The 57,671-nt window shown below is 73.8% G+C and carries 48 protein-coding genes and 1 riboswitch (2 of these 49 cut by a window edge); of the genes, 15 read left to right on the forward strand and 33 right to left on the reverse strand.

Going from position 1 to position 57,671, the window contains the following annotated elements; all coding sequences use genetic code 11:
* A protein-coding gene (locus ACFXAM_RS01000; RefSeq protein ID WP_380286890.1) for an alkaline phosphatase D family protein crosses the window boundary here: on the forward strand, nt 1-570 show its end. It extends 1,065 nt beyond the left edge of the window; the window shows 570 of its 1,635 coding nt (coding positions 1,066-1,635); its start codon lies beyond the left edge, outside the window; it ends in the stop codon at nt 568-570.
* A 265-nt stretch (nt 571-835) separates the two neighbouring features.
* Here ACFXAM_RS01000 and ACFXAM_RS01005 read toward each other — a convergent pair whose 3' ends face one another.
* The 6 genes from ACFXAM_RS01005 to ACFXAM_RS01030 form a co-directional block, all read right to left on the reverse strand.
* Nucleotides 836-1,726, reverse strand: a complete 891-nt coding sequence (locus tag ACFXAM_RS01005; protein ID WP_380286828.1) for an ABC transporter permease — start codon at nt 1,724-1,726, stop codon at nt 836-838.
* A complete protein-coding gene (locus tag ACFXAM_RS01010) occupies nt 1,723-4,566 on the reverse strand; it encodes a CocE/NonD family hydrolase (protein WP_380286829.1) in 2,844 nt (947 codons plus the stop codon). Before ACFXAM_RS01010 ends, ACFXAM_RS01005 begins: the two co-directional genes overlap by 4 nt.
* 101 nt (nt 4,567-4,667) lie before the next feature.
* Nucleotides 4,668-5,129: a GNAT family N-acetyltransferase gene (locus tag ACFXAM_RS01015; protein WP_380286830.1), complete on the reverse strand. Its 462-nt coding sequence runs from the start codon at nt 5,127-5,129 to the stop codon at nt 4,668-4,670.
* A gap of 11 nt (nt 5,130-5,140) precedes the next feature.
* Nucleotides 5,141-6,079 (reverse strand): RluA family pseudouridine synthase, encoded by a 939-nt coding sequence (locus tag ACFXAM_RS01020; RefSeq protein ID WP_380286831.1) that lies wholly within the window; start codon nt 6,077-6,079, stop codon nt 5,141-5,143.
* Between the two features lie 63 nt (nt 6,080-6,142).
* On the reverse strand, nt 6,143-6,718 hold the full coding sequence (gene lspA / locus ACFXAM_RS01025; protein WP_380286832.1) for a signal peptidase II: 576 nt from the start codon (nt 6,716-6,718) through the stop codon (nt 6,143-6,145).
* A 318-nt stretch (nt 6,719-7,036) separates the two neighbouring features.
* On the reverse strand, nt 7,037-7,555 hold the full coding sequence (locus ACFXAM_RS01030; protein WP_380286833.1) for a TraR/DksA family transcriptional regulator: 519 nt from the start codon (nt 7,553-7,555) through the stop codon (nt 7,037-7,039).
* A 580-nt stretch (nt 7,556-8,135) separates the two neighbouring features.
* Between ACFXAM_RS01030 and ileS the strand changes: the two genes are divergently transcribed.
* The gene (gene ileS / locus ACFXAM_RS01035; RefSeq protein ID WP_380286834.1) at nt 8,136-11,267 is read left to right on the forward strand and encodes an isoleucine--tRNA ligase; all 3,132 of its coding nucleotides are present in this window, start codon (nt 8,136-8,138) and stop codon (nt 11,265-11,267) included.
* Between the two features lie 144 nt (nt 11,268-11,411).
* Here ileS and ACFXAM_RS01040 read toward each other — a convergent pair whose 3' ends face one another.
* The 16 genes from ACFXAM_RS01040 to rsmH form a co-directional block, all read right to left on the reverse strand.
* Nucleotides 11,412-12,758 (reverse strand): DivIVA domain-containing protein, encoded by a 1,347-nt coding sequence (locus ACFXAM_RS01040; protein WP_380286835.1) that lies wholly within the window; start codon nt 12,756-12,758, stop codon nt 11,412-11,414.
* A 59-nt stretch (nt 12,759-12,817) separates the two neighbouring features.
* Nucleotides 12,818-13,099 (reverse strand): YggT family protein, encoded by a 282-nt coding sequence (locus ACFXAM_RS01045; protein ID WP_030301231.1) that lies wholly within the window; start codon nt 13,097-13,099, stop codon nt 12,818-12,820.
* 92 nt (nt 13,100-13,191) lie between these two features.
* Nucleotides 13,192-13,794 (reverse strand): cell division protein SepF, encoded by a 603-nt coding sequence (locus tag ACFXAM_RS01050; protein WP_380286836.1) that lies wholly within the window; start codon nt 13,792-13,794, stop codon nt 13,192-13,194.
* Between the two features lie 227 nt (nt 13,795-14,021).
* Nucleotides 14,022-14,828 carry a YggS family pyridoxal phosphate-dependent enzyme gene (locus ACFXAM_RS01055; protein WP_380286837.1) on the reverse strand — a complete coding sequence of 269 codons (807 nt, stop codon included), beginning with the start codon at nt 14,826-14,828 and terminating at the stop codon, nt 14,022-14,024.
* Nucleotides 14,828-15,559 (reverse strand): peptidoglycan editing factor PgeF, encoded by a 732-nt coding sequence (gene pgeF / locus ACFXAM_RS01060; protein ID WP_380286838.1) that lies wholly within the window; start codon nt 15,557-15,559, stop codon nt 14,828-14,830. Before pgeF ends, ACFXAM_RS01055 begins: the two co-directional genes overlap by 1 nt.
* Nucleotides 15,556-16,794: a cell division protein FtsZ gene (gene ftsZ, locus ACFXAM_RS01065; RefSeq protein WP_380286839.1), complete on the reverse strand. Its 1,239-nt coding sequence runs from the start codon at nt 16,792-16,794 to the stop codon at nt 15,556-15,558. The genes pgeF and ftsZ overlap by 4 nt, the downstream gene beginning before the upstream one ends.
* Nucleotides 16,795-17,207: 413 nt before the next feature.
* On the reverse strand, nt 17,208-17,984 hold the full coding sequence (locus ACFXAM_RS01070; protein WP_380286840.1) for a cell division protein FtsQ/DivIB: 777 nt from the start codon (nt 17,982-17,984) through the stop codon (nt 17,208-17,210).
* Nucleotides 17,977-19,083, reverse strand: a complete 1,107-nt coding sequence (gene murG / locus ACFXAM_RS01075) for an undecaprenyldiphospho-muramoylpentapeptide beta-N-acetylglucosaminyltransferase (protein ID WP_380286841.1) — start codon at nt 19,081-19,083, stop codon at nt 17,977-17,979. The genes ACFXAM_RS01070 and murG overlap by 8 nt, the downstream gene beginning before the upstream one ends.
* Nucleotides 19,084-19,089: 6 nt before the next feature.
* Nucleotides 19,090-20,469: a putative lipid II flippase FtsW gene (gene ftsW / locus ACFXAM_RS01080; RefSeq protein WP_380286842.1), complete on the reverse strand. Its 1,380-nt coding sequence runs from the start codon at nt 20,467-20,469 to the stop codon at nt 19,090-19,092.
* Between the two features lie 55 nt (nt 20,470-20,524).
* Nucleotides 20,525-21,991 (reverse strand): UDP-N-acetylmuramoyl-L-alanine--D-glutamate ligase, encoded by a 1,467-nt coding sequence (gene murD / locus ACFXAM_RS01085; RefSeq protein ID WP_380286843.1) that lies wholly within the window; start codon nt 21,989-21,991, stop codon nt 20,525-20,527.
* Nucleotides 21,976-23,037, reverse strand: a complete 1,062-nt coding sequence (mraY, locus tag ACFXAM_RS01090) for a phospho-N-acetylmuramoyl-pentapeptide-transferase (RefSeq protein ID WP_380286844.1) — start codon at nt 23,035-23,037, stop codon at nt 21,976-21,978. Before mraY ends, murD begins: the two co-directional genes overlap by 16 nt.
* Nucleotides 23,037-24,437: a UDP-N-acetylmuramoyl-tripeptide--D-alanyl-D-alanine ligase gene (murF, locus tag ACFXAM_RS01095; protein ID WP_380286845.1), complete on the reverse strand. Its 1,401-nt coding sequence runs from the start codon at nt 24,435-24,437 to the stop codon at nt 23,037-23,039. The genes mraY and murF overlap by 1 nt, the downstream gene beginning before the upstream one ends.
* Nucleotides 24,434-26,086: a UDP-N-acetylmuramoyl-L-alanyl-D-glutamate--2,6-diaminopimelate ligase gene (locus ACFXAM_RS01100; protein ID WP_380286846.1), complete on the reverse strand. Its 1,653-nt coding sequence runs from the start codon at nt 26,084-26,086 to the stop codon at nt 24,434-24,436. Before ACFXAM_RS01100 ends, murF begins: the two co-directional genes overlap by 4 nt.
* 6 nt (nt 26,087-26,092) lie before the next feature.
* Nucleotides 26,093-28,378 carry a penicillin-binding transpeptidase domain-containing protein gene (locus ACFXAM_RS01105; RefSeq protein ID WP_380286847.1) on the reverse strand — a complete coding sequence of 762 codons (2,286 nt, stop codon included), beginning with the start codon at nt 28,376-28,378 and terminating at the stop codon, nt 26,093-26,095.
* A complete protein-coding gene (locus tag ACFXAM_RS01110) occupies nt 28,375-28,977 on the reverse strand; it encodes a hypothetical protein (protein WP_380286848.1) in 603 nt (200 codons plus the stop codon). Before ACFXAM_RS01110 ends, ACFXAM_RS01105 begins: the two co-directional genes overlap by 4 nt.
* A 109-nt stretch (nt 28,978-29,086) precedes the next feature.
* Nucleotides 29,087-30,061, reverse strand: a complete 975-nt coding sequence (gene rsmH / locus ACFXAM_RS01115; RefSeq protein ID WP_380286850.1) for a 16S rRNA (cytosine(1402)-N(4))-methyltransferase RsmH — start codon at nt 30,059-30,061, stop codon at nt 29,087-29,089.
* A gap of 508 nt (nt 30,062-30,569) precedes the next feature.
* Here rsmH and ACFXAM_RS01120 point away from each other — a divergent pair.
* The 4 genes from ACFXAM_RS01120 (at nt 30,570) to ACFXAM_RS01135 (ending at nt 36,234) form a co-directional block, all read left to right on the forward strand.
* Nucleotides 30,570-31,112, forward strand: coding sequence for a beta-class carbonic anhydrase (locus tag ACFXAM_RS01120; RefSeq protein WP_380286851.1), 543 nt, complete (start codon nt 30,570-30,572; stop codon nt 31,110-31,112).
* A gap of 286 nt (nt 31,113-31,398) precedes the next feature.
* The gene (locus ACFXAM_RS01125; protein ID WP_380286852.1) at nt 31,399-32,448 is read left to right on the forward strand and encodes an AAA family ATPase; all 1,050 of its coding nucleotides are present in this window, start codon (nt 31,399-31,401) and stop codon (nt 32,446-32,448) included.
* Between the two features lies 1 nt (nt 32,449).
* Nucleotides 32,450-33,772, forward strand: coding sequence for a DUF58 domain-containing protein (locus tag ACFXAM_RS01130; protein ID WP_380286853.1), 1,323 nt, complete (start codon nt 32,450-32,452; stop codon nt 33,770-33,772).
* The gene (locus tag ACFXAM_RS01135) at nt 33,769-36,234 is read left to right on the forward strand and encodes a transglutaminaseTgpA domain-containing protein (RefSeq protein ID WP_380286854.1); all 2,466 of its coding nucleotides are present in this window, start codon (nt 33,769-33,771) and stop codon (nt 36,232-36,234) included. Before ACFXAM_RS01130 ends, ACFXAM_RS01135 begins: the two co-directional genes overlap by 4 nt.
* A 183-nt stretch (nt 36,235-36,417) precedes the next feature.
* Here the strand turns inward: ACFXAM_RS01135 and ACFXAM_RS01140 are convergent, their stop codons facing one another.
* The 3 genes from ACFXAM_RS01140 to ACFXAM_RS01150 form a co-directional block, all read right to left on the reverse strand.
* Nucleotides 36,418-36,807: a DUF3040 domain-containing protein gene (locus tag ACFXAM_RS01140; protein WP_380286855.1), complete on the reverse strand. Its 390-nt coding sequence runs from the start codon at nt 36,805-36,807 to the stop codon at nt 36,418-36,420.
* 408 nt (nt 36,808-37,215) lie between these two features.
* Nucleotides 37,216-37,968: a methyltransferase domain-containing protein gene (locus ACFXAM_RS01145; RefSeq protein WP_380286856.1), complete on the reverse strand. Its 753-nt coding sequence runs from the start codon at nt 37,966-37,968 to the stop codon at nt 37,216-37,218.
* Nucleotides 37,969-38,065: 97 nt separating this feature from the next.
* A complete protein-coding gene (locus ACFXAM_RS01150) occupies nt 38,066-38,692 on the reverse strand; it encodes an SAV_6107 family HEPN domain-containing protein (RefSeq protein ID WP_380286857.1) in 627 nt (208 codons plus the stop codon).
* A gap of 486 nt (nt 38,693-39,178) precedes the next feature.
* On the opposite strand from ACFXAM_RS01150, the gene ACFXAM_RS01155 reads away from it, so the two are divergent.
* Together ACFXAM_RS01155 and ACFXAM_RS01160 are read left to right on the forward strand one after the other, a co-directional pair.
* Nucleotides 39,179-39,844 (forward strand): DUF4126 domain-containing protein, encoded by a 666-nt coding sequence (locus ACFXAM_RS01155; protein ID WP_380286858.1) that lies wholly within the window; start codon nt 39,179-39,181, stop codon nt 39,842-39,844.
* A gap of 10 nt (nt 39,845-39,854) precedes the next feature.
* Nucleotides 39,855-41,360, forward strand: a complete 1,506-nt coding sequence (locus ACFXAM_RS01160) for a phytoene desaturase family protein (RefSeq protein ID WP_380286859.1) — start codon at nt 39,855-39,857, stop codon at nt 41,358-41,360.
* Nucleotides 41,361-42,573: 1,213 nt separating this feature from the next.
* Here the strand turns inward: ACFXAM_RS01160 and ACFXAM_RS01165 are convergent.
* Both ACFXAM_RS01165 and metF read right to left on the reverse strand, forming a co-directional pair.
* Nucleotides 42,574-43,437, reverse strand: coding sequence for a hypothetical protein (locus ACFXAM_RS01165; protein ID WP_380286861.1), 864 nt, complete (start codon nt 43,435-43,437; stop codon nt 42,574-42,576).
* A 122-nt stretch (nt 43,438-43,559) separates the two neighbouring features.
* Nucleotides 43,560-44,474 (reverse strand): methylenetetrahydrofolate reductase [NAD(P)H], encoded by a 915-nt coding sequence (metF, locus tag ACFXAM_RS01170; RefSeq protein ID WP_380286862.1) that lies wholly within the window; start codon nt 44,472-44,474, stop codon nt 43,560-43,562.
* A 222-nt stretch (nt 44,475-44,696) separates the two neighbouring features.
* On the opposite strand from metF, the gene ACFXAM_RS01175 reads away from it, so the two are divergent.
* On the forward strand, nt 44,697-45,803 hold the full coding sequence (locus ACFXAM_RS01175) for a polyprenyl synthetase family protein (RefSeq protein ID WP_380286863.1): 1,107 nt from the start codon (nt 44,697-44,699) through the stop codon (nt 45,801-45,803).
* 121 nt (nt 45,804-45,924) lie between these two features.
* Here ACFXAM_RS01175 and thiE read toward each other — a convergent pair whose 3' ends face one another.
* Genes thiE through ACFXAM_RS01190 form a run of 3 tightly spaced genes read right to left on the reverse strand, consistent with a single transcriptional unit; the run spans nt 45,925 to nt 48,234 of the window.
* Nucleotides 45,925-46,584, reverse strand: coding sequence for a thiamine phosphate synthase (gene thiE, locus ACFXAM_RS01180; RefSeq protein WP_380286864.1), 660 nt, complete (start codon nt 46,582-46,584; stop codon nt 45,925-45,927).
* The gene (locus ACFXAM_RS01185; RefSeq protein ID WP_380286865.1) at nt 46,581-46,946 is read right to left on the reverse strand and encodes an Rv2175c family DNA-binding protein; all 366 of its coding nucleotides are present in this window, start codon (nt 46,944-46,946) and stop codon (nt 46,581-46,583) included. Before ACFXAM_RS01185 ends, thiE begins: the two co-directional genes overlap by 4 nt.
* 58 nt (nt 46,947-47,004) lie before the next feature.
* Nucleotides 47,005-48,234, reverse strand: a complete 1,230-nt coding sequence (locus ACFXAM_RS01190; RefSeq protein WP_380286866.1) for an NAD(P)/FAD-dependent oxidoreductase — start codon at nt 48,232-48,234, stop codon at nt 47,005-47,007.
* A 259-nt stretch (nt 48,235-48,493) separates the two neighbouring features.
* Nucleotides 48,494-48,606: riboswitch (TPP riboswitch) on the forward strand.
* On the opposite strand from ACFXAM_RS01190, the gene thiO reads away from it, so the two are divergent.
* The 4 genes from thiO (at nt 48,598) to pknB (ending at nt 52,693) form a co-directional block, all read left to right on the forward strand.
* A complete protein-coding gene (gene thiO / locus ACFXAM_RS01195) occupies nt 48,598-49,761 on the forward strand; it encodes a glycine oxidase ThiO (protein ID WP_380286867.1) in 1,164 nt (387 codons plus the stop codon). Its footprint overlaps the riboswitch before it by 9 nt.
* Entirely contained in the window at nt 49,758-49,979 is a 222-nt protein-coding gene (thiS, locus tag ACFXAM_RS01200; RefSeq protein WP_380284762.1) for a sulfur carrier protein ThiS, read from the forward strand. Before thiO ends, thiS begins: the two co-directional genes overlap by 4 nt.
* 3 nt (nt 49,980-49,982) lie before the next feature.
* Entirely contained in the window at nt 49,983-50,780 is a 798-nt protein-coding gene (locus ACFXAM_RS01205) for a thiazole synthase (RefSeq protein WP_380286869.1), read from the forward strand.
* A gap of 125 nt (nt 50,781-50,905) precedes the next feature.
* Nucleotides 50,906-52,693: a Stk1 family PASTA domain-containing Ser/Thr kinase gene (gene pknB, locus ACFXAM_RS01210; protein WP_380286891.1), complete on the forward strand. Its 1,788-nt coding sequence runs from the start codon at nt 50,906-50,908 to the stop codon at nt 52,691-52,693.
* Between the two features lie 51 nt (nt 52,694-52,744).
* Here pknB and ACFXAM_RS01215 read toward each other — a convergent pair whose 3' ends face one another.
* Nucleotides 52,745-53,374 carry a sulfite oxidase-like oxidoreductase gene (locus ACFXAM_RS01215; RefSeq protein ID WP_380286870.1) on the reverse strand — a complete coding sequence of 210 codons (630 nt, stop codon included), beginning with the start codon at nt 53,372-53,374 and terminating at the stop codon, nt 52,745-52,747.
* Between the two features lie 257 nt (nt 53,375-53,631).
* Here ACFXAM_RS01215 and bfr point away from each other — a divergent pair, with 257 nt between their 5' ends.
* On the forward strand, nt 53,632-54,111 hold the full coding sequence (gene bfr / locus ACFXAM_RS01220) for a bacterioferritin (protein ID WP_380286871.1): 480 nt from the start codon (nt 53,632-53,634) through the stop codon (nt 54,109-54,111).
* Nucleotides 54,112-54,145: 34 nt separating this feature from the next.
* Here bfr and ACFXAM_RS01225 read toward each other — a convergent pair whose 3' ends face one another.
* A complete protein-coding gene (locus ACFXAM_RS01225) occupies nt 54,146-54,412 on the reverse strand; it encodes a bacterioferritin-associated ferredoxin (protein WP_380286872.1) in 267 nt (88 codons plus the stop codon).
* A gap of 197 nt (nt 54,413-54,609) precedes the next feature.
* A complete protein-coding gene (locus tag ACFXAM_RS01230; RefSeq protein WP_380286873.1) occupies nt 54,610-55,947 on the reverse strand; it encodes a class II 3-deoxy-7-phosphoheptulonate synthase in 1,338 nt (445 codons plus the stop codon).
* 306 nt (nt 55,948-56,253) lie between these two features.
* Here ACFXAM_RS01230 and ACFXAM_RS01235 point away from each other — a divergent pair, with 306 nt between their 5' ends.
* On the forward strand, nt 56,254-57,671 hold the 5' portion of the coding sequence (locus ACFXAM_RS01235) for an anthranilate synthase family protein (RefSeq protein WP_380286874.1). 565 nt of this gene lie beyond the right edge of the window; only the first 1,418 of its 1,983 coding nucleotides appear in the window; it begins with the start codon at nt 56,254-56,256; its stop codon lies beyond the right edge, outside the window.

The following is a 57,671-nucleotide window of genomic DNA, read 5'->3' on the forward strand; positions in this document are numbered from 1 at the left end:
AACGAGGTGATGATCTCCCCCGTCGCGCTCTTCTCGCTGCCGGACTACCTGCTGCGCCCGCTGGCCAAGCTGCTCGGCCTGCCCGGCGAGGGCCTGGCGATCAACACCGACCAGTGGGACGGCTACACCCACGACCGCCGGGAGCTGCTCGGCCACCTCAGGGCGAACGGCATCACCAACACCGTCTTCCTCACCGGTGACATCCACTCGGCCTGGGCCGCGGACGTCCCGAACGAGGCCGCCACCTACCCGCTGTCGGGCAGCGCCGCCACCGAGTTCGTGGTCACCTCGGTCACCTCGGACAACATCGACGACATCCTCAAGGTCGCGCCGCAGACCCTCTCGCTGGTCGCCGCCGCCGCGGTCAAGGCCGCCAACCCGCACATCAAGTGGGTCGATCTGGACTCGCACGGCTACGGCGTCCTGGAGGTCACCCCCGCCCAGACGCAGATGGACTACTACGTGCTCTCCGACCGGACCCGCAAGGACGCCACCAGCAAGTGGACGCGCTCCTACCGCACCAAGTCCGGCACCCAGCAGATCGAGCGGGTCTACTCCCCCGTCAAGTAGCCACCACCGCACCGGCCCCGCCCTCCGGCCGCCCCCGGAGGGCGGGGCTCCCCGCTTCCGGGCTCCGGCCGGGCGGCCTGCTCGTCACCGCGGGCGGCATCCTGATCCACCGGGTCCGGCGCCGCACGACGGCCGCCGACCGCACCGAGCCGTACGAGGACCGGCCCCGCACCGGACGACCCACCGGGACGTCCACCGAACCGCCTCGGCCCCGCCCCCGGCCCCCCGTGAGGGGTGCCCGGGGGCGGGGCCGTCACCGGAAGCGCTACGACACCACGTCCTTGCGGGCGAACCCCCGGAAGGCGAGCGCCAGCAGCACCACCGCGTAGGACAGCGAGAGCGACACCCCCTGCACCATCCCGCCCCACTCCATCCGCGGCTGCAGGGCGTCCGCCCACGCGTACTGCCAGTGCGCCGGCAGCCAGGCCCGCAGGTCCCCGAGCGCCGTGATGGCGTCCAGCACCCCGGTGATGATCGAGGCGAACACCGCCCCGCCCACCGCCCCCAGCGGCGCGTCCGTCGCGGTGGAGAGCCAGAACGCCGCCGCGGCGATCACGATCTCGCTCAGGAACACGTACCCCACCGCGACCGCCAGCCGGGGCAGCGCCTCCCCCGCCGTCAGGCTCGACCCGACGGGCAGCTGGAGGTCCCCCCAGCCGTACGCCGCGGTGCCGACCGCCAGCCCGACCAGCGGCAGCAGCGTCACGGCCGCCGCCGAGAACAGCAGCCCCACCAGGAACTTGCGCACCAGCAGTCTGGTCCGCGGCACCGGCGCGGCCAGCAGGTAGCGCAGCGAGGACCAGCCGGCCTCCGAGGCCACCGTGTCACCGCAGAACAGCGCGACCGGGATCACCAGCATGAAGCCGGTGCCCATGAAGAGCATGGTCGCCGCGAAGTTCGGCCCGGACGCGGTGGCGAGCTCGATGAACGTGGTCCGGCCGGTCCGCCCGGGCGTGCCCGCGACCGCGAACGCCGCCAGCACGACCAGCGGCATCGCGGCCAGCACCCCGCCGATCACCAGCGTCCGGCGCCGCCGCAGCTGGCGGACCACCTCCACCCGGAACGGCAGCGTCCGCCCGGCCCGGTAGCCGGCCGCGTGACCGGCGTCCTGACCGGCCTCCTGACCGGCCGACACCTCAGCACCCACGGCGCTCACGCCGCACCTCCGATCAGCGACAGGAACGCGTCCTCCAGCCGGCGCTGCGGCCCGGCCGACTCGACCGGCACCCCGAGCCGCACCAGCTCGGCGAGCAGCCGGCTGCCCGCCATGCCGTCCAGCCGGACGAGCAGTCCGCCCTCCACGGCCTCCGCCGAGCCGACCCCGTCCAGCGCGGCCACCTTGCCGGCCGCCGCCGCCAGCTCCATCGCCCCGAACGAGGCGTCGGTGCCGATCAGCAGCTGCGCGCCCGCGCCGACGATCTCCTCGACCGCGCCGGTGGTGACCAGCCGGCCCCGGTCCATCACCACCAGGTCGCTGCAGCTCTGCTCGACCTCGGCCAGCAGGTGGCTGGAGACGATGACGGTCCGCCCGGCCGCCGCGTAGCGGATCATCACCTCGCGCATCTCACGGATCTGCGGCGGGTCGAGCCCGTTGGTCGGCTCGTCGAGGATCAGCAGGTCCGGCAGGCCGAGCATGGCCTGGGCGATCGCGAGCCGCTGCCGCATGCCCTGCGAGTAGGTGCGCACCGCCCGGTCCAGCGCCTCGCCGAGCCCGGCGATGGCCAGCGCCTCCTCCAGGTGCGCGTCCGCCTCCGGACGGCCGGTGGCCTGCCAGTACAGCCGCAGGTTGGCCCGCCCGGTGAGGTGCGGCAGGAAGCCCGCGCCCTCGACGAACGCGCCGACCCGGGAGAGCACCGGGGCGCCGGGGCGCACCAGGTGGCCGAAGACCCGGATCTCCCCGGCGTCCGGCCTGATCAGGCCCATCAGCATCCGCAGCGTGGTGGTCTTGCCCGCCCCGTTGGGCCCGAGCAGGCCGAGCACCTGGCCCTGCTCCACCCGGAACCCCAGGTCGCGGACGGCGTACCGGTCGGCGGCGCCCTTGTAGCGCTTGCTCAGGCCGGTGATCTGCAGCGGCACCCCGGCCAGCGCCGGATCGTACGCCGGTCCGTGCGCCCGGCGCGCGGACCGGGCCGCGCGCAGCCTCGGCACCAGCACCAGCGCGGCGGCCAGCGCGAGCGCCACCAGCGGCAGCACCCAGGTCCGGGACGGCAGCGGCGCCGCCTCGGTGACCAGCTCGTCGACGGTCGGCAGGGTCACCGGTCCGGTGACGGCCGCCCGGTAGGTGGCGGGCTCGGTGGGCGAGGCGTACGCGAGGTCGGTCGAGGCGAGCACCAGCCGCAGCCGGTGCCCGGCGTCGAAGGTGTGGTCGACGGTGGGCAGCGCCACCGTGACGGTCCTGCCCCCGGGCGCGTCCGCGCCGGTCACCCGCAGCGGGGCGGACAGCTGCTGCGGCAGGCTCTGCTTGCCGTCCGGGGCGACGTCGTACAGCTTGGCGAACAGCACCGCGTCCGGCCGGTCCGCCGCCACCCGGACGTTCACGGTCGGCTGTCCGGTCAGGTGCACCGAGCCGTCCAGCGGCGCCGACTCGAAGGCGGCGTACTGGCCGGGGAAGTCCAGCGACAGCCCGGCGCCCAGCTGGGACGCCTGGCCGAGCGCGCCGCCGAATCCCGGCAGCGCGGAGATGTTGGGCGGCGCGCCGCCGGGCGGGTTGGCGAAGACCTGCTCGGGCTCGCCGGAGGGGGACTTCAGCTCGATCTGCCGCGAGCCGGTGCCCCCGAGGCCCGGGTAGGCGTCCGCACTCGCCCCGCGCAGCACCGTCTGGAAGCCCGTCGAGTCGACCCCGCCGGTCCGGGTCACCCGGAACGCCGCGCCGGTGTCCCCGCCGCCGCCCTTCGGGTCGCCGCTCTTCGGGTCGCCGGTCTTCAGGTAGCGGTCGAACCACTGCACCACCCGGGTGTCCACCCGGTCGCTGGTGTCGGTCGCACCGTCGTGCCCGCCGGCGAACCAGTCCACCGCCACCGGGGCGCCGTTGGCGGCCACCGCCCGGGCGATCGCGTCGCCCTGGTCGAGCGGGAACAACGAGTCCTGCTGCCCCTGGACCACCAGCGTGGGCGCCTTCAGCCGCTCGGCGACCGAGGACGGGCTGGAGCGGTCGAGCAGCGCGACGGCCTCCGGGTCCGCGTGCCCGGAGGCCGCCACCCGGTCGTACATCCGGCACAGCTCGTCCAGGAACCGGCCGCAGCCCACCTGCCCGTCGCCCTGGTCGGGTGCCAGGGCCGGCCGCGCCGCGCCGCCGGACGGTCCGAGCTCGCCCACCGAACCGGTGGTGAAGAAGATCCCGGCCCACAGCTTCTTGAACACGCCGTCGATCGCGCCGGAGCCGCGCACCCCCTGCGGGAACAGCGCGTCGGCCAGGTTCCACCAGGTGATCGCACTGGCCACCGCGTCGATCCGGCTGTCGTACGCGGAGCCGAGCAGCGCCACCGCACCGCCGTACGAAGCACCGGTGATCCCCACCCGGGGGTCGCCGGGGCCGTCCTGCCGGACCTCGGGGCGCTGCGCCAGCCAGTCCACCAGGTGCTTGACGTCCTCGACCTCGCGGTCCGGCGCGTTCAGCCCGATCCGCCCGCCGGAGCGCCCGAAGCCGCGCGCCGACCAGGTCAGCACCGCGTACCCCTGCCGGGCGAGCTCCTGGGCGCGTTCCCGCTCGCCCTCCTTGGAGCCGACGAAGCCGTGCCCGAGCAGGACGGCCGGGCGCGGGCTGTCACCGGTGGTGAAGAAGGACGTGTCCAGCTGGACGACCTGCGAGCTGCCGGGCGTCTCGGGCATGGCGAGGAAGCGGTCCTCCTGCCGGACGGACTGCTCGCCGCCGGCCGCGACGGCCACCGCCGTGCCGGCCCCGGCGACGGCCACCAGGGCCACCGCCCCGGCCACCAGTCTCCGTCCGGCGGCCGTCCCACGGCCTCGCCACCGGCGCCACGCCCCTCCGAGCTCCATGGCGGTGATCGTAGCCGCCCCCGGAGTAGGCGTCCGATAAAATCACCGGCCCTGCGGGCGCAAGCCTCCCGGCGGACCGGAGCGGTGGTCCGGCGGGCGAGCTAGAGCACCCGGGTCATCGTCCGGTGCGGGATGCCGGCGTCGTCGTAGACCGGTCCCTCGGCCGCGTACCCCAGGCGCTCGTAGAACCCGAGCGCCTGCACCTGCGCGTGCAGTTCCATTTCGCGCGCCCCGCGCGCCAGCCCCGCGGCCTCGACCGCCCGCACCAGCCGCGCGCCGAGCCCGGTCCCCCGGGCCGTCCGCAGCACCGCGAGCCGGCCGAGCAGCACCCGGCCCTCGATCCCGCCGGTGATCCTCAGCGCCTGCTCCCCGAAGATCAGCCGCGCGGTGCCGACCGGCTCACCGTCCGCACCGAACGCCAGCAGGTGCTCCGAGGTGAGGTCGAGGTCGTCCCACTCCTCCTCCTCGGCGATCCCCTGTTCGACGATGAAGACGTCCCGGCGGACACCGTGCACCAGCGCGAGGTCGTCCTCCCCCCGCGCCACCCGGATCGTCCCGTCCATTCCCGGCCCCCTCAGCTCTCCGACGCGATGATGTCCAGCGCCTTCCGCAGGTCCGCGGGGTACTCGCTGGAGAACTGCACCCACTCGCCGTCCGCCGGGTGCTCGAACCCGAGCGACACGGCGTGCAGCCACTGCCGGGTCAGGCCCAACCGCTTGGCGAGCGTCGGGTCGGCCCCGTAGGTGAGGTCGCCGACGCAGGGGTGGCGCAGCGCGGACATGTGGACGCGGATCTGGTGGGTGCGGCCGGTCTCCAGCTTGATGTCCAGCAGCGAGGCGGCCCGGTAGGCCTCGATGAGGTCGTAGTGGGTGATCGACGGCTTGCCCTCGCGGGTGACGGCCCACTTCCAGTCGGAGCTGGGGTGCCGCCCGATGGGGGCGTCGACGGTGCCGCTGAGCGGGTCCGGGTGGCCCTGGACCAGGGTGTGGTACTTCTTCGCGGTCACCCGGTCGTGGAACTGCCGCTTGAGGTCGGTGTAGGCGCGCTCCGACTTGGCCACCACCATCAGCCCGGAGGTGCCGACGTCCAGCCGGTGCACGATGCCCTGGCGCTCGGCGGCGCCCGAGGTGGAGATCCGGTAGCCGGCCGCGGCCAGCCCGCCGATCACGGTGGGGCCGGTCCAGCCGGGGCTGGGGTGCGCGGCGACGCCGACCGGCTTGTCGACGAGCACGATGTCCTCGTCGTCGTGGACGATGCGCATGCCCTCGACCGGCTCGGCGACGATCCGCACCGGCGCGGCGGGCGCCGGGATCTCGACCTCCAGCCAGGAGCCGGCGGTGACCCGGTCCGACTTGCCGGCGACCGCGCCGTCGAGCGTCACCTTGCCGTCGGCGGCCAGCTCGGCGGCCTTGGTCCGGGAGAAGCCGAACATCCGGGCGAGGGCGGCGTCGAGGCGCTCGCCCTCCAGGCCGTCGGGAACGGGGAGGCTGCGGATCTGCGCTGCGGTACTCACCCGTACGAGTATGCCGGACGCGCGCGGCCCCGCCGGACGCCCGGCGGCGCCGGGGCCGCGATGCTACTCGGCCCCGCCGGCCTTCTCGCCCTTCTCCGCCGGCTGGTGCACGGTGCCGTCCGGGTTGCTGCCCCGGAAGGAGAGCAGGACGACCAGGATGCCGCCGCAGACGATCGCCGAGTCGGCGAGGTTGAAGACCGCGAAGTGCTGGACCGAGATGAAGTCCACCACGTGCCCCCGGAAGACGCCGGGCGAGCGGAACAGCCGGTCGGTGAGGTTGCCGAGCGCCCCGCCGAGCAGCAGGCCCAGCGCGATCGCCCAGGGCAGGCTGTACAGCCGCCGGGCGATCCGCCAGATCACCACGATGACCGCCGAGGCGATCATGGTGAAGACGACGGTCAGCGCCTGCCCCATGCCGAAGGCGGCGCCGGAGTTGCGGATCACCTGGAAGGTCACCACGTCGCCGATCACCTTGATCGCCGCGTGGTTCTCCAGCCGGGCGACGACCAGCAGCTTGCTGCCGAGGTCGATCAGGAAGGCGAGCAGGGCGATGACCAGCAGCACGCCGATCCGCCGGGGCCCCTTCGGTTCCTCGGCCGGCACGGCCTCCCCGGCCGGGGCCGGCCCCTCGGTCCGCACCGCGGTCTCCGCCGGGGCGGGGGCCTGCGGCGGCGCGGAGGCGTCCGGCCCGGCAGGAGCCTGCGGCCGGGCGGCGGGCGCGGCGGAGTCCTCCCCGTCAACCGGGACGGCCCCGGCCGCGACGTCGGCGGGCGTCGGGACGGACTCGTCCCGGGTCTGGGGGGAACCTTGCGTACTGATGATCCGCTCCGCTGCCGTGACGTGGGGGGCCGAGGGCCGGTGGGACACCCGATCCGCCGAGGGGTCGGGCGACGTTACGGGGTCGAGCCTACGGCACGCCCGACCCCCCGCGCCGCCCCGGTCGGTCGCCCCGAACCGTCAGCGGCGTTCCTGCTTCGCCTTGCACTGGACGCACAGCGTCGCCCGGGGGAACGCCTGCATCCGCGCCTTGCCGATGGCCTGGCCGCAGGACTCGCAGGTGCCGAAGCCCACGCCCTCCAGCCGGGCCAGCGCGTGCTCGGTCTGGGCGAGGCTGTCGCGGGCGTTGTTGGCCAGCGCCAGCTCGCTCTCCCGCGAGATGTTCTTCGTACCGGCGTCCACCTGGTCGTCGCCGGCTCCGTCGTTGGAGTCGCGCATCAGCCCGGTGATGGCCGCCTCGGCCGCGCCGATCTCGTGCTGGAGCCGGTCGATGTCGCTGATCAGCTCGGCGTGCAGCTCGTGCACCTCCTCGGAGGTCCACGGGTCCTCGCCGGGCCGGACCGGCAGCTCGGCCGGGTCGACCGACTCGGCGCCGCCGGCGGACCGGGCGGCGGCCCCGGCCGGAGCCGGGGGACGGGTGCGGCCCGGGGCCACGAGAGTGGTGTCGGTGGTGTTCTTGCGCCGTGCGGTAGTGGTCACGGTCCCCTCCCCTGGGTCGCCTGCCACGGCTTTGCGTGCCCGCTTGGTGGCGGTACCCGCGCCGGTTGCCTTCTCAGCCATGGCTTCGACCCCATCTACGAACGAATCGAGCCGCCGGTTCCCGGCGGCCTCCAGTGCCGGAACGATAATCCCGATCAAAATCGGTCACAACATGACATACCGACGCCCCACAATGATCCCACCCGGGCAGACGTCCCAATCGCCACGCCCAGCACGCCGAACAGAGTTGTGCCCCCGGGCCGGGCGCGCCGAAACCGACTTGCGACGGCCGATACACTGGGCCTGCAAGGCGCAGATGGGGACGAGTACCGCAGTACGCAGCCACCAGCGACCCGGGGACGGTGCGAGCCCGGGGGTGTGCACCGCGCGAAGATCACCCCGGAGCCGCCGGAAGAACGGTCCGCGAGCTCTCTCGCCGGCCCAGTAGACCCGGTCGCAAGCCCAAACAAGAGGGCCGCACGCAGGACCGCGGCCAAGGAGGGTGGTACCGCGGGACGGCTCGCCGTCTCGTCCCTCCGTCGGATCCCGTCCACGCATCCGCCGGAGGTAGACGCCCGCGATGGCCAGCACCTACAACCCCGTCCCCGCGCAGGTCGACCTGCCCGCCCTCGAACACCAGATCCTCTCCTTCTGGCAGGACAACAAGGTGTTCCAGCGCAGCCTGGAGCAGTCCGAGGGCCGCCCGGAGTGGGTCTTCTACGAGGGCCCGCCGACCGCCAACGGCATGCCCGGCGCCCACCACATCGAGGCCCGCGTCTTCAAGGACGTCTTCCCCCGCTACCGGACGATGAAGGGCTACCACGTCGCCCGCAAGGCCGGCTGGGACTGTCACGGCCTCCCGGTCGAGCTGGCCGTCGAGAAGGAGCTCGGCTTCTCCGGCAAGCAGGACATCGAGGCGTACGGGATCGCCGAGTTCAACGCCAGGTGCCGCGAGTCGGTGACCCGCCACACCGACGCGTTCACCGAGCTCACCACCCGGATGGGCTACTGGGTCGACCTCGACGAGGCCTACCGCACCATGGACCCGTCCTACGTGCAGTCCGTCTGGTGGTCGCTCAAGCAGATCTTCGACAAGGGCCTGCTGGTCCAGGACCACCGGGTCGCCCCCTGGTGCCCGCGCTGCGGCACCGGCCTCTCCGACCACGAGCTGGCCCAGGGCTACGAGACCGTCGTCGACCCCTCGGTCTTCGTCCGCTTCCCGCTGACCAGCGGCCCGCTGGCCGGCCGGGCCGCCCTGCTGGTGTGGACCACCACCCCGTGGACCCTGGTCTCCAACACCGCCGCCGCCGTGCACCCCGAGGTCACCTACGTGGTGGCCACCGACGGCACCGAGCAGCTGGTGGTCGCCGAGCCGCTGCTGGCCAAGGCCCTCGGCGAGGGCTGGGAGCCGACCGGCGAGTCCTTCACCGGCGCCGAGATGGAGCGCTGGGCCTACCGCCGCCCGTTCGACCTGGTCGAGATCGAGGACGCGCACTACGTCCTCAACGCCGAGTACGTCACCACCGAGGACGGCACCGGCATCGTCCACCAGTCCCCCGCCTTCGGCGCCGACGACCTCGCGACCTGCCGCAAGTACGGCCTGCCGGTGGTCAACCCGGTGCTGGCCGACGGCACCTTCGCCCCCGAGGTCCCGCTGGTCGGCGGCCAGTTCTTCAAGAAGGCCGACGAGGCCCTGGTCAAGGACCTCCAGGCCCGTGACCTGCTCTTCCGCCACCTGCCGTACGAGCACAGCTACCCGCACTGCTGGCGCTGCCACACCGCGCTGCTCTACTACGCGCAGCCGTCCTGGTACATCCGCACCACCGCGGTCAAGGACGCCATGGTCCGGGAGAACGAGGCCACCAACTGGTTCCCCGAGAACGTCAAGCACGGCCGCTTCGGCGACTGGCTGAACAACAACATCGACTGGGCGCTCAGCCGCAACCGCTACTGGGGCACCCCGCTGCCGATCTGGCGCTGCGAGGAGGGCCACCTCACCTGCGTCGGCTCGCTGGCCGAGCTGACCGAGCTGACCGGCACCGACCAGAGCGGCCTCGACCCGCACCGCCCGTACATCGACGACGTCACCTTCGCCTGCCGCGAGTGCTCCGGCACCGCCACCCGGGTGCCCGAGGTGATCGACGCCTGGTACGACTCGGGCTCGATGCCCTTCGCCCAGTACGGCTACCCGTACCGGAACAAGGAGCTGTTCGAGAAGCGCTACCCGGCACAGTTCATCTCCGAGGCGATCGACCAGACCCGCGGCTGGTTCTACACGCTGATGGCCGTCGGCACCCTGGTCTTCGACAAGAGCTCGTACGAGAACGTCGTCTGCCTGGGCCACATCCTGGCCGAGGACGGCCGCAAGATGTCCAAGCACCTGGGCAACATCCTGCAGCCGATCCCGCTGATGGACCAGCACGGCGCCGACGCCGTCCGCTGGTTCATGGCCGCCGGCGGCTCGCCCTGGTCGGCCCGCCGGGTCGGCCACGGCACGATCCAGGAGGTGGTCCGCAAGACCCTCCTCACCTACTGGAACACCGTCGCCTTCCAGGCGCTGTACGCCCGCACCTCCGGCTGGGCCCCGTCCGCGAACGACCCGGCCCCGGCCGACCGCCCGCAGCTGGACCGCTGGGTGCTCTCCGAGCTGAACACCTTGGTCCGCGAGGTCGACGCGGCGTTCGAGGCGTACGACACCCAGCGCGCCGGCAAGCTGCTCTCCGGCTTCGTCGACGACCTCTCCAACTGGTACGTGCGCCGCGGCCGCCGCCGCTTCTGGCAGGGCGACGCCGCCGCGCTCGCCACCCTGCACGAGGCGCTGGAGACGGTCACCCGGCTGATGGCCCCGCTCACCCCGTTCATCACCGAGCGGGTCTGGCAGGACCTGGTCGTCCCGGTCGTCCCGGACGCCCCGGTCTCGGTCCACCTGGCCACCTGGCCGCAGGCGGACGAGTCGCTGGTCGACGCCGACCTCTCCCGCCACATGGCGCTGGTCCGCCGCCTGGTCGAGCTGGGCCGGGCCACCCGCGCCGAGTCCGGCGTGAAGACCCGTCAGCCGCTGTCCCGGGCCCTGGTCGCCGCCCAGGGCTGGGACGAGCTGCCCGCCGACCTGCGCGCGCAGATCGCCGAGGAGCTCAACGTCTCCGCCCTGGAGTCGCTCGCCGAGGTCGGCGGCTCGCTGGTCGACACCACCGCCAAGGCCAACTTCCGCGCGCTGGGCAAGCGTTTCGGCAAGGGCGTGCAGGACGTCGCCAAGGCGGTCGCCGCCGCGGACGCCGCCCGGCTCGCCGCCGAACTGCGCACCGGGGGCGCCACCTCCGTCGAGCTGAACGGCGAGAGCGTCGCCCTCTCCCCCGAGGAGGTGATCATCACCGAGACCCCGCGCGAGGGCTGGGCCGTCGCCAACGAGTCCGGTGCCACCGTCGCCCTCGACCTGGCGATCACCCCCGAGCTGAAGCGCCTCGGCATCGCCCGCGACGCGATCCGCCAGATCCAGGAGGCCCGCAAGAACTCCGGCCTGGACGTCGCCGACCGGATCGTCCTGCGCTGGCGGGCCACCAGTGACGAGACCGCGGAGGCCATCGCCGAGCACGGCGCCCTCGTCGCCGAGGAGGTCCTCGCCACCGACTTCGCCGCCGGCGCCGCCGACTGGCAGTCCGACACCTTCTCCGACGACTCCCTCGGCCTCGCCTTCCAGCTCCGCAAGGCCTGACCGAACCCGCCGAAGCCGCCGCCGGTCCACGACCGGCGGCGGCTTCGCCGTGCCCCGGCCCGGCCCGGCGCGCCCGCGCACGCGAGAGCGCCCCCTCCCGGACCCGAAGGGTCAGGAAGGGGGCGCTCGCGGTGAACAGCGCGCCTAGTTGTCGCCGTCCTCGTCGATCAGGAAGCCCCGCATCGGCGCGGGAGCCTGCTGCATCGGCTGCGGCGGCTGCGGCCGGACCGCCGCCATCGGCTGGGTCATCCCGGCCGGCTGCATCTGCGGCGCACCCGAGTTGCCGCCCGAGGCCTGCCCGCCGAAACCCGGCGCACCGGAGTTCCCGCCGAAGGAGCCCTGCCCGCCGAAGGAGGGCTGGCTCCCGCCGAACGACGGCTGGCTGCCGCCGAAGCTCGGCGAGGGGCTGCTCATCGCGCTGGCACCGGCGGGGGCCATCGACGACGCGGCCGGCGGCAGCGACGCGGTGGCGGGGATCCGCGGCGGGGCGAGCGAGTCGTCCGCCTGCGACTCCAGCTGGCGCAGCTGGGTCTCCAGGTAGGACTTCAGGCGCGTCCGGTACTCACGCTCGAACGCCCGCAGGTCCTCGACCTTGCGCTCCAGCGTGGCGCGGGCGGACTCCAGCGAGCCCATCGCGACCCGGTGCTTCTCCTGGGCGTCCCGCTCCAGCGCGTCGGCCTTGGCACGGGCGTCGCGCTCCAGGCCCTCGGCGCGGCTGCGGGCCTCGCCGACGATCTTGTTGGCCTCGGAACGCGCCTCGGAGATCGCCTGGTCGGCGGTCTGCTGGGCGAGCGCCAGCACCCGGGCGGCGCTGTCGCCACCGGGACCCTGCTGCTGCATCGGGGCGCCCATCGGGCCGCCCATCTGCTGCGGGCCGCCCATGGGGCCGCCCATCTGCTGCATCTGCTGCTGGCCCATGCCCTGGCCCATGGGGTTGCCCATGCCCTGCGGGCCGCCGGGGCCGCCCATCGGCTGCAGCATCTGACCGCCCATCGGCTGGACCAGCTGCTGCTGGCCGCCCATGGTCTGACCCATCTGCTGCTGCGGGCCGCCGGGGCCGCCCATCGGACCGCCCTGGCCGGCGGGGAGCTGCGGGGCGCCGGACGGCAGGCCGAGCGGCTGGTTGCCCATCTGCTGCTGCTGAGGGCCGGGGCCCATCTGCTGCTGCGGACCGCCCGGGCCCATCTGCTGCTGCGGGCCACCCGGGCCGCCCTGCTGGCCGGGGACCGGCGGGCCGGATATGGCCGCCGGCACCGGGGCGCCGGGTCGGGCGTCCTGCGGCGGCTCCTTGCGCATGTTGGCCTGGTTCTGCGCGGCGGCCCGGGTCGCGGCGGCCAGCTTGGCGCGCAGGTCCTCGTTCTCGCGGAGGAGACGGGTCAGCTCCGCCTCGACCTCGTCGAGGAAGGCATCGACCTCGTCCTCGTCATAGCCTTCGCGCAGGCGGACGGTCGTGAACTGCTTGTTCCGAACGTCCTCGGGGGTCAATGGCATCTCTTCACCTCAACGTGATCGTCGGCACACCGGCATCCTGTCGCATCGCTCACCTACGACTAGGGCCGCACAAGCGAGATCAGGACATACACAATGATCATCAGTACGAAGAAGGACAGGTCGAGCGCCACGCCCCCGAGACGCAGCGGCGGAATGAACCGCCGCAGAAGCTTGAGCGGCGGATCCGTGACAGTGTACGTGGCCTCCAGGACCAGAACCATGGCCTTGCCCGGTCGCCACGAACGCGCGAACTGGAAGACCCAGTCCATCACCAACCGCACGAGCAGGAACACCAGGAAGACGGTCAGTGCGTAGTAGAGCACTGCCCACACGATCTCCATCGCGCTTCCCTCTCCCCTGTTCTCGGCCCGAGGGCCGCTCTCCTGTCGCTAACTCACTGTCGATCAGATCCACACGTAAAGTCGTGGCCGGGTCAGCTCTGGTTGAAGAACCCACCCTCGGCGATCCGAGCCTTGTCCTCCGCCGTGACATCGACGTTAGCAGGCGACAGCAGGAACACCTTCTGCGTCACGCGCTCGATACTGCCGTGCAGACCGAAGACGAGTCCAGCGGCGAAGTCTACGAGCCGCTTCGCGTCGGTGTCGTCCATCTCCGTGAGATTCATGATCACGGGGGTACCGCCGCGGAACTGTTCGCCGATGGTACGGGCCTCGTTGTAGGTCCTAGGGTGCAGCGTGGTGATGCGGTAGGGCTCTCGTTCGTTCACGACCTTGGGCATGATCACCGGGGCGCTCTTCTCCAGGTTGTGGCGGCGTTCGGGTGTGATGGACGACACTGGGGCCATCCTCGGGGTTTCCTGGCGGATCGGGACGGCGGCCGGAACCGGCTGCGGGGCGATCGAGGAGACCGGCGCGGGCGCGGGGGCGGCCGGCCGCGGAATGTCCTCGGTCCGTCCGGTCCGGATCGGCTCGGGGTCCGCGTCGTAGTCGTCGTCGGGGTCGTACCCCTGGCCGTCGTACGTCTCGTCCTCCACGAGGCCGAGGTAGACCGCCATCTTGCGCATCGCGCCGGCCATGCTCCTGTCTCCTCCGCTTGTGGTGGACCGGCTCCGTCCCGGCGGCCGGGCCGTGCGGCCCCGCCTGCGGATTCCGCGGTCCGCCCACGACGCTTCATCAGCCCGACGGCCGATCAGGGTTCGTGGATGAGGGCCGCGGAGCTGCGATCCACGGTTGGCTAGCGCTCAGATAAGCTGCTAGCTTCTGTCCTATTTTGTCCTGCAGTCTGATCTACTACCCGGTGACGTTACCCGAGGGGTGACCGCACTCCGAGTACCGCCGTTCCGACGCGCACATGTGTCGCCCCGGCGGCAATGGCCTGCTCAAGGTCACCACTCATCCCTGCCGACACCATGGTGGCAGCCGGATGGTCGGTGCGTACGGCGGTTGCGATTTCCGCCAGCCGATCGAAGGCCGCGGCCGGGTCGCCGGCCAGCGGTCCGGCGAGCGGAGCGACCGTCATCACACCGTCCAGGCGCAGCCCGGGCGTGTCGGCGATCGCGTCGGCCAGGGCCGCGACGTCGGCCGGGGCGACCCCGGCGCGGTGCTCGCCCTCGCCGTGCTCCTTGTCCAGCGCGATCTGCACCAGGCAGCCGAGGTCGGCGCGCCCGGCCTTGCGCACCGCCGCGCCGAGCGACTCCACCAGCCGCGGCCGGTCCACCGAGTGGACGTGGTCGGCGTAGCGGACGACCGAGCGGACCTTGTTGGTCTGCAGCTGGCCGACGAAGTGCCAGTCCAGAGGAAGGTTTCTGCACTGCTCCGCCTTGGGGGCGGCGTCCTGGTCGCGGTTCTCCGCGACGTCGGTGACGCCCAGCCCCGCCAGCAGCGCGGTGTCCTCGGCGGGGTAGGTCTTGGTGACCACGATCAGCCGGACCTCGTCGCGGGCCCGCCCGGCGGCGGCGCAGGCGTCGGCGATCCGGCGCTCGACGACCTCCAGGTTGGTGCCCAGTTCCTCGTAGCGGGCCCGCTGACCCTCCGTCAGCGCGTCCAGCCAGTCCTTGCCCGGAAACCGACCGGAACCGGCCGGGAACGGTCCGTAGATGTCATTCGTCATCAGTGTTCAGAGCCCAACCAGACATAGCTCGCGAGCCGGCCGGTGCGCTGCTCGCGACGGTAGGAGTAGTGATCGGCGGATTCGAGGGTGCAGACCGGTGAGCGCACCAGCCCGGTGACCCCCGCGGCGGCCAGCTGGGCCTCGACCCCCCGCGGCACGTCCAGCGCCGGGGTCCCCCAGGAGGTCTCGGCGTACGCGGCGGGCACCCGGTCCGCGACCTCGGCGCGCAGCCCGTCGGGCACCTCGTAGCAGCGGCCGCAGACCGCCGGGCCGGTGGCGGCGGTGATCCGCCCGGGCTCGGCACCGAGTTCCGTCATCGCCCGGACCACCGCCGGGACCACCCCGGCGGCGAGGCCGGGCCGTCCGGCGTGGGCCGCTCCGACCACACCCGCGACCGGGTCGGCCAGCAGCACCGGGGTGCAGTCGGCCGTGAGCACCGCCAGGGCCAGCGGACGGTCGGTGACCACCGCGTCGACGGCCGGCGCCCCGCCGGCCGGCTGCCGCCCGGTCACCACGGCCACGTCCGCGCCGTGCACCTGGTTCATCCAGACCACGTCGGCCGGGTCGAGGCCGAGCGCGCGGGCCGCGATCGCCCGGTTCTCCCGGACGGCCGCCGGGTCGTCCCCCACCGCCCCGCCGAGGTTCAGCTCCCCGTACGGCGAAGTGCTCACCCCGCCCCACCGGGAGGTGAAGGCGAAGTGAGCACCGTCGCGGACCGCGTGGTCGATCACTTAAGGAAATCCGGGACGTCGAGCTCCTCGGCCGGGCTCTCCACGTACGGCTGGCGGGCCGGCTGCACCTGCGGCGGCACCGGGGCGGCGGTCGCGGTGGCCGGGGCCTCGGCCGGGCGGGCCGGGGCGGAGCCCTCGCCGTCCGGACGGGAGGTCACCGAGCCGATGCCGCCGTACGAGGGGCGGCCGGCCGGACGCTCCGGGGTGCTGCCGCCGGACGCGGAGGCCGGCGGGTTGGCCGGGGTCGCGCTCGCCTTGACCACCGGCTCGCGGACGATGGCCGGCGGCTGCCCGCCGTCGAAGCCGGCCGCGATGACGGTGACCCGGACCTCGTCGCCGAGGGCGTCGTCGATGACGGCGCCGAAGATGATGTTGGCCTCGGGGTGGGCCGCCTCGCTGACCAGCTGGGCGGACTCGTTGATCTCGAACAGGCCGAGGTCGGAGCCGCCGGAGATGGAGAGCAGCACGCCGCGGGCGCCGTCGATCGAGGCCTCCAGCAGCGGCGAGGAGATCGCCATCACGGCGGCGGCCTTGGCGCGGTCCTCGCCGCGGGCCGAGCCGATGCCCATGAGCGCCGAGCCGGCGTCCGACATGACCGACTTGACGTCGGCGAAGTCGAGGTTGATCAGACCGGGGGTGGTGATCAGGTCGGTGATGCCCTGGACACCGGAGAGCAGGACCTGGTCGGCCGAGCGGAACGCGTCCAGGACGCTGACCTGGCGGTCCGAGATGGACAGCAGCCGGTCGTTGGGGATCACGATGAGGGTGTCGACCTCTTCGCGCAGGGCGGCGATGCCGTCCTCGGCCTGGTTGGCGCGCCGCCGGCCCTCGAAGGTGAACGGGCGGGTGACCACGCCGATGGTGAGCGCGCCCAGCGAGCGGGCGATGTTGGCGACGACCGGCGCGCCGCCCGTGCCGGTGCCGCCGCCCTCGCCGGCGGTGACGAAGACCATGTCGGCCCCCTTGAGGACCTCCTCGATCTCCTCGCGGTGGTCCTCGGCGGCCTTCCGGCCGACCTCGGGGTTGGCGCCGGCGCCGAGGCCCCGGGTGAGTTCACGGCCCACATCGAGCTTGACGTCGGCGTCGCTCATGAGGAGGGCCTGCGCATCGGTGTTGATCGCGATGAACTCGACGCCCTTGAGACCGACCTCGATCATCCGGTTGATGGCGTTGACACCACCGCCGCCGATACCGACGACCTTGATGACTGCGAGGTAGTTCTGCGGTGCTGCCACGTCGAAGGCCTCTCGCCTCGAATTTCCGGGTCGGCCCGATGCCCGGTCAGGGCCGAACCGACGGATGTCGATGGGTAGGGAGCCTGGTTTCTGACGTAATGTCCGAAATGCCGACCGCCGACCCCAACCCTAAACTTGACCTTTAGGGTTAGTGCTGCGCCTCTGTCACATCACCAGGGAACAGAGGCTGGTGACACAGGACACTAGGTGGCTCCGGCCACGTGTTTCAACGAACACGCCGAGCTTCCCTTTTTCTTTTGAGCCTATGTGATCATCGACCGGCGAATGAAACCGGGGTGACCACCAAGGGTCGGGCCGACACGAAACCGCGTCAAGCCCACCCGCAGCCCGCCGCCACCCTTTCGGCGACGCGCTCCGCGCGAACCCCTTGTGTACCCGGAAAACCTACCGGATCATCCGGACACCGCAGGCGAGTCAGGGGCGCTGACGTCGAAGTTCGTACCCTTCTGATTCAACAGCGCCACCAGCGCCCGGGCTTTTCGATCGGTCTGCTCGGGACTCCCCCAGCGCACCGTCAAACCCCCGCCGAGCTGCAGCTGGATGTCGTCGTACGAGTGCACCAGGACCGCGCCGGCCCGCTGCCGGACGTCCTCCGGCAGGCCGGCGGCCACCGCCACCGCGCCGCGCACCAGCTGGGGACGGTCGATCACCGACTCGACGTCCAGGGCCTGCTGGCTGAGCTTCAGCTCCACCACCGGCACCCCTTCCGGAGCGGCCGGCTCGGTGGCGAAGCTCACCCCGCCCGCGTCCACCTGGGTGAAGAGTCCGTCCTCGCCCTTGACCGCGGCGACCGCCGTGCGCTGGGTGACCTTCACCCGCAGGGTGTTCGGCCAGCCACGCCACACCTCCGCCTTCGCCACCCGGGGTATCGCCTCCACCCGCCGGCGGGTCTCGTCGAGGTCCACCCGGGCCAGCGGGCCGGAACCGGCCCCGCCGACCGCCGAGCGGACCTCGTCGGCCGTCAGCCGGTCGTCCCGCATCCCCTGCACCGAGACCGAACGGACCTCCAGCACCGAGGAGAAGAACACCAGCCAGGACAGCACTCCGAGGAGCACCGCGGTCACGGCGCCCAGCACCACCACCCCCCGGCGGGAGAGCCGGAGCCGAGGAGCGTACTCCTCGGCCTCGAACTCCTCGTCGAGGGGATCGGCGAGCCGGGCGTCAGCCACGACGGCGGCCGCCCCGGGCGGCCTCGATGGCCTCGTAGACCATGCCCACCAGCAGCTCGTCGGCGTCCCGGCGGCCGAACTCGGCGGCGGCCCGGCTCATGTCCCACAGCCGCTGCGGGTCGGTGAGCACCGGCAGCACGTTCTGCAGCACCCAGTCGGGGCTCAGCTCGGCGTCGTCGACCAGCAGGCCACCGCCGGCCTTGACCATCGGCTGGGCGTTCAGCCGCTGCTCGCCGTTGCCGATCGGCAGCGGCACGAACGCGGCGGGCAGGCCGACCGCGGCCAGCTCGGCCACCGTCATGGCACCGGCCCGGCAGAGCATCATGTCGGCCGCCGCGTAGGCGAGGTCCATCCGGTCCAGGTACGGCACCGGGCGGTACGGCGGCATCCCGGGGATCTCGTCGACCTGCGGCAGCTCGTTCTTCGGGCCGACCGCGTGCAGGATCTGCACCCCGTACTGCTGGAGCCGGGGGGCGATCGCGGCGATCGTCTCGTTCAGCCGGCGGGCGCCCTGCGAGCCGCCGGTCACCAGCAGGGTGGGCAGCCGCTGGTCGAGGCCGAAGTAGTGCCGGGCCTCCGGGCGGACCGCGCCCCGGTCCAGGGTCGCGATGGTCCGGCGCAGCGGGATGCCGATGTACCGGGAGTCGCGCAGCTTGCTGTCCGGGGTGGAGACGGCGACGAAGTCGCTGTACCGGGCGCCGATCTTGTTGGCCAGGCCGGGCCGGGCGTTGGCCTCGTGCACCACGATCGGCACCCCGGCCCGCTTGGCGGCCAGGTAGGCGGGCATCGCGACGTAGCCGCCGAAGCCGACCACGGCGTCCGCCTTGACCCGCTCGATGATCTCCTGGGCGGCCCGGACGGTGCCGCGCAGCCGGCCCGGGACGGTGATCAGCTCGGGGGTGGGCTTGCGGGGCAGCGGGACGGCCGGGATCAGCTCCAGCTGGTAGCCGCGCTCGGGCACCAGCCGGGTCTCCAGGCCGCGCTCGGTGCCGAGGGCGGTGATCCCGATGGACGGGTCGTGCCTGCGGAGGGCGTCCGCGAGGGCCATGGCCGGCTCGATGTGACCGGCGGTCCCCCCGCCGGCGAGTACGACATGCACCGAAATTCACCGCTCCCTGCGTGCCGGCCCGCTGGCCGGGCGCGCTGTGGTTCGTCGTCGTGGCAGCACCCGGGCCAGCTGCTTCCTGATCCGGGAGTTCTTGCTCCGGGCGGCCAGGGCCGCCTTCGCGCCCGAGCTGCTGCGTGCCAGGCAGAGCAGCACCCCGATCGCGGACATGGCCGACAGCATGGCGGAACCGCCGTAGGAGAACAGCGGGAGCGGGACGCCCGCGATGGGCAGCAGTCCCAGCGCCGACCCCAGGTTGATCACGGCCTGCGCCATGATCCAGGTGGTGGCGGCTCCCGCGGCGTACCTGACGAAGGGATCCTTCGTGCCGATGGCCACACGGATACCCGCGTAGCCTAGTGCCGCGAAGAGACCGATCACCGACAGCGTCCCCACCAGACCGAGTTCCTCGCCCGTGGTGGCGAAGATGAAGTCGGTGTGCGCCTCCGGGAGCTGGCCCCACTTCTCCACGCCGGCGCCGAGTCCGGAGCCGAACAGGCCGCCGAGGCCGAACGAGTAGACGCCGTGCAGGGCCTGGAAGCAGGCGCCGGCCGGGTCGAGCTTGGTCACGCCGATGCAGGAGAGCCGCTCGGCGCGGTGCGGGACGGTGACCACCAGGGCGGTGCAGACGACGACGGCGACGCCGAGCGTGGCGACGAACAGCCGCAGCGGCGCGCCGACCATCCAGAGCAGGCCGAAGAGCATCGCCACCAGGATCATCGAGGTGCCCATGTCGCCGCCGAGCATGATCAGCGCGAGCAGCAGCAGGGCGCCCGGCACCAGCGGGACCAGCAGGTGCTTCCACTGGTCGAGGGTGCCGGCCTTCTGCTTGCGGGCGAGCAGGTCGGCGCCCCAGAGCACCAGGGCGAGCTTGGCGAACTCGGACGGCTGGAACTGGAACACGCCGAAATCCAGCCAGTTCCGGTTGCCGTTGACCTCCATGCCGATGCCCGGGATCGCGACCAGCACCATGGCGCCGATCACCGCGAACATCACCGGGTAGACGATCACCCGCAGCACGGCCACCGGTACCAGGGCGAAGCCGAGCAGCAGGGTGAAGCCGAGCACCACCGCGAGCAGCTGCTTGTAGAAGTAGAACTGGGTCGAGCGGTGCTGGCCCAGCGCGAGGATCTGCGAGGCCGAGAAGACCATCATCAGCCCGAGCACGACCAGCAGCAGCGCGGTGCCGGCGACCAGCAGGTAGGGGGTGAGCGGCCGGTCCAGGGCGTACCGCACGCGGGCCCGGAAGGCCTGCAGCCGGGCGAGCGGACCGGCCGACTTGTAGGCGGTGGTGGTGGCCGAGATCACCCGCAGGGAGCCGGCCGGGCGCCCCTTCTCCGGCGCGCTCGAACCGCCCGCCCTGCCGCCCTGCCCCACCACAGCTCCCCTTCTCGTCCTCGTGGCCTCCGGCCGGAGGCCACGAGGCACGGGTCGCCTACCGGTTCCCGTCCGCCAGCTCCCGGACGGCCGCGGCGAAGAGGTCGCCGCGCTCGCCGTAGTTGGTGAACATGTCCATCGAGGCGCAGGCCGGGGCCAGCAGCACCGTGTCACCCGTTCGGGCGAGTGACGCGGCCGCGCGGACCACCTCGGTCATCGCCACCGCGCCAGTCTGGCCCTCGGCCGCCTCGATCACCGGGACATCCGGGGCGTGTCGCGCCAGTGCCTCGCGGATCAGCGCGCGGTCCTCGCCCATCAGCACGGCGCCCCGCAGCCGCTCGGCCGCGCCCTGGACGAGGTCGTCGAAGGTCGCGCCCTTGGCGAGGCCGCCGGCGATCCAGACGATCGGCCGGTACGCGGCGAGCGAGGCCGCCGCGGCGTGGGTGTTGGTCGCCTTGGAGTCGTCGACGTACGTGACGCCGTCGGCCACCGCGACCTCGGCGATCCGGTGTGCGTCCGGCCGGAAGGCGCGCAGGCCCTCCCGCACGGCCTTCGGCTCCACGCCGTAGGCGCGGGCCAGCGCGGCGGCCGCGAGGGCGTTGGTGATGTTGTGGGGCGCCGGGGGGTTGACGTCCTCCACCGAACCCAGTTCGGCGGCGCTGGTCGCCCGGTCGGGCACGAACGCGCGGTCCACCAGCAGGCCGTCGACCACGCCGAGGTTCGACGGGCCGGGCGCGCCGAGGCCGAAGCCGACCGCCCGGCAGCCCTCCTCGACGTCGGCCTCGCGGACCAGCGCCTCGGTGGCCGGGTCGGCCAGGTTGTACACGCAGGCGACGACGTTGCCCTCGTAGATCCGGCCCTTGTCGGCGGCGTACGCCTCCATGGAGCCGTGCCAGTCGAGGTGGTCGGGCGCCAGGTTGAGCACGGCCGCCGCGTAGGGGCGCAGCGAGGGCGCCCAGTGCAGCTGGTAGCTGGAGAGCTCGACGGCGAGCACGTCGTAGGGCTCGTCGGCGAGCACCGCGTCCAGCACCGAGACCCCGACGTTGCCGACGGCGGCGGTGCGCCGGCCGGCCGCGGTGAGGATCGAGGCGAGCATCTGGACGGTGGTGGTCTTGCCGTTGGTACCGGTGACGGCCAGCCAGGGGGCGGGCTCGCCGGTGGCGGGCAGCGGCCGGCGCAGGTGCCAGGCCAGCTCGACGTCGCCCCAGACCTCGACGCCGGCCTCGGCGGCCGCGGCGAACAGCGGGCTGCTCGGCGGCCAGCCCGGCGAGGTGACGACCAGCCGGGTGCCCTCGGGCAGGGTGGCGCCGTCGCCGAGGCGGACGGTGACGCCCCGGGCCTCCAGCTCGGCGGCGCGGGCCCGGAGGCCCTCGCCGGTGCCGCCGTCCACGACGGTGACCTCCGCGCCGAGGCCGCGCAGGACGCGGGCGGCGCTGATGCCGGAGACACCGAGCCCGGCGACGGCGACCGGCAGGCCGGCCCAGTCCGGGGTGGCCGGTTCGGCGGCGGTCATCCGGTCACCCATCCCGCGTAGAAGAGGCCGAGGCCGACGGCCACGCACAGACCCTGGATGATCCAGAACCGGACCACGACCAGGACCTCGCTCCAGCCCTTGAGTTCGAAGTGGTGCTGCAGGGGGGCCATCTTGAAGACGCGCTTGCCGGTCATCCGGAACGAGCCGACCTGGATGATCACCGAGAGGGTGATGATCACGAAGAGGCCGCCCAGCAGGACGAGCAGGATCTCGGTGCGCGAGCAGATCGCCAGACCGGCCAGCGCGCCGCCGAGGGCCAGCGAGCCGGTGTCGCCCATGAAGATCTTGGCGGGCGAGGTGTTCCACCAGAGGAAGCCGAAGCAGGAGCCCATCAGGGCGGCCGCGACCACCGCGAGGTCCAGCGGGTCGCGGACGTCGTAGCAGTTGGAGGTGGCCGAGGCCACGTAGGCGCAGCTCTGGCCGTACTCCCAGACGCCGATGAAGGTGTAGGCACCGAAGGCCATCACCGAGGCGCCGGTGGCCAGGCCGTCCAGACCGTCCGTCAGGTTGACGCCGTTGGAGGTCGCGGCGATCAGGAAGTACGCGAAGATGACGAACAGCACCGGGCCGATCGCCCACTCGAAGTCCCGGACGAAGGACAGGTGCTCGGAGGCCGGGCGGCGGCCGGCGTTGTCGGGGAACTGCAGGGCGAGGACTGCGAACAGCAGGCCGACGATGGACTGGCCGGCCAGCTTGGCCTTCGCCCGCAGGCCCAGCGAGCGCCGCTTGACGACCTTGATGTAGTCGTCGAGGAAGCCCACCAGGCCCAGACCGGTGGTCAGGAACAGCACCAGCAGGCCGGAGGCGGTCGGGCTCTCGCCCGTTATCGCCTTGGTCGCGAAGTAGGCCACCAGGGTCGCCAGGATGAAGGCGATGCCGCCCATGGTGGGCGTGCCCTTCTTGCTGTGGTGCGCCTTGGGGCCGTCGTCGCGGATGTACTGGCCGTAGCCCTGCCGGGCGAGCAGCTTGATCAGCGCGGGGGTGCCGACCAGCGACAGGATCAGGCCGATCATGCCGGAGAAGAGGATCTGCTTCATTACTCGGCCGCACCGTCCGCGAGGAGGGCCTCGGCCACCTTCTCCAGCCCCACCGAACGGGAGGCCTTCACCAGCACCACATCCCCCGGCCGCAGCTGACTGCGCAGCAGCTCGACCGCCGCGTCCGCGTCGGACACCAGCACCGACTCCTCACCCCACGAACCTTCGTTCCTCGCGCCCAGTTCCATGCAGGCCGCCTCGCGTCCGCCGACCGCCACCAGCTTGGTGACGTCCAGCCGGACGGCGAGCCGCCCGATGGCGTCATGCTCGGCCAGGCTGTCCTCGCCGAGCTCCCGCATCTCGCCGAGCACCGCCCAGGTGCGGCGGCGCTCCGGGCCGCGCCCCCCCATCGAGATCAGCGCCCGCAGCGCGGCCCGCATCGAGTCGGGGTTCGCGTTGTAGGCGTCGTTGACGACGGTGACACCATCGGCCCGGTCGACGACCTCCATGCGCCAGCGGGACAGCGCACCCGCCTGGCTCAGCGCTTCGGCGGTGTCGTCGACGGTCATCCCGAGCTCCATCGCCACCGCGGCGGCGGCGAGGGCGTTCGAGACGTGGTGCTCACCGTACAGGCGCAGCTGCACGGGTGCGGAACCGGCCGGGGTGCTCAGCGTGAAGGATGGCCGTCCGGTGGAGTCCAGGCGAACGTCCCGTGCCCGGACGTCGGCGTCCGGGGACTCCCCGAAGAACACCACCCGGGCCCTGGTGCGCGCGGCCATGGCGCGCACCAGACGGTCGTCCGCGTTGAGGATCGCCGCGCCGTCGGCGGGCAGCGCCTCGACGAGTTCGCCCTTGGCCTCGGCGATGGCCTCCTGGGAGCCGAACTCGCCGACGTGCGCGGTGCCGACGTTCAGCACCAGGCCGATCCGGGGCGGGGTGATCGAGGTGAGGTACTCGATGTCGCCCTTGTGCCGGGCCCCCATCTCCAGCACCAGGTGCCGGGTGGTGCCCTCGACCCGCAGGGCGGTCATCGGGTGGCCGATCTCGTTGTTGAGCGAGCCGGGCGGGTAGACCGTGTCGCCCAGGCGCTCCAGCAGCTGGGCGATGAGGTCCTTGGTGCTGGTCTTCCCGGCCGAGCCGGTCAGCGCGACCACGGCGGCCTCGGAGCGGCCCACGACGGCGCGGGCCAGCTTGCCGAGCGCGTCCACCACGCTGTCGACCAGCACGGCGGGCCCGTCGACCGGGCGGGAGGCCAGCACCGCGACGGCGCCGGCCGCGACCGCGGTCTCCGCGTAGTCGTGGCCGTCCACGCGCTCGCCGACGAAGGCCGCGAACAGACCACCGGGGCGGACCTTGCGGGAGTCGACCTCGACCGGGGCGGTCACCAGGGCGTCGGGGTCGGCGCCGGCCAGGGTTCCGCCGACTGCGGCGGCCACCTCGGCGAGGGTCAGTGCGATCACGGCTGCTCTACTCCTCCGGTGCCCCGGGCGGCCGTGGTCCGCGCGATGGATTCGCGCAGCACCTCCCGGTCGTCGAAGGGGCGGATCTCGTCTCGTACGTACTGGCCGAGCTCGTGGCCCTTGCCGGCCACCAGCACGGTGTCACCGGCCTGGGCGCGGGCGACCGCCAGCTCGATCGCCTCGGCGCGGTCGGGCACGACCAGGACGGCGCCGCGCTCGGCCTCGGGCACCGCGGCGGCGCCGTTCAGCATGGTGGCGAGGATCGCCAGCGGGTCCTCGCTGCGCGGGTTGTCGCTGGTCAGCACGGCGGTGTCGGCGAGCCGGGCCGCGATGCCGCCCATCGGGGCGCGCTTGTGGGGGTCGCGGTCGCCGCCGCAGCCGACCACCACGTGCAGCCGGCCCTTGGTGACCTCGCGCAGCGAGCCGAGGACGGCCTCCAGGGCGTCCGGCTTGTGCGCGTAGTCGACCACCGCGACGTAGGGCTGTCCGGCGTCCACCCGCTCCAGCCGGCCGGGCACGCCGGGGACGGCGGCGACGCCGGCCACCGCACGCTCCAGCGGGAGCCCGGCGGTGGCGAGCAGGACGATCGCGGCCAGCGCGTTGGCGACGTTGAACGGGCCGGGCAGCGGGACGGAGGCGTCCGCCTCGGCGCCGTCGGGGCCGAGCACCCGGAAGGTCGAGCCGACCGGGCCGAGCTGGACGTCCACCGCCCGCCAGTCCGCCGCGGGGGCGCCGGTGGCGGAGAAGGTGGCGACCGGGATCTTCGCCTCCGCGGCGAGTCGGCGGCCGTAGGCGTCGTCCAGGTTGACCACGCCGGCGCGGGACTTGCCGGGCTGGAAGAGCCGGGCCTTCGCCTGGAAGTAGTCCTCCATGTCCGGGTGGAAGTCGAGGTGCTCGGGGGTGAGGTTGTTGAACAGCGCGACGTCGTAGGCCACGCCGTCGGTGCGGCCGTAGACCAGGGCGTGGCTGGAGACCTCCATGGTCACCGCGTCGGCGCCGCGCTCGCCCATCACGGCGAGGATCGCGTGCAGGTCGGTGGCCTCGGGGGTGGTCCGCTCGCTCTTGATCCGCTCGTCGCCGACCCGCATCTCGACGGTGCCGATCACGCCGGGGTGGCGGCCGGCGCCGCGCAGGCCGCCCTCGACCAGGTACGAGGTGGTGGTCTTGCCGTTGGTGCCGGTGAGGCCGATCATCAGCAGCCGCTCGGACGGCCGGTCGTAGACGGCGGCCGCGAGCTCGCCCATCCGGGCCCGGGGCCGGTCGACCACCAGCAGCGGCAGGCCGCTGCCGGCCGCCAGCTCGGCGCCGGCCGGGTCGGTGAGCACCGCGACCGCGCCGGCCGCGGCGGCCTGCCCGGCGAACGACGCGCCGTGGTGGTTGGCCCCCGGGAACGCCACGTAGAGGTCGCCGGGGCGGACCTCGCGGGCGTTGTGGGTGACGCCGGTGACCTCGGGTCCCTCGACGGGGTCGAGGCCCAGCAGGCGGGCGACCTCGGCGAGCGGCCGGGCGCCGGTCCGGGCGGGGCGGGGCGGGCTCACGGTGATTTGATCGGGTTTCGGCACGGCGGAGAGGCTATCCGCCGAAGGGCGTCCAGGGCCAAACCGGCTCTTTTCCGTACCGGCGGCCGCACCCGCCAGGTCGTTGCTCATGGTCGATCACGGCTTCCACTCGACGGGCAGGTTGGGCGCCTCGCTGCCGCTCGGCGGGACCTGGAGGGTCTTGAGGGTGAACTCCATCACCTGCTTGAACACCGGACCGCACAGCTGGCCGCCGAAGTGGCCGTTGACCGGGTCCTGGATCACACAGGAGACGGTGACCCGCGGCTGGTCGGCCGGGGCGAAGCCGATGAAGGAGGCGGTGTAGCCCCGGTAGCCGCCGGCCTTGGGGTCGACCCGGTTGGCGGTCCCGGTCTTGCCGGCGACCCGGTAGCCCGGGATCGCGGCCTTGCCGCCGGTGCCCTGCTCGTCGGAGACGACCGACTCCAGCATCTCGGTGAGGGTCTTGGCGGTCTGCTCGCCGACCACCCGGGACTGCCCGGACGCCGGGGCCGGGGAGTACTTGCCGTCCGGCGCGGTGGTGCCCTGGACGACGCTGGGCGCCACCCGGACCCCGCCGTTGGCGATGGTCGAGAACACCGAGGTCGCCTGCAGCGCGTTGACCGAGAGCCCCTGGCCGAACGGGATCGTGTACTGCTTGGAGGCCTTCCAGTCCTCCGGCTTGTCCAGCAGTCCGGCGGTCTCGCCGGGGAAGCCCAGGCCGGTCTGCTGGCCGATGCCGAACTTCCGCAGGTAGTCGTAGAGCACCTGGTTGGCCTCGGGCTGGGTGGCGCCGAGGGTCTGGGCGGCCTCGATGGTGCCGATGTTGGAGGACTTGGCGAGCACGCCGGCCAGGGTGAGGTACCAGGTGTCGTGCTCCACGTCGTCCTTGAACGCCACGTCGCCGCGGACCAGCGGGTACGGCACGGTGACCTTGGTGTCCCAGGTGGCCTTGCCGGTGTCCAGCACGGCCGCCATGGTCATCAGCTTGGCGGTGGAGCCGGGCTCGTAGGCGTCCTGGAGGGCGGCGTTGCCGAGCTGCGAGTTCTTGGCGGTGCTCAGGTCGTTGGGGTTGAAGCCGGGCGAGGTGGCCATCGCCAGCACCTGGCCGTTCCGCACGTCCTGGACGATCACGTAGCCCTTCTCCGCCCCGGCGTTGGAGACCTGGTCGGTGATGGCCCGCTGGGCGGCCCACTGGATGTCCCGGTTGATGGTCAGCCGCAGGTCGGTACCGGGCACGGCGGGCTCCAGCGAGCCGCCCGCGGTGGGCACCAGGCGGCCGCCGGCCTGGGCGTAGCTGCTGTGGCCGTCCTTGCCGGCCAGCAGCTCCTGGTACTGCTGCTCCAGCCCGCCGGACCCCTCGCCCTCGGCGTTGACGAAGCCGACCAGGTTGGCGGCCAGCCCGTCGGACGGGTAGACCCGCTTCTGGGTCTCCCGGTTGAAGACGCCGGCCAGCGGGTTGACGCACTCGTTGTCCAGCCGGGTGCGGCCGCCCTCCTCGGCGGGCTTGTTCAGCAGCCGCTTCTGGGCCTGGCAGGCGCGCGAGCCGGCCTGCTTCTCCAGGCCGGACTTGAGGTCGCTGATCTGGTTCTTGACATCCGGGCTCTGCTGGGCGGCGAGCCGCTTGTAGCGGGTCTTGGGGGTGTGCAGGTCGGCGGCGATCTTCTCCTTGGGCACACCGAGGATCGGCGCCAGCAGGGCGGCGGCCTGCTCGGGCGCGTCCGGCAGGCCGGTCGCCTCGGGGGTGAACATCGCCGGGTCGGCGGTGATGTCGTAGGCGTCGACGGTGGTGGCCAGGGCCACGCCGTCGGAGGACGTTATCGAGCCGCGCTCGGCGGTGATCGGGATGTTCAGGTAGCGGTTGGTGTTGGCGTCGGCGGCCAGTGCGTCGGAGTCCAGCAGCTGGAGCTGGACCAGGCGTCCGGCGAAGATCGAGAACACCACCGAGAGCGCGATGGTGATCACCCGCAGCCGGCGGCGCGGATCGGCCAGCCGGATCCCCCGGGAGACCGGCCGGCGGGCCGGCGGACGGCGCTGCGGGCGCGGGCGGGGCACCGGCGGGCGGCCGTCGGAGCGGCGCTGCTCCGGGGCGCGCGGGGGGCGGGGCCGGGCGGCCGGGTCCCTCGGGGACTGGGCCCGGGCGGCCGACGGCTTGGCCGCCGACGGCTTGGCGCTCTGCGGCCGGGGGCTCTGGGCGCGGGGGTTCTGGGCCTTGGGGTTCTGCGCCTTGGGGTCGGGTGCCTTCGGGCTCTGCGACCTCGGGCTCTGCGACTTCGGGCTCTGCGGCTTCGGGTTCTGGGCGCGGCCGGCGGACTGCCCGCGCGGGGCGGCCGGACGCGGCGCGGCGCCCCTGACCGGGCGGCGCCCGTCGGCGCCGCCGCCGGAGGGCTGGCGGGGGGTGCTCATCGGCCGGCACCTCCGCCCGCGTGCGGCGACGGCTGCGCCGGGCCCGGGTTGACCTGGACGGTGACGTCACCACCGGCCGCCGGGCCGGTCGGCGAGGCGGCGGGGGTGGCGGCGGCGGGCGGCGGCGGGGCGGCCGGAGCCGTCGTCCCCGCGGCCGGCTGGCCGCTCGGCGGAGCACTGGGCTGGGCGCCGGGCGCGGGCGGGGCACTGGGCTGGGCGCCGGGCGCGGGCTGCTTGGCGGGCCACGGTTCCGCGGTGGACCGTTTCACCGGGGGGCTGTCCTGGGCCGCCTTGGGCGTGCCGACCACCGCGCCGCCGTTCGGCAGGTCGAGGAAGGCCATCCCGCCGGCCGGCACCATGCCCAGTTCGGCGGCCCGGCGGGCCAGCGCGTCCGGCGCGGAGTTCTGGTCGATCTGGTGCTGCAGCCCCTGCTGCTCGTCGGTCAGCACGGTGGTCTGGCGCTGCAACCGGGACAGCTCGAAGGAGCCCTCGTTGAGCGCGGTGTTCAGCGCGAGCAACCCGAGCAGCCCGGCGCCGAGCAGCAGCACCACCAGGACCGCGAACGGCGTACGTCCCCGTACCTGCCGTCCCGGACGCACGGTGATCCGCGCCCTGCCGCTCTGCCCGGGGAGCAAACGGCCCCCCGCCCCGCCTCCGGCCACCGGCCCCACTGTCTTTCCTCCGCCCTTCGGACCGCCCCGGTGCCGGTCAGCGCCGGGTGCTTCGGTCCCTGATCCTCTCCGCCACCCGCAGCCGCACGGGCGCGGCGCGCCGGTTCTCCTCGATCTCCTCCTCCGTGGCCAACTCGGCACCGCGAGTGATCAGCTTCAGCCAGGGCTGGTGCTCCTCGGGGACGAACGGCAGCCCCGGCGGGGCGGTGCTGGTGGCGCCGGCCGCGAAGTACTGCTTGACCAGGCGGTCCTCCAGCGACTGGTACGACATCACGACGATCCGCCCGCCGAGCGTCAGGACGTCCAGCGCCCCGGGGATCGCCCGGTCCAGGACCTCCAGCTCGCCGTTGACCTCGATCCGCAGCGCCTGGAAGGTCCGCTTGGCCGGGTTCCCGCCGGTGCGGCGGGTGGCGGCCGGGATGGCACCGCGCACCAACTCGACCAGACGCGCGCTGGTGGTGAACGGTTCCTTCTCGCGCTCCCGGACGATGACCGAGGCGATCTTGCCGGCGAACCGCTCCTCGCCGTAGAACTTGAGGATCCGGGCCAGCTCGCCGTGGCTGTAGGTGTTCAGCACCTCGGCCGCGCTGATCCCCCGGGTCTGGTCCATCCGCATGTCCAGCGGCGCGTCCTGGGAGTAGGCGAAGCCGCGGTCGGCCTCGTCCAGCTGCATCGAGGAGACACCGAGGTCGAAGAGGATGCCGTCGATCGCGGGGACGTCCAGCCGGTCCAGCACCTCGGGGATCTCGTCGTAGACGGCGTGCACCAGGGTCGCCCGGTCGCCGAAGCGGGCCAGCCGCTCGCCGGAGAGCTTCAGCGCCGCCGGGTCGCGGTCCACCGCGATCAGCCGGACCTCCGGGAACTGGGTGAGCAGCGCCTCGCTGTGACCGCCGAGGCCGAGGGTGGCGTCCACCACCACCGCGCCGGGCCGGGAGATCGCCGGGGCCAGCGCGTCCATGCACCGCTGCAGCATCACCGGGACGTGCTTGGGTGCCGGCTCGTTGGTGGTCATGCGCTGTGGCGCCCTTCCTCGGTGCGAAAGCCGCCCGACGTCCGGGGAGCTCCGACCATTCTGTCCCACCGGGAGGTGGAGCCGTCGCTCGGGCCGGGCCGCGCGGCCCGTGGTCCCCGCCCGCTCCGAGGGGAAGGCCGTGACCGCCCGGCGCCGGGGAAGGTGCGCCAGGTGGCACGGAGAGCGGGTGGAGGCCACGGGCCGCGTCGGTCACCGCACGGCCGGAAAGGCCCGGTTGACGGGCCTCGGCGGGTGTGCTCCACTGCGCCGCAACTCTATCGCGCACGCCCCGTCAGTCAATGGCCCGCTCCGGCGCACCACCCGGGCGGCGGTACGGATCACCGCAGGTCGCGGGGGTGCTCGTGGCACATGCCAGGGGCCCGGTGCACCACCCGGGTGGCGCACACGGACCCCGTCCGGCCGTTGTCGGGATGCCCTCGGCAACAGGCGCCCGCTCTGTAGCAATCGGCCCCACCGCACACCGGGAAATCGCACTAACGTCTCCCCCATGACAGTGACTCCCGACCGGCCCGGGCCGACCGCCGCTGCCGACCCCGCCCCACCGACCGTCATCGACCGTTTCGTCGCCGCCAACCGCACGTACGCGGTGACCTTCCGCGACGGCGGCATGGACGCCCGCCCGGTCCAGCGGATCGCCGTGGTGGCCTGCATGGACGCCCGTCTCGACCTGTTCGCCGCACTCGGCCTCGAACTCGGCGACGCCCACGTCATCCGCAACGCGGGCGGTGTGGTCACCGACGACACCATCCGCTCCCTCACCATCAGCCAGCGGGCCCTGGGCACCCGCTCGATCGCCCTGATCCACCACACCGGCTGCGGCCTGCTCGGCCTGACCGAGGACTTCCGGCGCGAGCTGGAGCTGGAGGTCGGCCAGCGCCCGCAGTGGGCGGTCGAGGCCTTCGTCGACCTGGACGGCGACGTCCGCCAGTCGATGCAGCGGGTGCGCACCTCCCCCTTCCTGCTCCACACCGACGACGTGCGCGGCTTCGTGTTCGACGTCCACACCGGCCTGCTGCGCGAGATCGACTGATCCCTGCCCGACCGATCCCTGCCCGACCGGCCCGTCCGAGCGGCCCGTCCGGGCCCGCCGGGCCCCCGGCCGAGCTGCGCGGCCCTTCCAAGTGGTGACTTCTGGCCTCCTCAGGGGGGAGAATGCGCCTGCCGGTCTGACCTCGAACCACCTGGGGCGGCCAGCCGCAGGCCGTACTCCGGCACCCGGCTCCCGCACGCGGAACCGCGCCCGGAGGGGCCGCGTCCAGCATGGGGTGGGGCCGGGCTCGGACGGAGCCGGTCGTGGTGTGCCAGGGAGCGAACGGGTGACGAGCTACAGCGATCAGGCCGGTCTCAACGGTCGTGCGGGGGGCGACCAGGAGGCCGCGGGGTACGCCCCGGTCGGCCTGCCGGAACTCGCCGCCGTCGTCGACCGCGTCCGCGGCAACATCGAGAGCGTGATCGAGGGCAAGCCGGAGGCCGTGCGGATCGCCCTGACCGTCCTGCTCGCCGAGGGCCACCTGCTGCTGGAGGACGTGCCCGGCGTCGGCAAGACCATGCTCGCCAAGGCCCTCGCCCGGTCCGTCGACTGCACCGTGCGACGCATCCAGTTCACCCCGGACCTGCTGCCCTCGGACGTCACCGGCACCAACATCTTCGACCAGCAGCAGCGCGACTTCGAGTTCCGCCCCGGTGCGATCTTCGCCCAGATCGTGGTCGGCGACGAGATCAACCGGGCCTCGCCCAAGACCCAGTCCGCGCTGCTGGAGTCGATGGAGGAGCGCCAGGTCACCATCGACGGCACCAGCTACGAACTGCCCTCGCCGTTCATGGTCGTCGCCACCCAGAACCCGGTCGAGATGGAGGGCACCTACCCCCTCCCGGAGGCCCAGCGGGACCGCTTCATGGCCCGGATCTCGATGGGCTACCCCAGCCCCGAGGCCGAGTTCGCGATGCTCGACGTGCACGCCGGCGCCAGCCCGCTGGACGACCTGCAGCCGGTCGCGCACGCCGCCGACATCCTCAAGCTGATCGACCTGGTCCGCACCGTGCACGTCGCCGACCCGGTCCGCCGCTACGCCGTCGACCTGGTCGCCGCCACCCGCAACAGCCACGAGCTGCGGCTCGGCGCCTCGCCGCGCGCCACCCTGCACCTGGTCCGGGCGGCCCGCGCCGCCGCCGCCCTGGACGGCCGCGACTACGTCACCCCGGACGACATCCAGCGCCTCGCCGTCCCGGTGCTCGCCCACCGCCTGATGCCCACCGCCGAGACCCAGCTCAGCCGCCGCACCGCCGAGCAGATCGTCGCCGACCTGGTCGCCCGCCTGCCGCTGCCGCGCCCGCAGCAGGGCGGCACCGCCGTCCGGAGGGGCTGAGGTGGGCCCGTCCGACGAACCGTCGGGCCTGCGCGCCGGCCTGCGCGGACTCACCACCCGCGGCCGCTCCTTCCTCGCCGCCGGGCTGACCGCCGTGGTCTGCGCGTACCTGCTCGGCCAGGACGCGCTGCTGCGCGTCGGCGTCCTGCTCGCCGTGCTGCCGCTGGCCGCCGCGATGCTGCTGGCCAACACCCGCTACCGGGTCGCCAGCGGACGCCGGCTCACCCCGCACCGCGCGGTGGCCGGCCAGGAGGCCCGGGTGCACCTGCGGGTGGACAACGTCTCGCGGGTCCCCACCGGCCTGCTGCTGCTGGAGGACAAGGTCCCGTACGTGCTCGGGCCGCGCCCGCGGTTCGTGCTGGACCGGGTCGAGCCGCGCGGCCACCGCGAGGTCTCCTACCGGGTCCGCTCCGACCTGCGCGGCCGCTACCCGCTCGGCCCGCTCCAGCTGCGGCTCTCCGACCCGTTCGGGATGTGCGAGCTGAACCGCTCGTTCTCCGCCTCCGACGTGCTCACCGTCGTCCCGCAGGTGCTGGCGCTGCCGCACGTGCGGCTCAGCGGCGAGTGGGCCGGGCAGGGCGAGAGCCACACCCGCTCCCTCGCGCTGGCCGGCGACGACGACGTCATCCTGCGCGAGTACCGGGCCGGCGACGACCTGCGCCGGGTGCACTGGAAGTCCACCGCCCGCTACGGCGAGCTGATGGTCCGGCGCGAGGAGCAGCCCCGCCGGGCCCGCGCCACCGTCCTGCTGGACACCCGCGAGACCGGCCACCGCGGCAGCGGCCCGGCCTCGTCCTTCGAATGGGCCGTCGGCTGCGCCGCCTCCGTCGCCGTGCACCTGCTGGAGCGCGGCTACCAGACCCGGCTGCTCACCGACACCGGCCACGCCGTGCCCGGCATCGAGGGTGACGGCGGGCACGGCGCCGCCGTCACCTCCGGCGTCATCCTGGACGCGCTCGCCGTCGTCGACCTCTCCGACGGCGCCGGGCTCTCCCGCGCCGAGGAGCCGCTGCGCTCCGGCGGCGAGGGCCTGCTGGTGGCCGTCCTCGGCGAACTCGACGAGGAGCAGACCGCCCGGCTCGCCCGGCTGCGCAACCGCACCGGCGGCGCCGTCGCCTTCCTGCTCGACACCGGCACCTGGGCCGGGCTGCGCCTGCTCGCCCCCGACACCGGCGGCGAGGAGTTCCGCGACCGGGCCCGCCGGCTGCGCGAGGCCGGCTGGACGGTGCTCACCGTCCGCGCCGGCGACTCCGTCCCCGAGCTGTGGCGGGCCGCCGACCGGGCCGAGTCGTCCGCCCCCTACCGAGAGGAGGCCGGCGCGTGACCACCCGGGCCAAACTGACCGTGTACTCGGCGCTGGCGACCGCCCTGGCCGCGCTCTGCCTGACCCCGCTGCTGACCTCCAGGGGCTGGATCGTCCACGCCTACCTGGTGGTGGCGGTCCTCGCGCTGGTGGGCGCCGGACTGCGGCGCACGCCGTTCTACCGGTGGACCGTGCCGCTCGGCCAGCTGCTGGTGCTGTTCGTCCTGCTGCTGCTCGGCTTCGCCTCCTCCTCCGCGGTCTTCGGCGGCGTGGTGCCCGGCACCGAATCGGTCCGCACCCTCGGCCGGGTCCTCGGCCAGGGGTTCACCGACGTCCGTGACTACGCCATCCCCGCCCCGCCCAACCCCGGCCTGCGGATGATCCTGGTCGGCTCGGTCGGCCTGATCGCCGTCGCGGTGGACACCGTCGCGGTCACCTACCGCCGCTCGGCGCTGGCCGGGCTGCCGCTGCTCGCCCTCTACTCGGTCGGCAACGGCCTGGCCGGCGACCAGAGCAGCTGGCTCTGGTTCGCCACCGCCGCCGCCGGCTACCTGCTGCTGCTCTTCGCCGAGGGCCAGGACCGGGTCTCCCGCTGGGGCCGGATCTTCCGCGGCGCCGAACGCGGTGAGGGCGGCGGCCTCGGCGCGCTCGGCCAGGGCGGCCGGCAGGTCGGCGTGGTGGCGCTCGTGCTCGCCCTGCTGCTGCCGGCCTTCCTGCCGCGCTGGGGCTCGGGTCTGCTGCACAGCGGCTCCGGCACGGCCGCCGGCCGGCACGGCGGCGCGGGCGCCAGCAGCCTCGACCCGCTGGTCGCGCTGACCGGGGCGCTGCCCAACCCCCGTCACATCGAGCTGTTCACCTACTGGTCGGAGAGCAAGTCCGCCGGCTCCACCTACCTGCGCACCGGGGCGCTGGATGTCTTCGACGGCGAGACCTGGAAGCGCGGCTCGTCGAACACCGTGCCGTTCACCGGCGCCCTGCCCGCCCCCGAGGGCCTGGGGCCGGTCGACGTGCCGGAGGCCAAGACCGAGGTCATGATCGGCAACCGGCTGGACGACGCCTGGCTGCCGCTGCCCTACCCGGCGCGGACGGTCAACCTGCGCGACAACTCCGCCTGGCAGCTCGACCCGGCCACCGCCAGCGTGCTCCCCGCCAAGGACAAGGCGATCAAGGGCCTCAAGTACACGGCCACCGGCCTGGAGGTGCAGCCCACCGCCACCAGCCTGCGCAGCGCGCCCAAGCCGGCCGAGCGGATCTCCCGGCAGTACCTCAACGTTCCCGAGCTGCCCCCCGTGGTCAAGCAGACGGCGCTCGACATCACCAAGAACGCACCGACCCAGTACGACAAGATGGACGCGCTGCGTGCCTGGTTCACCGGCCCGGAGTTCACCTACGACGCCACCACCAGGACCGACAGCGGCGGCGACGCGATGGCGGACTTCCTCGCCCGCCGCCGCGGGTTCTGCGTCCACTTCGCCTCCACCATGGCGGTGATGGCCCGCTACCTCGGCGTCCCCTCCCGCGTCGCGCTCGGCTTCACCCCCGGCGACACCAAGGGCGGCAACGTCTACTCGGTGACCGACGCGATGTACCACGCCTGGCCCGAGCTGTACTTCGAGGGCTACGGCTGGCTGCGCTTCGAGCCCACCCCGACCCGCGGCGTCCAGCCCGACTACTCCGACCCGGTCTCCGCCCCGGCCACCCAGCCGACCACCGCCCCGGCCCCGCAGCCGCAGGCCACCGCGCCGGTCGACACGCCGTCCGCCAACCCCGACTGCGACGCCAAGCTGCGCCGCACCGGCGACTGCGGCGACCGGCGCGACACCGCGGCCGGCACCGACCAGGGGTTCGCCCTGCCCTCCGGCAAGACCCTGGCCGCGCTGGCCGTCGCCCTGCTCGGGCTGGTGCTCCTGCTCACCCCGATGGTCTGGCGCGCCCTGCTGCGGCGGCGCCGGCTCGGCACGGGCGGGCGGCGCGGCCCCGGCGGGCCGGGCGGTCCGGGCGGGCCGGGACCGGACGGGCTCACCGACGCCCAGGTGCTGGCCGCCTGGGACGAGCTGATCGACTCCGCCTGGGACCTCGGCATCCCGCCGGACGAATCGCGCACCCCGCGCGCCGCCGCCCGCCGGATCGTCGAGACCGGCGAGCTGGACGAGGCCTCGGCGGCGGCCGCCGGCCGGGTGGCGCTGGCCACCGAGCGGGTGCTCTACGCCCGCTCCGCGCAGGTCGGCGAACCGCTGGCGGCCGACGTCCGGACCGCCCGGGCCGGGCTGCGGGCGCGGGTCGGACGACGGGGCCGGATCAGGGCGCTGCTGCTGCCGCCGTCCTCCGCCCAGCTGCGGTGGCGGATCTCGGACGCAGTGCTGACCGTCCGGCTGCGGACCGGCGCGCTGGTCGCGCGGGCGGCCGGGGCGGTCACCGGACCGGTCCGCCGGGTCCTGACCCGGCGCCGGCGCCGCGGCCCGGGCGGCGGCGGGGAGTCCTGACGGAGCCGGACGCACCGCGAGGGCGGGCAGTCGCTCGACTGCCCGCCCTCGCGGTGTGCGTTCCGGTGTCCGTTCCGCTGTGCGTACCGGTGCCCGTACCGTCCGGCGGTACGGGCCGTGAGGTCTCCGTGGGATGGTCTCCGTGGGATGGTTCGCCGGATGGCCGCGGCTTGGCCGCGGGCCTCAGAACCCGCCGGTCTGCTCGTCCCGCCGACGCTGCCAGCGCTGCTCGACCCGGTCCATCATCCCGGCCTTGCGGCGGGGCGCGGCGGCCTGGCCGCCGGAGCGCTGCGCCTGGCCGGCGGGGGCACGGCGCCAGCCCGTCACCGCGAAGACGGCGCATCCGAGCATCACCAGGAAGCCCACCACGCTGACCCAGATCTGGTCGACGACCATGCCGCCCATCAGCAGGCCGATACCGACCACGAAGCCGCCGACGGCCAGGTAGACCCGTCGGCGGGTGTAGGTGCGCAGACCGCTTCCCTCAAGCGCAGACGCGAATTTGGGATCTTCGGCATACAGCGCTCGCTCCATCTGGTCGAGCAGTCGCTGCTCGTGCTCCGAGAGCGGCACGGAGTCCTCCTACTCGTCGGTCGCGGGTGCGACCGGTCCGCCGCCCCGGTCGGGGTGGCAAGTCCAATCAGCCTTCAGAACACGCGGTCGGACGCCTGTGCGGGGGCCCGGGCCCGTGTCGTCCATATGCCCCGAGCATCCGGCGGTCATGCTTTCCGGCTTTACCCAGATCATACGGTCCACGGGCCCTTCGCGGAGCGGTCGACCACGCGTGGACCCGGCCACTTCGGCGGCTCCTCGCCGTACTCTCCCCAACGCGGAGGACGCCGGACAAGTGCCCGATCCGTTGGAATCGGCCCGGACCTGGGGAGATCCCGGGGAGAAGGCGGGGAGACGGGCGGGGGGCGCGCCGGAGATCCGTCGGCGAACGGAAGGAAGTCCGTCGGCGAACGGCGGTCGGCCGTCCGGTCAGCCCAGGGTGGCCAGCAGGTGGAGCTGGGTCGCCACCGCGTGGAAGGCGGGCTGCCCGGCGGCGGCCTCCTCCAGCTTGAGCAGCGCATCGAGCGCGCCCGGCTCGGTGTCCACCAGGACGCCCGGCACCAGGTCGGCGAAGACCCGCACGCCGTGCACCGACTCCACCCGCAGTCCGGCCCCGGCCGTCAGCCGGTCCAGCTCGTCCGCGGTGAAGCGGCGCGGCATCGGGTCGTTCGCGCCCCAGCGGCCGTCGGCGGCGGCCAGCACCGCGCGGGCGTCGTCGAAGTGGCCGCCGAGCGCCCGGGCGAGCACGGCGCCGTTGCGGTTGGCGGCCAGCAGGCTCACGAAACCGCCCCGGCGCAGGGTGCCGGCCAGGCTGCCGAGCGCCTCGGCCGGGTCGTCGACGACCTCCAGCACGCCGTGGCAGAGCACCGCGTCGACGCTGCCGGGCGCGACCAACTCGGGGAGGGTCTGGGTGTCGCCCTGCACGGCGCGCACCAGATCGGTCACGCCGGCCTCGGCGGCCCGGCGCTCCAGCGCGAACAGCGCGTCCGGGCTCGGGTCGACCACGGTCACCCGGTGGCCCAGCCGGGCCACCGGCACGGCGAAGTTGCCGGTGCCGCCGCCGGTGTCCACGACGTCGAGCACCGGCTGGTCCAGCTCGGCCACCCGCTTCTCCAGGGCGGCGCGCACCACCTCCCACACCACGGCGGTACGCAGGGCGCTGCGGGGACGCGTCGGGTACAAGGCGGGGCTCCTTGGCACGTGCAGTGTCGATCAGGTTGCCTCCACCTTAGGCCACCAGGCACGGTCCGCCCCGGCCGCCGTTCGGCCGCCGCTTCCCTCACCCGGCCTCGCGCACCTCCCCCGGCGGAGCGTCCGACGGCCGGCCGTCGGCCCCTTCCACGCCGCCCGCTCCGTCGACGCCGTCCAGCGGCAGCCGCGGGGCGGGCGGGGCGACGTGCAGACCGAGCAGGCGCTCGACCAGGCGCAGGAACAGCGCCGAGTTGCGGACCAGGTCGTCCGCGTCCCGGGCCGAGGCCGAACCCCGGATGCCCGCCTCGGCGGCCGCCCGGCGGCGCGCGCCCGCCGCGAAGTACGGCGCCCACTCGGCGAGTTCGGGGGCCACCTCGGGCAGGACCTCCCAGGCGCTGCGGATCGCCCGGCGCCGCCGCTCGCTCTTCTCCGGGCGCCCGCGCACGGCCAGCACCGCCGCGACGGTGCGCAGCGCCGCGAGGTGCGCGGCGGCGTACCGCTCCAGCGGGTCCTCCAGGGTGCGGGCCCGGGCCAGGGTGCGGTGGGCCTCGGCGAGCAGGTCGAGCGCGGCGGGCGGGGCGGCGCTCCGGCGCAGCACCGGGTGCACGTCGGCACCGGCGGACGGCCGGTGGGCGGAGGGGCGCGCGGCGCTCCCCGGTCGGTAGGCGGCGGAGTGGAGGCGGGCGGTGACGGGCTCAGGGTGGCTGATGGTCATGGTCTCCCCCGTTCCGAGGCAGCGCGCGGGCCGGGTGGCCCGTGCCCCTCCATCGTGAACGGCACCACTGACAATCGGGCCCCGCGGTGCTCCCGCCCGGCCGGTCCCCGAAGCGCCGTCCCCCACGGACGGCGCTTCGGAACGTCCCGGTCCCCCCGGGCGCCGGCTCCCCCGTGGCCCGCTCCGCCGCCCCGTGCCGGCGGTGCGCAGCCTCCGGCCGGCTCCGGTGCGGACGGGCCCGCGGCGTTGCGCCGGCCGTCCGCTCCTCCGGGGCGGGGCGCCCGATGCGCCGCCGACCCGGTGTGACCACTGTGGCGTCCGCGCAGGTCGGAGGCCATCCGCGCAGGTACTCAATCGCCCGTCTGAGTATCCGTACTCAGACCGTCCGGACGGGAACCACCGGCCCCGCCGACGGCGTCCCGGTACGGTACGGCGAGCCGGGCCGACCCCGGCGGGGACTGCGAGCAGGAACGGACGGGGAAACGGATGACGATCGTCCCGCTGATCTTCACCAGCGGACTGGCGAGCGGGATCAACGCCTACGCGGTGGTGCTGCTGCTCGGTCTGCTGGGCCGGTTCGCCGGGGCCGAGTCGGTGCCGGCCGCCCTGGAGCGCACCGATGTGCTGCTGGCGGCCGCGGCGCTGTTCCTGCTGGAGGCGGTGGCCGACAAGATCCCGTACGTGGACAGCGTCTGGGACGTCGCCCACACGGTGATCCGGCCGGTCGCGGGCGCGACCGTCGGCGCGCTGCTCGCCTCCGCCGACCCGGGGTCGCTGGGCGAGGTCGCGGCGGGTGCGATGGGCGGCACCACGGCGCTGGTCAGTCATCTGGTGAAGGCCTCGCTGCGGATGGCGGTCAACACCTCCCCCGAGCCGGCCAGCAACATCGCGGTCTCGCTCGCCGAGGACCTCTCGGTGGCCGGGCTGGTCACGCTGGCGATCTTCCACCCGTGGCTGGCGGCCTCGATCGCCGCCGTCCTGCTGGTGGCCGGCGTCCTGCTGGTGTGGTTCGCGATCAACCGGATCCGTGCCTTCCGTGCCCGCCGCCGCGAGCGCCGCGCCGCCCGAGCCGCCCGTACCGCCGGGTCCGGCGGGGCCGACGGGTCCGCCGCCGGGCAGCCGGTGGCCGGGGGAGGCATCCGGCGGTCCTAGGATCGGAACCATGGCACGGATCGTCATCATCGGCGCAGGTATGAGCGGGCTCGCGGCGGCTTCCCGGCTGGCGACCCTCGGGCACAAGGTGACGGTCTGCGAGGCGCGTGGCACCTACGGCGGCATGGTCGGCCGCTACGAGCGCGACGGTTTCGCCTTCGACACCGGCCCCGGGCTGCTCACCCTGCCGGCCGTCTACCGCGACCTCGCGCTGAAGACCGGGCGGGAGCCGCTGGAAGAGCTGGTCGACCTCGGCCCGGTCGATCCGGAGAGCCGGCACCTGTTCCCCGACGGGACGGCCGTGTCCCTGCCCAACGCCTCCCGGGGCGGCGTGGTCCAGGCCCTCGACCAGGCCTTCGGCCCGGGCGCGGGCGAGCAGTGGGCCGGTGTGCTCAACCACGGCCGCACGGTCTGGGAGGCCACCCGCCGTCCGCTGCTGGAGGAGCCGCTGCCCGCCGACCCGGCGCCGCTGCACACCGATCCGTACCCCGTGCCCGCCCCGGCGCGGCGCGGCCTGTTCGGCCGGCGGCGCGCACCGCGCCAGTGGACGCTCGCCGACGTCGCCGCCGAACAGCTCGGCGGGCACCCGGGACTGACCGCCCTGCTGCACGAGCACGCCCTGCGGTTCGGCCTCGACCCGCGCACCGCGCCCGCCGGGGCGACCGTGCTGCCGTACATGGAGCAGTCCTTCGGCGTCTGGTACGTCAGGGGCGGCCTGCGCGCGCTGGCCGACGCCGTCCACCGCCGCTGCGAGCAGCGCGGGGTGGAGTTCCGCTTCCAGACGCCGGTGGCGAAGGTGGTCGTCCGCGACGGCCGGGTGTGCGGCGTGCAGACCAAGGGCGACCGGATCGACGCCGACCTGGTGGTCTCCTCGATCGACGCCCGGGTGCTGCACACCCAGTGGATGGGCCCGGCGGAGAGCTCCGACGAGTGGCCCGCCGCCGCCGGCCGGCTGCACGGGGTGCCGGGCCGGGTGAGCGTGCTGCTCGCGCTGCGCGGCGCCCGCCCGGAGGGCACGGCGCACCGCACGGTGGTGCACGCCGGTGACCCGGCGGCCGAGCTGGCGGGCGTCTTCGACCCGGGCGCGCCGCTCGCCGACCGGCCGACCGTGCAGGTGCTGCGGCCGGACGACCCGTCGCTGCACCCGGAGGGGCACGAGGCCGTGGTGCTGACCGCGACCACCCCGTCGCTGGACCTCGACTGGGGCGCGCCGGGAGTGGCGGACGCCTTCGCCGACCGGATGCTCGACCACGTCGACGCGGCCGGCCTGAACCTGCGCGAGCGGCTGCTCTGGCGGGCGGTCCGGACCCCCGAGCACACCGAGCGCGAGGCCGGCTCCTTCTTCGGCTCCGTCCCGCCCCCCGCCCTGGCCGGCCTCGACGGCAACCTCCTCCAGGCCCCCAACGAGGACCACCCCGGCCTCTACCTCACCGGCGGCGCCGCCCACCCCGGCGGCGGCCTCGCCCGCGTGGGCATGTCCGCCTGCATCGTCGCCAACCTCATCGGCCCCGCCTGAAGCCGACCCGAATCTACGCGTATAGAAACCCCCGCCCGAGGCCAGGCCAGACCGACCCCAGCAGACATGCACCCCGACATAGAAAGTCGACCCCGCCGACTTTTCGCGCCGGCAGCCAGCGGCATGACACCCGGAGCAGAAAGTCGAACCCGCCGACTTCCCACTCCAAGCACCGCAAATCTACGCGCGCAGATTGCCCCGCGGGAGCAGAAAGTCGGGCGGGCCGACTTCTCGCGCGAGGCCAGGCCGGCCACCGACAGGCGCACCCCGGGAGTCGAACCCGCCGACTTCTCGCACAGGCGGCCAGCGGCAGGGCACCTGGCACAGAAAGTCGGGCCGGCTGACTTTCAGGTCGGATGAATCTATGCGCATAGACGAGCCCGCGGGAACAGGAAGTCGGGCAGGCCGACTTCTCGCGCGAGGCCAGGCCGGCCACCGGCAGGCGCACCCCGGAGCAGGAAGTCAGCCTCGCCGACTTTTCGAACAGGCGGTCAGCGGCAGGGCCCCTGACACAGAAAGTCGGGCCGGCCGACTTTCCACTCCAAGCAACGCAAGCCTATGCGCGTAGACAGCCCTGCAGGGGCGGGGATCCAGGCGGACGGGCATTTTACCCGAGGCCAGGGCCGCCAGCGGCCACGCCCCGGAGCAGAAAGTCGGGCCCGCCGACTTTTGGGGCGGGCAGCCAGGGGCGGGGCACCCGGAGCAGGCCCGGAGCAGGAAGTCGGTCCGGCCGACTTTCCACTCCGGGCCGGATGAATCTACGCGCATAGATGCACCTGCGGGAGCAGGAAGTCGGGCGGGCCGACTTCTCGCGCGAAGTCAGGCCGGCCGCCGACAGGTGCACCCCGGAGCAGGAAGTCGAACCCTTCGACTTCTCGCGCAGGCAGCCAGCGGCAGGGCGCCCAGCACAGAAAGTCGGGCCGGCCGACTTTCCACTCCGGGCGCCGCAGATCTATGCGCGTAGATAGCCCTGTGGGGGGCAGGGATTCGGGCGAGCCGACTTTTCACGCGAGATCAGGGCCGCCAGCGGCCACGCCCCGGAGTAGGAAGTCGGGCTCGCCGACTTTTGGGGCGGGCGGGCAGTGGCGGGGCGCCCGGAGTGGGAAGTCGGGCGGGTCGACTTTCTGCTCCGGGCGGGCGGCTCTATGCGCGTAGATTCTCTCGTGGGGGTGGAAAGTCGGGTAGATCGACTTCTCGCGCAGGAGTCGGGGGGTCAGGGCTGCTGCTGCCAGGAGGTGGGGTGCTGCTGCTGGTAGCCGTACTGGTCGTAGTGCGGCTGCTGGGGTTGCTGGGGGATGCCGGTGATGGGCTGGTCGGGGTGCGGCTGGGGCTCGGTGGGCTGCCACTGCTGCTGCTCGTAGCCGTATTGCTGATGCTGCTGCGGCTGCTGCTGGTAGGCCGCGTAGGGGTCGGGCTGGGGCTGCTGCTCGTAGCCGTACTGCGGCTGCTGCTGCTGGGGGTAGCCGCCGTAGCCCTGGTCGTAGCCGACGGGCTGCTGCCACTGCTGCTGCTCGTAGCCGTACTGCTGATGCTGCTGCGGCTGCTGCTGGTAGGCCGCGTAGGGGTCGGGCTGGGGCTGCTGCTCGTAGTACGCCGGTGCGTACACGCCGTCGGCGGCCAGCTCCTGCATCTCGAAGGCGGCGGTCTGCTCGACGGCCGTCTCCTCCGCGACCGGCGCCGCGGCCGGGGCCTCCTCGACCGCGCCGACCTCGCCGACCTGCTCCACCGCGACCGCCGCCGCCGCGACCGCCGCGCCCCCACCGGTGAGCGCACCGAGGAACGGCACCCTGGCGAGCGGCCCGGGCAGGCTCCCGTCCGCCAAGCGCAGCGACCACCCGGCCGCGTACCCACGCTTCACCGAGAGCGTCACGAAGGTCTGCCCGACCGCGAACATCGCGGCGCCCGCGCCGATCACCGGGACCGAGCCGACGGCCATCCCGCCGGCCACCGCGAGGAAGCCGCCGAGGGCGAGTCCGCGCCAGTGCAGCGGGGCCCGGTTCTGGAACAGCAGCTCGGCGACCAGCCAGAGCGCCACCACCGCCAACGCGCCGTACAGCAGCAGGTATCCGATGCCCATCCCGCCCGCTACCTCCAGTCGCGTGCCCGCGCCCGCCGCGCGTGTGCGGCGACTGTACCGGTTCAACGGCCCGGGTACCGCATCGCGTTCCCGACCTCCGCGGGAACGCGATGCGGCGCAGCTCAGCGCCGGTGCAGACCGAGGTTCTGGTAGATCTCCAGGGTCGCCGTCGAGTGGTTCAGCGTGATGAAGTGCAGCCCGGGGACGCCCTCCGCGAGCAGCCGCTCGGACATCGCGGTGGCGTGCTCCATGCCGATCGCGCGCAGCGCCACCGGGTCGTCGACGACGGCGCGCAGCCGGGCTTCGAGGTCCGGCGGGAACGCCGAGCCGCTGAGCTGCGGGAACCGCTCCAGCTGCTTGGCGTTGGTGACCGGCATGATCTCCGGGATGATCGGCGTGTCGCAGCCGGCGGCCGAGACCCGGTCGCGCAGCCGCAGGTAGTCGTCGACCTCGAAGAACATCTGGGTGATGGCGTAGTCGGCCCCGGAGCGGATCTTCGCCACGAAGTGCCGGATGTCGTCGTCCCAGTTGGTCGAGCGCGGGTGCATGTTGGGCGAGGCCGCCACGCCGACGCAGAAGTCGCCGATGCCCTTGATCAGCTCGACCAGCTCGTACGCGTAGGTGACGCCCTGCGGGTGGCTGATCCACTCGCCCATCGGGTCGCCGGGCGGGTCGCCGCGCACCGCGAGGACGTTGCGCACGCCCTGGTCGGCGTACTGGCCGATGATGTTGCGCAGCTCGGCGACCGAGTGGTCGACGGCGGTCAGGTGGGCGACCGGGGTGAGCGTGGTCTCGGTGGCGATCCGGCCGACCATGTTCACGGTGCGCTCGCGCGAGGAGCCGCCGGCGCCGTACGTCATGCAGACGAAGTTGGGGTCGAGCGGTTCGAGCCGCCGGATGGCGTCCCAGAGCTTCTGCTCACCGACCTCGGTGCGCGGCGGCATGAACTCGAAGGAGAAGGACCGCTTTCCGGCTGCCAGGAGGTCGCGGACCGTCTGTGCGCGGTCCGGTCTGGTCGAAGCGATACCGAGTGCCATGATGGCAGGTTAGCCGTCGGCGGAAGGGCACGGACAACTCGGTTCCAGCCTTTGAGACGCCGGATGGACGAGGGGTGGACTCCGGATGGACGACGCCGCCCCCGGCGGTGGTGTCCGTACGAACACCGCCCGGCGCGCGGGGGCCTGACCTCGTGCGTACGGCTGTTCCCCTCCACCCCGGATACGCTTGCGCTGCACCCCAGCTACCTCCGGAGCCCCATCGTGACCTCGTCCAGCCAGCGGCCGGCCAATCCGATCGACGTGGAGGACGTGCGCGAGCGCGTCAACGCCGCCCTCGCCGGCTTCATGGACGGCCAGTCGGCCCTGCTCGGCAAGGTCTCCCCGCAGCTGGAGCCGGTCACCGAGGCGCTGCGCGACTTCCTGCTGGACGGCGGCAAGCGGCTGCGCCCGGCGTTCTGCTACTGGGGCTGGCGCGGTGCCGGCGGCCCGGCGGCCGGCGAGGGGATCGCCCGGGCGGCGGCGGCCCTGGAGCTGCTGCAGGCCAGCGCGCTCGTCCACGACGACCTCATGGACCGCAGCGACACCCGCCGCGGCCTGCCCTCGGTGCACCGCCGCTTCGAGGGGATGCACCGCGAGCGCGGCTGGCGCGGCGACCGCGAGCAGTACGGCGCCTCGGCGGCGGTGCTGCTCGGCGACCTGCTGCTGATCTGGTGCGACGAGCTGTTCCTGAACTGCGGCCTGGAGCCGGCCGCGGTGCTGGCCGCCAAGCCGGTGTTCGACCTGATGCGCACCGAGGTCATGGTCGGCCAGTACCTGGACGTCCTGGAGCCGGTCGCCGGGGACTCCGCCGACGAGGGCGCTCTGGAGCGGGCGCAGACCGTCCTGCACTACAAGTCGGCCAAGTACACGATCGAGCGACCGCTGCAGGTCGGCGCGCTGCTGGCGGGCGCCCCGTCCCGGCTGGTGGAGGCCTACGGGGCGTTCGGCCTGCCGCTGGGCGAGGCGTTCCAGCTGCGAGACGACCTGCTCGGCGTGTTCGGCGACCCGGCGGTCACCGGCAAGCCGGCCGGCGACGACCTGCGCGAGGGCAAGCGGACGCTGCTGGTCGCGCACGCCATGCGGGGGCTGCCGGCCGGTGAGGCGCGGCACCTGGACGAGCGCCTGGGCGCGCCGGACCTGACCGCCGGGGAGGTCGCCGGGCTGCGGGAGCTGGTGGCCCGCAGCGGCGCGCCGGAGCGGGTGGAGCAGCGGATCGAGGAACTGCTGCGCCAGGCGCTGGCCGCGCTGGAGGCGGCCCCGCTGGCGGACCCGGCGGCCCGCACGACGCTGCTGGCGCTGGCCGAGGCCGCCACCGTCCGCAAGTACTGACAGGTTCCGGCAGGTACTGACAGATACCGGCAGGTACCGGCAGGTCCTGACACGCAGCCGGGAAGGGCGCCGGGCGCCCCCGGGGCAGCGCGTACGGAACGGACGGCGGCGGCCCCGCCGGTCAGACCTCGCGCAGCCGGCGGGCGAACTCGGCGGCCGCGGCCCCCGGGTCCTCCGCGGCGGTGATGGCCCGCACCACCACCACCCGGCGGGCGCCGGCGGCCAGCACCTCGTCCAGGTTGCCGAGGTCGATGCCGCCGATGGCGAACCACGGCCGCGCGGTCCCCAGCTTCGCCGCGTACTCGACCAGGCCGAGGCCCGGCGCGGGGCGGCCCGGCTTGGTCGGGGTCGGCCAGACCGGCCCGGTGCAGAAGTAGTCGACGCCGGGCTCGGCGGCGGCCGCGTCCACCTCGGACTCCGCGTGGCAGGACCGTCCGATCAGCACGTCCTCGCCGATGATCGCCCGGGCGGCGGGCACCGGCAGGTCGTCCTGCCCGAGGTGCAGCACGTCCGGGCCGGCCGCGTGGGCGACGTCGGCGCGGTCGTTGACGGCGAGCAGCTTGCCGTGGCGGCGGCAGGCGTCGGCGAAGACCTCCAGCGCCGCCAGCTCCTGCCGGGCCTCCAGGCCCTTGTCCCGGAGCTGGACGATGTCCACGCCGCCCGCCAGCGCGGCGTCCAGGAACTCGGCGAGGTCGCCGCGCTCGCGCCGGGCGTCGGTGCACAGGTAGAGCCGGGCGCCGGCGAGCCGGGCGCGGCGGTCGGTCGCGGCCGGGTCGGTCACAGCGCCATCGCCTGGGCGCGGCGCTTGACCTCGGTGGCCCGGTTCTCCCAGAGCGCCTGGACGGGGGTGCCGGGCAGCGACGGGTCCTCGGTGAACATCCACACAAGGGCCTCCTCGTCGCTGAACCCGCTGTCGCGCAGCACCGTCAGCGTGCCGACCAGGTGCTTGACCGGGCCGGTCTCGTCGATGAACGCCGCCGGGACCTGCAGCGACTTGTTGGGGCCGCGCCGGACGGCGATCAGGTCACCCTTCTTGACCATGTTGCGGACCTCGGTGACCACCACACCCCACTTCTCGGAGATGTCGGGGAGGTACAGCCACGCGGGGACCAGGGCTTCAATCTTGGCTTCGATCTCACTCACAAGCACCAGACTGCCACCTCGGCGGCCCGCCGCGCACCAACGGGTCCGCCGCCCCGCGCTACCCGGCGGCCAGGGCCGCCTTCAGCGGGACCGCCGGATCGGCGGCGCGGGCCGGGTCGAGCACGGCTCCGCGCTCGACCAGCCGACGGCCCTGGGTGAGGTCGCGCGGCCGGTCCACCGCGAGCAGCGCCCGCAGGACGCCGTCGCGCAGCCACAGCACCGACCAGTCCGGGTCCTGCGGCGAACCGCGCCACAGCAGTTCGTCGTCCGCGCCGTGCCGCCCGGCGTACTGGACCATCCGCCCGAACTGCTCGGACCAGAAGTACTGCACCGGGTCGTACGGCGGCGCGTCCGCGCCGAGCAGGGTGGCGGCGACCGCCTCGCCGGACTGCAGCGCGTGGTCCCAGTGCTGGACGGTGAGCCGGGTGCCGGAGCGCGCCGAGGGGTAGCTGACGCAGTCGCCGGCCGCGAGGACGCCGGGCACGGTGGTGCGCAGCCGCTCGTCGACCAGGACGGCGCCGGCCGCGTCCAGGGCGACCCCGGTGCCGGACAGCCAGCCGGTGGCCGGGCGGGCGCCGATGCCGACCACCACCTCGTCGGCGGGCAGGTGCGAGCCGTCGGCGAGCAGCACCGCGCCCGGCTCGACGGCGGCGACGCCGGTGCCGCAGCGCAGGTCCACCCCGGCCTCGGCGTACCAGGCGGCCATCGCCCGGCCGACCTCCGCGGGCAGCGCGCCGGGGACGGGCGCCGGGCCGGCCTCGACGACGGTCACCTCGCAGCCGGCCGTCCGGGCGGCGGTGGCCACCTCGGCGCCGATCCAGCCCGCGCCGACCAGCACCAGGCGCAGGCCGGGGCGGAGCAGGGCGCGCAGCGCGAGCGCGTCGTCCAGGGTGTGCAGCAGGTGGGCGCGCTCGGCGCCGGGCAGGGCGCGCGGCTCGGCGCCGGTGGCGATCACCAGCGCGGCGTACGGCTCGTCCCCGGCGTCGGTGTGCAGCACGCCCGCGCCGCCGGGGCCGCCGGGGGTGAGGCCGGTGGCCCGGCGGCCGGTCAGCAGTTCGACGTCGAGCCCGGCGAAGTCGAGGTCCAGGGCGGTGCTGTCGGCCTTGCCGAGCAGGACGTCCTTGGAGAGCGGCGGCCGGTCGTACGGCGCGTGCGGCTCCTCGCCGACCAGCGTGATCCGCCCCTGGAAGCCGTCGCGCCGCAGCACCGCGGCGCACTGCGCCCCGGCCAGCCCGGCGCCGACCACGACCACCCGATCCGTCTGTCCCGTTCCGCTCAGCTCAGCCACGCCGTCACTGTACTGAGCCCGGTCCGAGCTCTCCGGACCCAGGGCTCGTCCTCACACCCCCGTCGTCGTCCGCCCGGAGGGCGGGCCGGGCGGCGTCCGGGTGCGTGCGTCCCGAGGCGGAGGCGGGGGGCACCTCCCGGCCGCAGGGCCGGCGGCGCGCCGCCCGGCAGGCGGGGGCCCGAGGACGGGTCCCGGGGCCCGTCCGGGCCGCCCCCTTCGCGGGCGCCTTCAGGGGCGACGCCGCCCGGAGTTAAGGTGGGGGCACCATCACGGGAGCCCGGCGCACCGGGCTGAGAGGCGGGCTGGCACGGCCTGCGACCGTCCGAACCTGATCCGGGTCATTCCGGCGAAGGGAGAACAGCTTTGACACGCCTGGGACGGGGCGCCCACGCCGAGGTGCTGGTCATCGGCGGTGGGATCATCGGACTCGTCGTCGCCTGGCGGGCGGCCCAGCGCGGACTGCGCGTCGTCGTGGTCGACCCCCGGCCGGGCCACGGCGCCGCCCAGGTCGCGGCGGGCATGCTCGCCCCGGTCACCGAACTCCAGTACGGCGCGGAGCCGCTGCTGCGCCTCGGGATGGCCTCCAACGAGCGGTACGCGGCCTTCGCCGCCGAACTCACCGAGGCGAGCGGCGGCACGGACACCGGCTACCGCCGGTGCGGCACCCTGGCCGTCGCCCTGGATTCCGACGACCGCGCCGAGCTGCGCGAGCTGCACGCCTTCCACCAGCGGCTGGGCCTGGACTCGCAGTGGCTCACCGGTCGCGAGGCCCGCCGGCTGGAGCCGATGCTCGCCCCCGGCGTGCGCGGCGGCCTGCACGTCACCGACGACCACCAGGTCGACGGCCGCCGGCTGGCCGAGGCCCTGCTGCACGCGTGCGGGCGCACCGGCGTGGTGGTGCACCGCACCGAGGCCGCCGAGCTGCTGGTCGAGCACGACCGGGCGACCGGCGCCCGGCTGGCCACCGGGGAGAGCGTCACCGCCGACCGGGTCGTGCTCGCGGCCGGCTCGCGCAGCCATCTGCTGCCGGGCCTGCCCCCGGGCGTGCTGCCGGCCATCCGCCCGGTCAAGGGCCAGGTGCTGCGGCTGCGGGTGCCCGAGGCGTACCGGCCGTTCCTCTCCCGCAACGTGCGCGCCGTCGTCCGCGGCGGCCACCTCTACCTGGTGCCGCGCGAGAACGGCGAGCTGGTGGTCGGCGCGACCACCGAGGAGCAGGGCCACGACACCACGGTGACCGCCGGCGGGGTGTACGAGCTGCTGCGCGACGCGCACGAGCTGGTCCCCGGCATCACCGAGCTGCCGCTGGTGGAGACCGGCGCCGGGCTGCGGCCCGGCTCGCCGGACAACGCGCCGCTGCTCGGCCCGACCGCGCTGCCCGGGCTGGTCGCCGCCACCGGCCACTACCGCAACGGCGTCCTGCTGACGCCCGTCACCGGCGACGTGCTGGCCGAGTACCTGGCCACCGGCACCCTGCCGGAGCTCGCCCTCCCGTTCTCCCCCACCCGATTCACGAAGGTCCCGGCATGAGCCCCCGCACGAGCGACATCCCCCTGAGCGTCAACGGCGAGCCCCGCGAGGTGCCCGCCTCGACCACCCTCGCCGAGGTGGTCGCCACCCTCAGCCAGGCGCACTCCGGCGTCGCCGCCGCGCTGAACGAGGCCGTGGTGCCGCGTGCCGAATGGCCGCGCACGCCGCTGTCGGCGGGCGACCGGATCGAGATCCTCACCGCCGTCCAGGGGGGCTGACCGATGGCCGACGACCTTCTCACCATCGCCGGGACGTCCTTCTCCTCCCGGCTGATCATGGGCACCGGCGGCGCCCCCAGCCTGGAGGTCCTGGAGCAGGCGCTCCGGGTGTCCGGCACCGAGCTGACCACGGTGGCGATGCGCCGGGTGGACGCCGGCACCCGGGGCTCGGTGCTCGACGTGCTGACCCGCAACGGCATCCGGGTGCTGCCCAACACGGCCGGCTGCTTCACCGCCGGCGAGGCCGTGCTGACGGCCCGGCTGGCCCGCGAGGCGCTCGGCACGGACTGGGTGAAGCTGGAGGTGATCGCCGACGAGCGGACCCTCCTGCCGGACCCGATCGAGCTGCTGGACGCCGCCGAGACGCTGGTCGACGACGGCTTCACCGTGCTGCCGTACACCAACGACGACCCGGTGCTGGCCCGCAAGCTGGAGGACGTCGGCTGCGCGGCGATCATGCCGCTGGGCTCGCCGATCGGCTCCGGCCTCGGCATCCGCAACCCGCACAACTTCCAGCTGATCGTGGAGGGCGCGGGCGTCCCGGTGATCCTGGACGCCGGTGCCGGGACCGCCTCGGACGTGGCGCTGGCGATGGAGCTGGGCTGCGCCGCGGTGATGCTGGCGTCCGCCGTCACCCGGGCCCAGGACCCGGTGCTGATGGCCGACGCGATGCGGCACGCCGCCGAGGCCGGCCGCCTCGCCCACCGGGCCGGCCGGATCCCGCGCCGGTTCCACGCCGAGGCGTCCTCCGCGATGGCCGGCCGCGCCGATCTGGACACCCGCGAGCACCCGGCTTTCTGAGCGACCGACATTCCGGATAAAGATCCGATCATCATCCTGGTGTCACAAACCGGGCACAGAGCGGCCCCGAGGGCGGTGTCCCCCGGGGCCGGCGCACCCCCACGCCCTAGACTCGCCGGGTGGACATGGCATTGCGCGACCCCCTGATCGGTACCCTGCTCGACGGCCGGTACCGGGTCGAGCGGCGGATCGCCGCGGGCGGGATGTCCACCGTCTACCAGGGCAACGACACCCGGCTCGACCGGATCGTGGCGCTCAAGGTGATGCACCCCTCGCTGGCCGGCGACACCGCGTTCACCACCCGTTTCATCCGCGAGGCCAAGGCCGTCGCCCGGCTCGCCCACCCCAACGTCGTCAACGTCTTCGACCAGGGCGCCGACGCCGGGCACGTCTTCCTCGCCATGGAGTACGTGCCCGGCGGCACCCTGCGGGACCTCCTGCGCGACCGCGGCGCGCTCTCCGTCCGGGCCGCCCTGGACGTCCTGGAACCGGTGCTCGCCGCCCTCGGCGCGGCCCACCGGGCCGGTCTGGTGCACCGCGACGTCAAGCCCGAGAACGTGCTGATCACCGACGACGGCCTGGTGAAGGTCGCCGACTTCGGCCTGGTCCGGGTGCTGAACGCCGCCGACGGCGCCACCACCTCCACCACCGCGACCGCCGGCACCGTGCTCGGCACCGTCTCCTACCTCGCGCCCGAACAGATCCGCCCCGGCGCCGAGACCGACCAGCGGGTGGACGTCTACGCGGCGGGCATCCTGCTGTACGAGATGCTCACCGGCTCCCGCCCGCACACCGGCGAGAACCCCGTCCAGGTGATGTACCGCCACCTGCACGAGGACATTCCGCCGCCGTCCGCCGCCGTCCCCGGGGTGACGCCCGAGCTGGACGCCATAGTGGCGGGCGCCTGCGCCCGGGACCGCGCGCACCGCCCGCACGACGCGGTCGAGCTGCTCGCCGCGCTCCAGCGGGTCCGCCGCGGGCTCACCCCGGACCAGCTGGACGCCGAACCGCCCGCCGCCACCCGCCCCGGCCCGGGGTACCCGGCCGGCGAGGCGACCTCGGTGCTCACCCCGGTGCTGCTGCCGCCCCCGGTCGAGCGCACCAGCGTGCTGGACGTGCCGCCGGACGTCATGGACCAGCTGCTCACCGAGCCGCGCCCGTACGACGAGCCGCCGCCGGAGCGCGCCCCGCGCCCGCCGCGCGCCCGGCGCACCCGCTCCGGCGCCCGCCGGCTGCCGCGCGGACCGCTGATCTGGACGGCCGTGGTCCTCGCCGTGGCCCTGCTGGTCGGCGGGGCGACGTACGCGATCTCCGGCGCCGTGTACGGCACCGTGCCGGGCGTGCTCGGCAAGAACCGGACCGAGGCGGAGCGGATCCTGGACGCCGCCGGCATGCACGGCAAGGTCTCCGAGGTGTACAGCGAGTCCGTCCCGGCCGGCCAGGTGATGGCGGCCGCCCCCGGGGTGGGCACCCGGACCAGGAAGAGCGACGCCGTCACCCTCACCGTCTCGCGCGGGCCCAAGCGGATCGCCGTGCCCGACGTGGTCGGCCGCCCGTCCGCGCAGGCCGCGTCGGCGCTGACCGGGGCGCAGCTGACGGCCGGCACGGTCACCGAGACCTACAACGACACCGTCGCCGAGGGCTCGGTGATCAGCAGTTCGCCGGCGGCCGGGCAGCAGGTGCCGGAGAACACGCCGGTCGCGCTGGTGGTCAGCAAGGGCATGGTGCCGGTCCCGGACGTCACCGGGATGTCCAAGGAGGCCGCGGAGAAGGCGCTCCAGGCGGCCGGGTTCTCGATGCAGAGCAACGGGGTCAACCTGTTCGGCACCGGCAAGGTGACCGGCCAGTCCCCGGCGGCGGGCGAGCGCCGCCCGCAGCGCACCGTGGTCACGGTCAACTTCCCGTTCCTCTAGGCCCGGGGCCGGGACCGGCCGGGCGGGACCGGCCGGGGCGGGACCGCACCGCTAGCGCAGCGGTCCGTCGCCCGGCTGCTCCTGGTGGGTGTAGCGCTGCTCCCGCCACGGGTCGGCCCGGTTGTGGTAGCCGCGTTCCTCCCAGAAGCCGCGCCGGTCGGCCCGCATGTACTCGACCGCCCGGACCCACTTGGGGCCCTTCCAGGCGTACAGCCGCGGGACCACCAGCCGCACCGGGAAGCCGTGCTCGGCGGTGAGCGTCTCGCCGTCCCGGTGGGTGGCGAGCAGGGTGTCGGGCGCGGCGAAGTCCTCCAGCCGCAGGTTGGCGCTGTAGCCGTACTCGGCCCAGACCATGACGTGGGTGACGTCGGTGTCCGGCGGCACCAGGTCCAGCAGGACGGCGGCGGGCACCCCGGTCCACTCGCCGTCGAGCACGGAGAACCTGGTCACGCAGTGCAGGTCGGCCCGGACGGTGGTGCGGGGCAGGGCGTTGAAGCCCGCGAAGTCCCAGCTGTGCTTCTCCGCCGAGGCGGTCGCCCCGAACACCTGGAGGTCCCAGGTCAGCGGCTTGAAGCGGGGCACCGGGCCGTAGTGCAGGGCGGGCCAGCCGCGCTGCACGCGCTGGCCCGGCGGGAGCCCGGGGTCAGACGGCGGCGACGGTTCTTGTTCGGACTGACCCATGGATCCATGGTGACAGACGGCGGGCGACGCCCGGTGCGCGCCCCTTCATCACCTCGTGCGCCCGCTCGCACGGGTCAACAGCGGAGCGCCCTCCTCTCGCGTGCCACCTCACGCGCGGGGCAAATCGGATATTCCGACACATGTCCTAGTGAGTGTGAACTTACTGGAATTTCGTCCCATCTCGGTGCCAGGATGCCTGGAGCCGACGCCGGAGGGTAAACGGTCCCGGTCCCGCACGCGAGCAGGAAGGCAGCGCCATGAAGGGCGACGCAGAGGTCATCGAGTTCCTCAACGAACAGCTCACCGCCGAGCTGACCGCAATCAACCAGTACTTCCTGCACGCCAAGATGCAGGAGAACTTCGGCTGGACGAAGCTCGCCAAGTACACCCGGCACGAGTCCTTCGACGAGATGAAGCACGCCGAGGTGCTCACCGACCGCATCCTCTTCCTCGACGGGCTGCCCAACTACCAGCGGCTCTTCCACGTCCGGATCGGCCAGACGGTCAAGGAGATGTTCGAGGCCGACCGGCAGGTCGAGGTCGAGGCGATCGACCGGCTGAAGCGCGGGATCGTGGTGATGCGGGCCAAGAACGACATCACCTCGGCCAACATCTTCGAGTCGATCCTGGCGGACGAGGAGGAGCACATCGACTACCTCGACACCCAGCTCGAACTGGTCGAGAAGCTCGGGGAGGCGCTCTACATCGCCCAGCTGATCGAGCAGCCGGAGTCCTGACCGGCTCCGGCACCGCCCCGGCCCGGGGCTCCGGTCAGGCCGCGCGCAGCGGCGCCCGCGCCGGCACCGACGGAGCGGCGGCGGACGCGACCCCGGCCTCCGGGTCGGCCAGGCCCAGCCTGGCGGCGAGCCGGGCGGTCGGGCAGGGCCGGGCGCCGTGCTCGCCGAGCAGGGCCTGGATCCGCCGCACGCAGGAACCGCAGTCGGTCCCGGCCTTGCAGCCCTTGGCGATCTGGCGGGGGGTGTTGGCACCGCCGTCGATCGCCTGCTTCACCTGGTCCTCGGTGACCGCATGGCACATGCACACGTACATTGCGGTCTCTCCCGGGGTGAAGCGGTGAAGCGGAGCGGATCTTGACTAAGGCAAGCCTCAGTTCACTAAGCCTCACCTTACCCGGCCGTGCCGGGTACGCAAAAGCCTCCCCCGCCCGGGAGAACCCCGGGCGGGGGAGGCTTCTGTCACAGTCGGAGCGCCCGCGGGCGCCGGTCCGTGGCCGGTCAGTTGCCGCCGCGGTACATCTCGGCGACCAGGAACGCCAGGTCCAGCGACTGGCTGCGGTTGAGCCGCGGGTCGCAGGCCGTCTCGTAGCGCTGGTGCAGGTCGTCGACCAGCACCTCGTCGCCGCCGCCGACGCACTCGGTGACGTCGTCGCCGGTCAGCTCCACGTGGATGCCGCCCGGGTGGGTGCCGAGCGCGCGGTGCACCTCGAAGAAGCCCTTGACCTCGTCGAGCACGTCGTCGAAGCGGCGGGTCTTGTGACCGCTGGACGCCTCGAAGGTGTTGCCGTGCATCGGGTCGCAGATCCAGACCGGCTGCGCGCCGGAGGCGGTGACCTTCTCCACCAGGGCCGGCAGGTGGTCGCGGACCTTGCCCGCGCCCATCCGGGTGATGAAGGTGAGCCGGCCGGGCTCGCGCTCCGGGTCCAGCTTCTCGATCAGGGTCAGCGCCTCGTCGACCGAGGTGGTCGGGCCGAGCTTCACGCCGATCGGGTTGCGGATCTTCGAGGCGAACTCGATGTGCGCGTGGTCCAGCTGGCGGGTGCGCTCGCCGATCCACACCATGTGGCCGGAGACGTCGTACAGCTCGCCGGTGCGCGAGTCCACGCGGGTCAGCGCGGTCTCGTAGTCCAGGATCAGCGCCTCGTGGGACGAGAAGAACTCGACCGTCCTGAACTCCTCCGGCGCCACGCCGCAGGCGTTCATGAACGCCAGCGCGTTGTCGATCTCGCGGGCGAGCTGCTCGTAGCGCTGGCCGGCCGGCGAGTTGCGCACGAAGTCCTGGTTCCAGGCGTGCACCTGGCGCAGGTCGGCGTAGCCACCGGTGGTGAAGGCGCGCACCAGGTTGAGCGTCGCGGCGGAGGCGTTGTACATCCGCTTCAGGCGCTCCGGGTCCGGGATCCGGGACTCGGGGGTGAACTCGAAGCCGTTCACCGAGTCGCCCCGGTAGACCGGCAGGGTCACGCCGTCGCGGGTCTCGGTCGACTTGGAGCGCGGCTTGGAGTACTGGCCGGCGATGCGGCCGACCTTGACGACCGGCACCGAGGCCGCGTACGTCAGCACGGCCGCCATCTGCAGCAGGGTCTTCAGCTTGTTGCGGATGTGCTCCGCCGAGACACCGTCGAAGGCCTCGGCGCAGTCACCGCCCTGCAGCAGGAACGCCTCACCACGGGCCACGGCACCGAGCCGGGCGCGCAGCTGGTCGCACTCGCCCGCGAAGACGAGCGGCGGATACGAGGCGAGCTCGGCAAGGGTCTTGCGCAGAGCCTCTTGGTCCGGCCATTCAGGCTGCTGCGCCGCGGGCAGGGACTGCCAGGAGTGGGGATTCGTCACGGTCACGGGCTCAAGGCTACGGGGTGCGACAACCGATTCGTGACCACCGCCCGAGGGGTGAGACACCTTGCGGACATTCGGGTGACCGGCCTCACTCCCGGCCGGCATCCGCTAGGCTCGGGCCCGTGAACACGCCGCACACCTCCTCCTGGTGGTGGGCCGACCCCCTGGGTGGCCCACAGCCCGCGCGTTCCTAGACGCAGACGACCGGCCGCCCCTCGGGGCGGCCGTCGGCTTTCTCCAGCCGGCCGACAGCCCTCCCGGGAGCGGATCCCCCACCGCCGCAAGCCACCCGGAAGGAACGCCGTTACCGTGACCAGCGCCGCCGACCTGCTCGCCCGTCTCACCGCCGCCGACGCACCGGCCTTCGCCCTGCTGCACCGCCGCACCCCGCGCACCGCGCCGGACACCGTCGAGGTCCTGATCGGCACCGTCGACGCCTACGAGCGGCTGGCCGACCTCCCGGTCCGCCACGGCGTCCCCGCCGACGGCCCCGTGCACGACCTGCTCGCGCTCGTCCCCTACCGGCAGATCCGCGAGCGCGGCTTCGAGGCGCACGACGACGCCACCCCGCTCCGGGCCCTCGCCGTCACCGAGCAGTACGCCCTGCCGCTCGCCGAGGTCGCCGCCGCGCTCCCCCGGCTGCCGGTCACGCTGAGCGGCGGCGGCTTCGACGTCGACGACGCCGAGTACGCCGAGATCGTCCGCCGGGTGATCGAGGAGGAGATCGGCCGCGGCGAGGGCGCCAACTTCGTCATCCGCCGCGACTTCACCGCGACGCTGGAGGCCCCCGGCGGAGCCGGTGACGGACATTGCTCGCCCGCGCTCGCGCTCACCCTGTTCGGCCGGCTGCTGGAGCAGGAGCGCGGCGCCTACTGGACCTTCCTGGTGCACACCGGCGAGCGTCCGGCCGACGGCCTGCCGGGCCGCTGCCTGGTCGGCGCCTCCCCCGAGGTGCACGTCCGGCAGAGCGGCGGGACGGTCGTGATGAACCCGATCTCCGGCACCTACCGCTACCCGGCCTCCGGCGCCGGCCTCGACTCGCTGCTCGCCTTCCTCCACGACCCCAAGGAGCTGGAGGAGCTGACCATGGTGGTCGACGAGGAGCTCAAGATGATGTGCACCGTCGGCGACCTCGGCGGCCAGGTGCTCGGCCCCCGGCTCAAGGAGATGTCCCACCTCGCGCACACCGAGTACGAGCTGCGCGGCCGCACCTCGCTGGACGTCCGCGAGGTGCTCAAGGAGACGATGTTCGCCGCCACCGTCACCGGCAGCCCGGTGCAGAACGCCACCCGGGTGATCAAGCGCTACGAGCGCGGCGGGCGCGGCTACTACTCCGGCGCGCTCGCCCTGATCGGCCGCTCGGCCAGCGGCGGCCAGCTGCTGGACTCGCCGATCTGCATCCGCACCGCCGACATCGACCCGGCCACCGGCCGGCTCGCCGTCCGGGTCGGCGCGACCCTGGTGCGCCACTCCGACCCGCTCTCCGAGGTCGCCGAGACCCACGCCAAGGCCGCCGGGGTGCTCACCGCGATCGGCGCCCGCCCGGCCCCCGACCGCCCGGCCGGCCCGAACGGCCCGCGGCTGGCCGACGACCACCGCGTCCAGGCCGCGCTGGACGCCCGGCGGGCCGGGCTCGCCCCGTTCTGGCTGCGGATGCAGCAGCCGGCCCGGGTCACCGAGGACCTGGAGACCCTGGTCGTCGACGGCGAGGACACCTTCACCGCGAT

The organism is Kitasatospora sp. NPDC059462 (genome assembly GCF_042749955.1).
GTDB lineage: Bacteria > Actinomycetota > Actinomycetes > Streptomycetales > Streptomycetaceae > Kitasatospora.

Bases quoted from the DNA above. Each gene is read 5' to 3' on its own strand.
- ACFXAM_RS01010 (WP_380286829.1), bottom strand. From the start codon at position 4,566: ATGGAGCTCGGAGGGGCGTGGCGCCGGTGGCGAGGCCGTGGGACGGCC.
- ACFXAM_RS01015 (WP_380286830.1), bottom strand. From the start codon at position 5,129: ATGGACGGGACGATCCGGGTGGCGCGGGGGGAGGACGACCTCGCGCTG.
- ileS (WP_380286834.1), top strand. From the start codon at position 8,136: ATGGCCAGCACCTACAACCCCGTCCCCGCGCAGGTCGACCTGCCCGCC.
- ACFXAM_RS01040 (WP_380286835.1), bottom strand. From the start codon at position 12,758: ATGCCATTGACCCCCGAGGACGTTCGGAACAAGCAGTTCACGACCGTC.
- ACFXAM_RS01045 (WP_030301231.1), bottom strand. From the start codon at position 13,099: ATGGAGATCGTGTGGGCAGTGCTCTACTACGCACTGACCGTCTTCCTG.
- ACFXAM_RS01050 (WP_380286836.1), bottom strand. From the start codon at position 13,794: ATGGCCGGCGCGATGCGCAAGATGGCGGTCTACCTCGGCCTCGTGGAG.
- ACFXAM_RS01055 (WP_380286837.1), bottom strand. From the start codon at position 14,828: ATGACGAATGACATCTACGGACCGTTCCCGGCCGGTTCCGGTCGGTTT.
- murD (WP_380286843.1), bottom strand. From the start codon at position 21,991: ATGGGTGACCGGATGACCGCCGCCGAACCGGCCACCCCGGACTGGGCC.
- mraY (WP_380286844.1), bottom strand. From the start codon at position 23,037: ATGAAGCAGATCCTCTTCTCCGGCATGATCGGCCTGATCCTGTCGCTG.
- ACFXAM_RS01100 (WP_380286846.1), bottom strand. From the start codon at position 26,086: ATGAGCAACGACCTGGCGGGTGCGGCCGCCGGTACGGAAAAGAGCCGG.
- ACFXAM_RS01105 (WP_380286847.1), bottom strand. From the start codon at position 28,378: ATGAGCACCCCCCGCCAGCCCTCCGGCGGCGGCGCCGACGGGCGCCGC.
- rsmH (WP_380286850.1), bottom strand. From the start codon at position 30,061: ATGACCACCAACGAGCCGGCACCCAAGCACGTCCCGGTGATGCTGCAG.
- ACFXAM_RS01120 (WP_380286851.1), top strand. From the start codon at position 30,570: ATGACAGTGACTCCCGACCGGCCCGGGCCGACCGCCGCTGCCGACCCC.
- ACFXAM_RS01150 (WP_380286857.1), bottom strand. From the start codon at position 38,692: ATGACCATCAGCCACCCTGAGCCCGTCACCGCCCGCCTCCACTCCGCC.
- ACFXAM_RS01155 (WP_380286858.1), top strand. From the start codon at position 39,179: ATGACGATCGTCCCGCTGATCTTCACCAGCGGACTGGCGAGCGGGATC.
- ACFXAM_RS01160 (WP_380286859.1), top strand. From the start codon at position 39,855: ATGGCACGGATCGTCATCATCGGCGCAGGTATGAGCGGGCTCGCGGCG.
- ACFXAM_RS01165 (WP_380286861.1), bottom strand. From the start codon at position 43,437: ATGGGCATCGGATACCTGCTGCTGTACGGCGCGTTGGCGGTGGTGGCG.
- metF (WP_380286862.1), bottom strand. From the start codon at position 44,474: ATGGCACTCGGTATCGCTTCGACCAGACCGGACCGCGCACAGACGGTC.
- thiS (WP_380284762.1), top strand. From the start codon at position 49,758: ATGAGCCCCCGCACGAGCGACATCCCCCTGAGCGTCAACGGCGAGCCC.
- ACFXAM_RS01205 (WP_380286869.1), top strand. From the start codon at position 49,983: ATGGCCGACGACCTTCTCACCATCGCCGGGACGTCCTTCTCCTCCCGG.
- pknB (WP_380286891.1), top strand. From the start codon at position 50,906: ATGGCATTGCGCGACCCCCTGATCGGTACCCTGCTCGACGGCCGGTAC.
- ACFXAM_RS01215 (WP_380286870.1), bottom strand. From the start codon at position 53,374: ATGGGTCAGTCCGAACAAGAACCGTCGCCGCCGTCTGACCCCGGGCTC.
- bfr (WP_380286871.1), top strand. From the start codon at position 53,632: ATGAAGGGCGACGCAGAGGTCATCGAGTTCCTCAACGAACAGCTCACC.
- ACFXAM_RS01225 (WP_380286872.1), bottom strand. From the start codon at position 54,412: ATGTGCCATGCGGTCACCGAGGACCAGGTGAAGCAGGCGATCGACGGC.